This is a genomic window from Arthrobacter sp. 754 (genome assembly GCF_040548695.1).
GTDB lineage: Bacteria > Actinomycetota > Actinomycetes > Actinomycetales > Micrococcaceae > Arthrobacter.
In genome coordinates this window covers 110,110-164,751 of sequence record NZ_JBEPSC010000007.1, presented here as the reverse complement: position 1 = coordinate 164,751, position 54,642 = coordinate 110,110, and the positions used below count along the sequence as shown (strand labels likewise).

Genomic DNA, 54,642 nt, shown 5'->3' with positions numbered 1-54,642 from the left:
AGGAGGGCCTGTGCGGCGTCGTCGGGGAGCACCGATGCCGCGCTGGTGTCCAGCGCCGCGCTCATGCCTGGTCCCCGCTTCCCGGGGTTTGTCCCGGCCGGGCGGGTCGGTGCCATTGGCCGTCGACGCGCTGCGGAACGTTCCAGGGATTGCTGTCCTGCAGTGGTTCGGGCAGCCGTCCTGCCGGGAACGACTGGTAGGCCACGGGCCGGAGGAAGCGCCTGATGGCGGCTGTACCCACGGACGTCGTGGCTGAGGTCGTGGCCGGGTACGGGCCGCCGTGGTGCTGGGCGTAGCTGACAGTTACGCCGGTGGGCCAGCCGTTCCAGAGGACCCGGCCGCTGAGATCCGCCAGCCGTGCGGCGAGGTCGGAGATTTCGTCGTCGGCTTCTGCCTGGAGGGTTGTGGTGAGCTGGCCTTCCAGGAGTCCCGCAAGTTCCAGGAGCTCCGATTCGTCGCCGTACTCCACCACCAGGCTGGCGGGCCCGAACATTTCCTGCCGGAGAATCGAGGGGTCGTTGCGTACCTCAGCGGAGGTCGTCCGGAGCACAGTGGGCGCCGGGGCCTCGTTGAAGTCCCCTTCCACGAGGACATGCACACCCGTGGTGCTGCACAGATTCTGCACAGACTGGCGGTAGCCCTCGTGCAGCCGCGGACTCAACAGCTGAGTCGCGGCAAAATCCGCCAGCGCACCGCTGAGAACCTGCCGGACGCCGTCGGCCTTTCCGCCGGGAACAAAGAGGAGCCCTGGCTTGGTGCAGAACTGGCCCATTCCCAGGGTGAAGGAGGCGGCGTATCCGCTGAGGATTTCGTCGCGCCGCGCCGTCCAGGCGTTCTCGGTGACGAACACGGCGTTGATGCCGCCCAGTTCGCCGAAGAAGGGAATCGGTTCGGGCCGGGCTGCGGCACGGTCGAACAGTGCCCGGCCGCCCGCCGTCGATCCGGTGAACCCGATGGCCTTGACCAGGGGGTGGTCAACCAGGGCCTCCGCGGCGGCCCGGCCGGTGACCAGCGAGAACAGCCCGGAAGGTGCTCCGGAAGTTTCCAGTGCGGCCATGACAGTCTCGGCGGTGCGAACGGCAAGATTCCGGTGTCCGTCGTGTGCCTTGTGCACCACGGCGCAGCCGGCGGCCAGTGCGGAGGCGCTGTCGCCTCCCATCACGCTGAAGGCAAACGGGAAGTTGGACGCTCCGAAGACACCGACGACGCCGATGGACACGTTGAGCCTGCGCAGGTCCGGCCGCGGTCCCATGCCCCAGTCCGGATCCGCCCGGTCGATGGTGGCGTCGAGGTGCTCACCGCTCCGGATTTCCTCGGCGAGGAGCCGAAGCTGGAAGACCGTGCGCTTAAGTTCGCCCCGGAGCCGTGGCTCGCCGAGGTGGGTTTCCTGAACCGCGGTAGCCACCAGCGACTCGGCGTCGTTCTCCAGGCCAGCTGCCATGGCCTCCAGCCATGACGCGCGGGTGCCTGGGTCCGCGGTGCGGCCCTTTTCGAATGCGGCGTGGGCGGCGTCCACAGTCAGGTTGAGGTCATCAACAGTGGTGGTCATCGGAGTGCACCCGCTCCGGTCACGGATGCGCCCGTTACGGCGGCGCGGTTGCCCACTTCCGCCCAGCCTGCCCCGCCCGGGAATTCCCAGCGGGACCGCGAGGCGCTGAGCATCTCGGCGCCGGTGCCGGGCAGTTGCGGGGCGGCATAGCGGCCGTTGATGATGCGGACGGGCTCGGCGAAGTGCTCGTGCAGGTGGTCCACGTACTCGATCATCCGGCCGTCCTGGCTGCCGGTGATGGCCGCGTAGTCGAAGAAGGAGAAGTGCTGGACGAGCTCGCAGAGGCCCACCCCGCCGGCATGCGGGCACACCGGAACGCCGAACTTGGCGGCCAGCAGAAGTATGGCGATGTTCTCGTTGACGCCGCCCACCCGGGTGGAGTCCAGCTGCAGTACGTCGATGGAGCCGGCCTGGAGCAGCTGCTTGAATACGATGCGGCTCGCCACGGCTTCGCCGGTGGCCACCCGGACGGGCGAAACGCCCTTGCGGATGTCCGCGTGGCCCAGGATGTCGTCCGTGCTGGTGGGCTCTTCAATCCAGTACGGGTTGAACTCGGCCAGCTGGTTGACCCATTCGATGGCTTCGGAAACTTCCCACCGCTGGTTGGCGTCGATGGCGATGGGGAGCTCGCCCACGGCCTGCCGGGCCAGGGCCATGCGGCGGCGGTCGTCACTAATGTTCCCGCCCACTTTCAGCTTGATCATGGAGAAGCCGTCCGCGGCCGCCTCCTTGCTCAGCCGGACGAGTTTTTCGTCGCTGTAGCCCAGCCAGCCGGGAGAAGTGGTGTAAGCCGGGTAGCCGTCCACTTTGAGGGCGGCGATCCGGGCTGCCTTTCCGTCTTCGCCGGCCCGGAGGATGTCCAGGGCCTGCTGCGGGTTCAGGGCGTCGCGGATGTGGGTGAAATCGACGACGTCAACGATCTCTTCGGCGGGCATTTCGCTGAGCAGGAGCCACAGCGGCTTGTTCTCGCGCCGGGCGCGGATGTCCCAGAGGGCGCTGACCAGGGCGCCGGCCGCCATCTGGGTGACGCCTTTCTCAGGGCCGAGCCAGCGCAGCTGCGAATCATGGATAAGCCGCTTGGAGGCGCCTCCAAGGTCGTAGATGAGTTCTTCGATGTCCCGGCCCAGGAGCAGGCGGGCGTAGGCGTCAATGGCGTGGGTGATGATTTCGTTGCCGCGTCCGCATGTGAAAACGAACCCGTGGCCCTCGTCGCCTGCATCGGTGCGGATGACGACGTAGGCGGCAGAGTAATCCGGGTCGACGTTGACGGCGTCGGAACCGTCAAGCTCCAGGGAAGTCGGGAACCGCACGTCCTGGGTGTGGATGGAAATGATGGAACTCATGGTTTTCTTCTCTCGATCAATTGAAATGAGTGGACACGATTCCTATATGAAGTTCGATAATCATATAGGGACAGTGACGCAGATCAAGTGTCGGAGAAAATAAGAGGAGCTCCGGCCAGCAGGCCGGAGCTCCAGTTTCAGTTGACGATATGCCTTCCCGGGGGCCCGCCGCTCTCCAGGGGCGGCAGGTCCGCCTCTCCTTCGAAGGCCTGGGCAAAACGCGAGTAGGAGTTCCTGATGTGCTCCGCCATGGCTTCCTCGGCGCGGTCCGGCTGGCATGCTGCGATGGCTTCCCGAACGGTGGCGTGTTCGGCGATGGTGATGGCGCCGTCGATATCCGCCGGGTAGAGGCGGAATGTATGCAGGTGGCAGTGGGTCTGGGCGAAGGCGTGCTGCACTACCGGGTTTCCTGCGGCCAGCAGGATGGTGTCGTGGAAGCGGGTGTCATGCGCCACGAGGTCCTGGCGCAGGTCGCCCCCGCCCCTCATGGCGCCCTTGAATGCGGTCAATTCCTTTTCCAGCGCCCGGGCAGGGTTGGAGAGCCGATCCACGGCTGCCGCCCTGGCCGCCCATGGTTCAACCAGTAGGCGGAACTCGAACAGGGAGCGCAGCTCGTCCAAACCGAGCAGCGGTGTGGTGCTGTAGCCTCGGCCAGGGCTGTAAACCACCAGGTTGTCGCCCTCAAGCCGCTGAAGAACTTCCCGCACCGGCGTCTGCGAGACGCCCAGGCTTCGGGAAACCGCATCAATGTTGATCCGTGCGCCCGGTTCGATTTCGCCCTTGAGGATGGAGGCGCGCATGGAGGCGTAGACGTCGCTGACGGCCGCCTTGCCTTTTGATGCATCGGATGATTGACGTGGGGGCACGCGGCTACCTCTTTGTGCTGGTTGGACGGAGTCACTAGTGGGAATCATAAGCCACCGGCGGCTAAGGTCGGTTGGGGACGTATGTGATCCAAAACTTGCTCTGGATCACATCTACTATATGATCGTTGCGATTCCTACATGATTTTGACGCCGGGGTTCTCGGCGTTGTCCCCGCCCGTGCTTCACGGAAAAAGCAACGTTTACGTCAAAGGAGACGCTATGACTGTCCTGGACAGCCGGCCCGCCCCCCCAACTTCCCCCAAGGCTCCCCGCACCATGACCCGCAAGCGCTGGATGATTATCTGGCTCGCCTTCATCGGATTGAGCATCAACTACCTGGACCGCTCCAGCCTCAGCGTGGCCCTGCCGTTCATGGGCAAGGACTTCGAGCTCTCGGCAACTCAGCAGGGCCTGATCTTCGCCGCGTTCTTCTGGGCCTACGACTTCTGCCAGCTGGCAGCCGGATGGTACGTCGACAAGGTAGGCCCGCGGCGGTCGTTCTCGCTGGCGGCCCTGTGGTGGTCCGTTTTCACCATGGCCACAGCTGCGGCCACCAATTTCTGGTCCCTCTTCGCCGCCCGTTTCCTGCTCGGCGTCGGTGAAAGCCCCGCCCCGAGTACTGCGGCCAAGGTGGTTGCCACCTGGTTCCCGGTCCGTGAACGCGCGTTTGCCACGAGCATCTGGGATTCCGGATCCCGGGTGGGTGCTGTGATCGCCCTGCCCATCGTGACCCTGATCGTTGCATTCACCTCATGGCATGCTGTGTTCATCATCATCGGAATTGCCGGCGTCATCTGGGCCGCCGTCTGGTGGAAGGTCTACCGCAGCCCGGAAGAGCACCCCACCGCCGACGCCGCCGAGGTGGCTTACATCCAGGAAGGCGGCGCCCGGAGCGCGGCGAGTGATGACGCGGAAGCCGCGAAGCTTCCGTGGCGTTCGCTCTTCAAGTACCGGACCGTACTCAGCATGATGTTCGGCTTCTTCTGCCTCAACAGCGCCATCTACTTCTTCATCACCTTCTTCCCGAGCTACCTGGTGAAGGAACGGGGCTTCGACCTGCTCAAGCTCGGGATGTTCGGCGCGATTCCCGGCATCTGCGCCGTCGCCTTCGGCTGGCTCGCCGGCTACGTTGCCGACCGTGCCGTGCAGCGCGGCATCTCCGTGACCCGCGTCCGCAAGACCGCCATCGCCGGCGGCCTGACGGGCGGTTCGGTGATCATGTTCGCTGCACTGGTGCCCGAGGCCTGGATGGCCCTGGCCCTCTTGTCCGTGGCGTACTCCAGCCTGACCGTGGCTGCCACCGGCATCTGGTCGCTTCCGGCGGACGTGGCCCCAAGCTCGAGGCACGTCGGTTCCATCGGTGGACTCCAGAACTTCGCGTCCAACCTCGCCGGCATCTTCACCCCCATCCTGATCGGCGTCCTGGTGGACCAGACCGGATCCTTCGTGGCACCGCTCGCCGTCATCGGAGCCGTGTCCCTCATCGGTGCGGCGAACTACCTGTTCGTTATGGGCAAGATCGAACCGCTCAAGGTTGCGGTGCCCGTGCGCGTGTGACCTGCACTGAACCCATCGGTCCGAGAGCCCCGGCCAGCGCAGGCTGGCCGGGGCTCGCGGCGTAACTCCTGCACCCAGCGTCACAGCCGTGGGACGCACTTGCCCGTTCCCAGCAGAGCCAGTCCGGCGCGGTCGCCGGTCCCGAAGTCGAGTTGCCCGCTGTTCTCCTCGTACATCAGCTGCGTCGGGTCGCCCACATGGTTCAGCCCCACGACATGTCCCAGCTCGTGCATGATGATGGCCCGGACCAGTGCGGGCCCATCGGGAAAGGCCAGAGTTTCGGTCAGGCCCGGTCCGTCAAGCTGCACCTGGCCCGTGACGTAAACGTAGGGTTCGCCCTGGATCTGGATGGATGCGCTGCCGCCGGTGCCCGCAACCCTGCCCGCCAGGTCGGGTGCTTCCTCGGGAGTTGACCACGCAATCAGGATCGGCGCCCATTTCTTGCCGTAGCGCGCAGGCTGATACGCATCGCGGTCTACCGTGGGCGCTTCGGAGGTGGCGCCGTCGTACACGAACTGCAGCCCTGAGGCAGCGGAAACCGCGGCCACTGCCTCCCGGATGAGCTGGTCTGTGCCGGGCGGCGCTTGGTCCGGGCGGACCACGTAATGGACCGGACGGCACGGATCGTAGGCAACGAACGGCTGGGCGGGATCCGGCGATCCCTGCAGGACGTAGGCACCTGAGCCCTTGACGGCCGGCGGGCGGCCAAGAGGAGACGACGCAGATTCAAAACCCGGGGGAGGGACCTCTGAACCGGGCAGGTGGGGCAGCGCGGCCGACAACACGAACCGGTTGAACAGGGTGGGCGTGAAATACAGTCCCACCAGCAGCGCGAGGCCCAGCAGTGTGGCTGACCGCCCCTTCCACTTGCGCCCACGGGGCCGGCGTGGACTGCGAAAGCCTCGCCGCTCTCGGCCCGCGAGTGGCACCGGAGCGCTCCGCCACGGTCCGGGGTCTTCAACCCTGCCGAGCGCCTCATCAATCGCCCACTGCGGGATGCGCCCGCTTGGAGAACGGCGGACGCCCGGAATATCCTGCCCGCCGGCAGGCGTGCCCGACGAGTCCTTCCTGTCAAAACCTGATACCACCAATGCCCCCTGTGCTACCCAGCCATCTCCTCGGATGGTCCGATCAGCATAGTGGTCCAGGGCTTCTGCCGATGACGCAGAACCGGTTCCCGTCCGGTCAGCATCCGCCCAGCGTAACCGCGGCCGCGGCGCCGCCGGCGCAAGGCCGCCGTCGTCGATCAATGCCGTCGTCGATCATTGCCGTCGTCGATCACTAGGGAGGGCGCGCCGTTATATGTCGGAAATTTCCGACGTATACTGGGTGGGTGCTTCTTGATGTCTTCGCCGCTGTGGCCAACCCGGCCCGGCGCGTCATTCTCGACGAGCTGTGCAGCGGGCCCCGGACAGCGGGGGAACTCACGGGGTTGCTGGATCTCAGCCGTTCCGCGGCGTCCGAACACCTGGCCGTCCTGCGCGAAGCCGGGCTGGTCCGGGAAGAGCGGCACGGCCGAAACCGGCTGTACCACCTGCAGCCGGCAGGCCTCGCCGAGGTCAGCGACTGGGTGAAGCACGTGGAGCATTACTGGAACCGGCGCCTCGACGCGCTGGCCGAACTTCTGGACGAGGAGAAACCGTCATGACCGACAACGCAATCCGGCTCGAGCGCCGCTTCCCGCACCCCACCCCCGCTGTGTGGGCCGCACTGACCACGCCGGAACTGCTGGCGCGCTGGTGGGCCCCGGGCGATATCGCGCCGGTGGTGGGCCACCGCTTCAGCCTGGACATGGGCGCGTGGGGCCAGCAGCAATGCGAAGTCCTCGCCGTGGAGCCGGGAGAGTCAATCACGTTCCTCTTCTCCGAGGGGAATCTGGACACCACCATCACGTGGCGGCTCGAACCGGTGGACGACGGAACGGTCCTGCACTTCGAGCACGCCGGCTTCCGTCTCGACACACCAATGGGCCGGCAGGCCATGGAGGGCATGGGCAACGGATGGCCGGGCCTGCTTTCCAGAATCGACGGGGTTCTCGCCGAGGTCGCCTGAACTTTCTGAGCCGACGACGTGAGCTGACCATGTGAGCTGGCGACGGCGGGTGGTCCCGTCAGCCCAGCAGGTCGTCCTGGTAGCACCAGCGCCAGTCCTCGCCCGGCTCGATGCTCCGCATGACCGGGTGCCCGGTCGCCTTGAAATGCTTCGACGCGTGCGTTCCCTCCGAGGAATCACAGCACCCCACCGTGCCGCAGCCCAGGCACATTCGCAGGTGCACCGTCGTCGTGCCTTCCCGCAGGCAGTCCGCACAATAGGCGTCGAGGGGAACCTCCCGGGGCCGGGCTGCCTCAAGGTGGCCGCATACGCCGCCGGGCCGCGCAATCCCCTCGCCGCCGCCTTCGCCGGATGTATCCACCTCGTCGAGCGACAGGTCCAGCATGGATTCCTCAACGTCCAGCCGGTCCAGGACGGCGCTGAGGACCTCGTGGGCGTACTCGCCGCCGCGCCGCAGCTCCAGCACCTTGGCCCGTTCCGCGTCCAGCATGGCAAGCCGCAGCCGGGCATAGCGTTCGCTGGGAGTCGCCGTTTCCGCCGCCGGCCGGCCCAGCCGCTCCCAGGCAGCCAGCCCGCGCTCCTGGGTGCGGCGCTTCAGCATCGCCACAACCTCCGGCGGATCATCCTCCGTGCGCAGTTCCTGCAGGCGCGCAACGCCGGCTGCGGTGGCCAGCTGCATCAGCGACGCCTGGTTCAGCGCGTCCTCGCGCTGGTCCGGGCCCTGGATCCGCAGGCCGCGCACGAGTGCCGGGAGGGTGAAGCCCTGCAGCGTCAGCGTGCCGCCCACCACCACCAGGGCGGCGAGGACCAGCACCGGCCGGTGTTCCAGATCCGGGGGCAGCACCAACACCGCGGCCAGGGTGACCACACCCCGCATTCCGGCCCAGGAAACCACCGCGGCGTACTGCCACGGCGGGGCCGGGTCGTGCCGCCGCACGGCCGGAATCAGCCGGGGCAGGTACGTCGCCGGGAACACCCACACCGGACGGAGCACCAGCACCGCCAGCAGGATCACCGCGCAGCCCGCCCAGATGCGGCCGGCGCCGAGGGAATCGTCCTGGACGCCGTCGACGATGCTCCGCACCTGCAGCCCGATCAGCAGAAATACTGAGTTCTCCAGCAGGAACTGCACCGTGTTCCAGTTGCTGCGCTGGCTCAGCCGGGCGGCGCCGTTGGGCATCGACGGCGCCTTCGTGCCCATCACCAGCCCGGTAACGACGACGGCGAGCACACCGGACGCGTGGATCGCCTCGGCCGGGAGGTACGCGACCAGCGGGGCCACCAGCGACGTCGAGGTGTTGATCGCGACGTTCCGGATCCGCTTGCGGAGTGCCGTCAGGATGTACGCGGCGGCCATGCCCACCACCAGCCCCCCGCCCGCCGCGAGCAGGAAGTCCCCGGCAATCCCCGCCACGGACACCGCCCCCGAGATCGCCGCGATTGCCGAGCGCAGGCAGATCAGTGCCGTCGCGTCGTTGACCAGCGATTCACCCTCAAGGATGGCGACAATGCGGCGGGGCATCCCCACTTTTCGCGCGATGGCGGTCGCAGCCACCGCGTCCGGCGGCGCCAGAACCGCGCCGAGGGCGATCGCGGCAGCCAGCGGGATCTCCGGGAACAGCCACCAGACCACCAGGCCCACGGTGATGGTGCCGAAAATGACGTAACCCACCGAGAGCAGGCCGATGGCGCGGCGGTTGGAGCCGAAATCAAAGAGGGATGTCCGCAGCGCCGCGGCGTAAAGCAGGGGCGGGAGCAGGCCGACCAGGACAACTTCGGGGTTCAGCTCTATGTGCGGAACGAACGGAAGGAAGGAACCCGCGACGCCGGCCAGCACCAGCAGCAACGGAACGGAAACGTTGAGCTTCCGGCCCAGGGCACTGCCGGCACAGACCACCGCGACGAGAACCAGAAGTCCCAGCGCGATTTCCATTGGGCCATTCTCTCAGGCCGGCAGAAACGCGAACCAGAGGACTTTGCGGGCAAGATTCCAGTGGACCGATGTGGGCGGAAAGAAAACCATTGACTCTTCAACTTTCGGCGTCTATATTTAGTTGTAGCTTCAATCAAACAACTACAAGGCAGAACAGAACCTGATGAAGAACCTCCTGGCCCGCATATTCGGAAAGAAGAACCCCATGACGAACATCACCATCATCGGCAACGGCAACATGGCCCGAGGAATCGCCACCCGCGCGCTCGCCGCCAACCAGAGCGTCGAGATCCTCGGCCAGGAGGCCGGCAAGGCCCAGGCCCTGGCCAACGAGCTCGGTGGGGGAGTCACGTTCGGGAGCACTGCCCAGGCCCCCAAGGGGAGCATCGTGGTCCTGGCCGTTCCGTTCGATGCCGCGAAATCGCTGGTGAGCACCTACGGGGAGGCTTTGGCCGGCAAGACCATCGTGGACATCACGAACCCCGTCGACTTCGAGACCTTCGACTCACTGGTCGTGGCGCCGGGGACCTCAGCCGCGGAGGAGATCGCCAAGCTCGCCCCGGCCAGCGCCCACGTGGTCAAGGCCTTCAACACCACGTTCGCAGGCCCCCTTGCGGCCGGCGAGTCCGGCGGCCAGCCCCTGGATGTGTTCATCGCCGGTGACAACGCCGACTCCACCGGTGCTGTCGGCAGCTTCGCCAGTGCCGCAGGCCTGCGCCCCCTGGTGGTCGGACCGCTCAAGCGGGCCCGCGAACTCGAAGGCTTCCAGTTCGTCCTGATGACCATGCAGGCCAATCCCGAGTTCGCGGACTTCAAGTGGGACACCGGACTCCAGGTCACCAAGTAAATGGAAACCACTGACACCGGGCACGTCATCGCAACTGCCGGATCCACGGATCCGGCGAAGCCCCTGGTAGTGCTGCTGCACGGCCGCGGCTCGAACGAACAGGACATCATCGGCCTCGCCGACCACCTGCCGGAAGGCCCCGCCTACGCCGCGGTGCGGGCGCCGATCGCCGAAGGCGGTGGCTACGCCTGGTTCGCCAACCGCGGCATCGGCCGGCCCACTGCGGAATCCCTGGCCGAAACGATGGCTTGGTTCCGCGCCTGGCTGGATGCTGCGGCTCCGGCTGGCAGGCCCGTGGTGCTGGTCGGATTCAGCGGCGGGGCAGCCTTCGCGGGCGGCCTGCTGCTGGCGGATCCGCAACGTTTTGCGGGCGCCGCTGTCCTTTACGGCACCCTGCCCTTCGACGCCGGCGTGCCCGTTACCCCCGCCCGTCTGGAGGGCGTTCCAGTCTTCGTGGCGCACGGTGAGCAGGACCGCGTCATCCCCGCGGAACTGCTGCAGCGCACCTGGGACTATCTGCATGGCGGGTCCGCTGCCGCCGTCACTTCCCGCCGCGATCCCGGCGGGCATGGCATCACCGGCCAGACCCTCGCCGAGCTCGGCGGCTGGCTTGAGGGACTGCTTAACCCCGCCGGCTCCCGGTAGCTACCCGCGCGGGGGCTTCCCCGCTGACAGAAGCGGACGACGGCGGGAGGTCCCGCCGTCGTCCGCTTCTTCCGTTTTACGCGCCGAGCAGGCCGCCGCTGGCCCAGCGGCGTACCGCAAGCTTCTCGCCGGCGTCGAACTCCAGCAGCGCCACCCGGCAAAGTTCCTCAACATTTGCGGTCCATGCTGCCGCCAGGTCCGCCGCACTCGGCTCGTCATTGAGCGGGAAATTGACGTAGGCGAGGCCCTGAAGGACGAAGCTCACGGCGTTGCGGGAGACCGGCTGGCCGGCGCTGACGCAGTCGTCCCGCACCATGCGTGACAGTTCGGTGCGGCTGGCCGGATGCTCACGGAGCCTGGCTTCCAACGCCTGGAACATCTGCCGGAACTGGGCTGCGGAAAGTGCCGGTACGTCCGTCACCCTGCTGACCTGCTCCTCGATGCCTGGCTGCACGTCGGCCGCCGAGGGGAGATCCTCGCCCGAGAACCTTTTCGCGTCCCAGACCCAGCCGCCCTGTGCCGGGGAATATTCGATTTCCTGGCCGATTTGTGACACCCAGGTCCCGAACTTTCCATAGCCGCCCCAGTCTGTCTTCAGGGACGGATCCGCCGTGAGTGCCCGGTGGGCCACCAGCGCGCCCACCACCGGTCCGGGAGCGGTGCGGACGAACTCCAGGACCTCCCGGACCCCGGGCGAGGCCTTCTTGGGCTTGGCCTTCGCGGCCGTCGGGGCACTCTGCTGCTTCTCGGATGCCATCGCGTGGGCGGGCTCCACCGCTGTCCCATTGAGGATGGCGACGAAGTCGTGGGATTCCACCACATGGTCAGCCATCTCCCGGTAGGCGAAGGCCACGGCACCGGCTGCGATGACGGTGGTCATCCGGTCGGCGGCCCGGAAGCGCTGGATCAGGGAGGTGAAGTCGGCATCGGCCGAGGCGATGAAGAACTCTTCGATGCCGACGTTGCCGGAGAGGGCATCCATGGCATCGAGCACCAGGTTGATGTCCGTGCTGCTCTTTCCCCGCTGCGTCAGGGAGGGGCAGTCGATCACGCGGAACCCGGCGCGGGTCCAGTACGTCCGGTACTTCGAGTAGACCACCGGGTTCAGGTAGCAGTTGCGGATAAGGAAGCGGCGGGCATCCTCGCCGGAACCTCCCGCCGACAACGCATCGGCCCAGTGTTTGGGGTCTTCGGCAAAACGTTTGGCCGCCATGGGATCAAGAGCCTGGAGGCCGGTGAAAACATTGTCGAAGTCAACGAACATCGCGGCGCGGATGCCGGGCCTGCGCGAAGGTGGGACGGCCTCATTCATTCGTTCAGCCTAGGTGCTGAGTTCCCAGTGGACTCGGATTGCCTCGGCAATGGGGCCCGCGGCGACGTCCACCCGGAAAGCCACGGGCGCGGTTCCTGTCTCCTCGATGACGGCGTCGCGGTACACGCGGCCGCACGAAGGACAGAGGGTGTAGAGGTCCTCATCCGCAGGCCATTCCGCCAGTCCCGCGGGAACTGCGGTGTTCTCTCCGATGTACACAGGGACACCCTGGGAGTTGGCCTGGATCAGCCCGTCTTTGCTGACGGTGTTGCCGCACACGCAGGTGATGGTGGTGACGTCATGATCCACCACTTCGGCGGTTTCAGTGTCCATGATGAACCTCCCGGCGCTGGAAGAGACGTGCTGGTACCAGCTTATGCCTGCTGGTCCCTGCGAGCGCCTGGCGGGAACCAAATAGCGCTGACGTGCACGGCTTTGTCCATGCTTGAAAATTCTCATTGTGATGGATGCCCAACAGGGCCACCATGTTGGTATGAACGCTGACACACCGAAGGCTGCGGAACTGACCCTTCCCCAGGCCTTCCTCCTTCTGGCAACGAACGACAAAGACGGCAAACCTGAAGTGCCGATGTTCGCACTCAGGACCACCTTGGCAGGGGCGATACTGGCCGAGCTGGACCTGATCGGTGCGATCGAGCTGCAGGGGAAGCACGTCCGGGCCACCGGGGACGCCCCGGAAACGGAGCTTCAGCACGAGCTGGAGCTCATCCGCGGCAAATCCAGGCCCCATACTCCCAAGCGGTGGGTCTCCATGCTGGAGGGCCGCGCCGAGGTGCAGCGCTTCTACGAGGGGATGGCGGAGCAGGGCATCATCGAACATGTCGGCGAAAAACGCCTGGGCCGGTTCCGGGCCGTGCGGTACCCGGAGAAGGACCACGCTCCGGAGGCGGCGCTCCTGGAGAAGATCGAGGCCGCACTCAGCGGTCCGCCGTCCAATCTCGTCGCCCCTGAGTCCGGGGCGGCGGATTCTACGGCGCCTGACGCCGGGGCAGCTGATGCGGTTGTTCCCGATGCCGGTTCGCCGGTTGCGGGGGCCACTGATGCGGGGGCCAGTGAGGCGGCGGCCCCCGAGGCGGCGGAGCCGGCAGCCAAGGTGCCCGATGCCAGGACCAAGGCGCTTATAGCCCTCCTTCAGGCGGCCGGGCTGCTCGGCAAGCTCTTCCCGGCAGCAGACAGGGTCAGGGCAAGCCAGCTGGCCAAGGACTATTGGCCAACCCGTGCCGTGGAAGACGAACTTCGCCTGATCAGGCTGGCGCAGGAAGAAGCCGCAAACCTCTGAAGCCGGCTGAGACGGCCGTTCGCAGACAGCAGGGCGCCGGAGTTGTCGATCCGCCGCCCCGTATCATCGGACGCACCCGTCCCCTTGAGAGTGGAGAAACCAATGCAGCTCGGCGCTTTTTCGATCAGCCTCACGGTCAAGGACATCGCGGCTTCCGCTGCGTTCTACGAGAAGCTCGGCTTCAGCAGTTTCGGCGGCGACATCACGCAGAACTGGCTCATCCTGAAGAACGGCGAGACGGTCATCGGCCTCTTCCAGGGGATGTTCGAGAAGAACATGCTGACGTTCAACCCGGGCTGGAACCAGAACGCGGAGGCCGTGGATTCCTTCACCGACGTGCGCGAACTCCAGCGGGATCTCAAAGCCAAGGGCATTGAGTTCCTCTCCGAGGCTGACGAGGGAACCACCGGGCCGGCAAGCTTCATGCTCGCGGACCCCGACGGCAATCCGGTGCTCTTCGACCAGCACGTCTGATCTAAACCCCAGGCACCCGAAGCACCCCGACGGCTGCCTCCAGGTAAGGCGCCGGATGGGGATCGGTCCCGGCGGCCCACTGCATCCACGCCTCAAAGGTTGCCGCGAGGTACGCCGCGCACAGGTAGCCAGCCGCATCCTCGCGGACCCCGGCGGCAACCAGGTAGGCCCGGGCCACTTCGCGCTGCGTCGCCAGGGATGCGTAGCTCTGGCTGCCCAGTTCGGGGTGTTCTGCGATCAGGCGGAGCCGGCCGCGGGTCACCGCGAGATCGTGCAGAACCGCAACCCCTGCGACAGCTGCCTCGCGCAAACCCGCCAGGATGCCGCCGTCGTCCGCTGATTCCGGGCCTGCCTTCAGTACCCGCGCGGACGCCTCAACCACTGGTTCCATGCCGCCCCAGATCAGCTCCGCCTTGCTGGAGAAGTAGCGGTAGAGGCTCTTGCGGCCGACGCCGGCCTCGCGGGCGATGTCCTCCATGGACGTCTGCTCGTACCCTCGCTCGGCGAAAAGCCGCAGTGCGATGGCGGCCACTGCATCGGGGTCAATGGTCACCGGGCGGCCCGTGGGCCGCGGAGTCGAGGTCGTCAATGCGTCCGAAGGCATCTCGCCAGTATTCACCCTTACATAATGACACAGAGTGTCATAAAGTGGTTGGCATCAGCTTCAACTACGTTCGGGAGGACATCATGGGCAACGAAGCCGCATGGCAAGAAGTCATCACCAACGGCCGCTTTTCGGGCAGGACGGTCATCGTCACAGGCGCCGGATCAGGCATCGGCCAGGCCACCGCCCTGCGGATCGCCAAGGAAGGCGGCCGCGTCATCGCCGCCGATATCAGCAAGGAGCGCCTGGACAGCCTGGTGACAGAGAACCCGGGACTGGACCTGGTCCCCGTGGCCGGCGACATCTCCACCGAAGAGACCGTCGCAGCCGTGGTCGCTGCCGCCGGCGGACGCGTTGATGCCCTGGCGAACGTCGCCGGCATCATGGACAGCTTCGCCCCGATCCACGAAGTGGACGACGACACCTGGGACCGCGTCTTCCGGATCAACGTCACCGCCCTGATGCGTCTCACCCGCGCGGTAGTGCCACTGATGCTCGACGCCGGGACCGGCTCCGTCGTCAACGTCTCCTCCGAGGCGGGGCTGCGCGGTTCCGCCGCCGGCGTCGCCTACACGGCGTCCAAGCACGCCGTCATCGGCCTGACCAAGAACTCGGCCGTGATGTACGGGCCCAAGGGGCTGCGCTTCAACGCTGTGGCACCCGGCGCCACCATCACCAACATCGTGGCAAACTGGGGATCGCAGCTGGCGGCCGAACGTCTGGGGCCGCTCATGCAGGTCAACATTCCCACGCCCGCCACCTCGGCACAGCTCGCTGCCTCCATCACCTTCCTGCTCAGCGACGACGGCACCAACCTCAACGGCGCGGTCCTGGCGTCCGACGGCGGCTGGTCGGCGCTGTAGGGAGCGGCACCGTCAGGGAGCGGCGCCTAACAACAGCGGGCGACGGCGGGAGGTTCCGCCGTCGCCCGCTTCCGTTTGTGCGCACCCCTGATTTCAAGGGATTGGGCCGCGGGTCTTGACAGGTGCAAAACGTTTTGGCTACTGTGATCAACACAACAAGCAAAACGTTTTGCAAAGGAACAGTCAATGGCGACAAAGATCGGCATCCGGGAAGTGGCCAAGGCCGCCGGAGTTTCAGTGACAACGGTTTCCCACGCCCTCAATGACGCCACAAGCGCCCGGGTCAACCAGCAGACCCAGCAGCATGTCCGGGCCGTGGCGAGGGATCTCGGCTACGCCCCCAACAGGCTCGCCAGCGGGCTGCGCAACCAGCGGTCGCAGATCCTCGGCCTGGTCAGCGACGAAATCACCACCACACCCTTTGCCGGCGCGATGATCCGCGGAGCCCAGGATGCCGCCTACGAGCGCGGCTACGTGCTGATGGTGGTGAATTCCGGGCTGGACAGCGAGCTGGAAAAACGCGAAATCCGCATACTCCAGCAGCACCAGGTGGACGGCATCGTCTACGCCAAGATGTACCACCAGGGCGTGATGCTGCCGGAAGAACTGGACGGTCTGCCCACAGTCCTCCTCGACGCAGTCTCCACCGATGCGTCGGTCTCCTCGGTGGTGCCGGACGAGATCGCAGCTGCCGATGCGGCCGTTGAAACCCTGATCAGTGCGGGCCACACCCGGATCGGAATGATCAACAACGTGGACGACATCCCGGCAACCCACGGCCGGTTGGCAGGATTCCACAACGCCCTCCGCCGGCACGGCCTGACGCCTGATCCGCGGCATATCACCGCCGGAGTGGCGGACACGGCGGGTGGACGGGAAACGGCGATGGATCTGCTGGCGCTCCCGGACCGGCCATCGGGCCTGTTCTGTTTCAGCGACAGGGTGGCGATGGGCGTGTACCAGGCGGCCTCGGCGCTTGGCCTGCGCATCCCGGAAGACCTCTCGATTGTCGGAATGGACAACCTTGAGCTCATCGCCGACGCCCTCTGGCCCGGGCTCACCACGGTGGCCCTGCCGCACTACGACATGGGGCGTTGGGCCGTGGTCCGGCTCCTCAACGATATCGAAGGCCCAGGCTCACCGGCGGTCCAGGAAAAACTCGCCTGCCCGGTGGTACACCGCGGTTCGGTTGGCCCGCCACCGCTCTAAGGCGGGTCCAGCCCTCACATCCCACACACGTTACAAACCCCGTTTCCGGTCACGAAAAAGGGGCGCAGCCGTTGCACCGGCTACGCCCCACGGACACGGGCTACTCATCCACGCACGAAATCAGCAGAAAGACTCAACCATGAACAAGCGATTCACCCGTATCCTGGCCACCAGCCTAGCGGCAGCCTCACTCCTCGGCACCCTGGGCGCCTGCAGCAAAGGAAGCGCCTCATCATCCTCCGAGGGCGCCAACGAAATCACCATGTGGACCCACAACGCGGGCAATCCCGAGGAACTGAAGGCCATCGAGGACGTCGTCGCCGCCTACAACAGCAGCAGCGACGCGAAGGCAAAGGTCAAGGTCCAGGCCTTCCCCCAGGATTCCTACAACGACTCAGTGGTGTCCGCCGCATCGGCCGGTAACCTCCCGTGCATCGTGGACATTGATGGTCCCAACGTTCCCAACTGGGCCTGGGCGGAATACCTCACGCCGCTGAAACTGTCCGCAGACCTTGCCGGCAACCTCCCCAGTACGGTAGCCAAGTGGGACGGACAGACGTATGCGGTGGGCTACTACGATGTCGCCCTGGCCATGATGGCCCGTGCCTCGGACCTCAAAGCAGCCGGCGTGCGCGTCGCCACCATCGAGAAGCCGTGGACCGCCGCCGAGTTCCAGGACGCCCTGACCAAGCTCAAGGCACTGGGCAAATGGGAGCACCCGCTGGACATGGGAACAGCCGGCACGGGTGAATGGCTGCCCTACGCCTACTCGCCGCTGCTGCAGTCCTTTGGCGGGGACCTCATCAACCGCGACGGCTTCCAGTCGGCGGACGGCGCCCTCAACGGTGACAAGGCCGTTGAGTGGGCCGGCTGGTTCCGCGGCCTGGTCGACCAGGGCTTCATGGCCCAGAAGAGCGGCAAGGACTCCACCCAGGACTTCCTGAACAACAAGAGTGCCATCCTGTACACCGGGTCCTGGGCCGCGGACAAAGCCAAAACCGCCCTGGGCGATGACCTGGTGGTCATGCCCACCGTGGACCTCGGCAACGGCCCCAAGATCGGCGGAGCTTCCTGGCAGTGGGGCGTGACCAGCGGCTGCGAGAACGCCGAGGCCGCCATGGACTACCTCTCCTATTCCCTGAAGCCGGAGAACCTCGCCGCGGTGGCCAAGGCCACCGGCACCATCCCGGCGACCGATGACGCCGCCGCGCTGATCCCGGCCTTCGCCGAAGGTGGCGCCAACCGCATCTTCATGGAGTTCTCCCGCAACTACGCCGTGATGCGGCCGGAGACCCCCGCTTACCCGTTCATTGCCACCGAGTTCGGCAAAGCAGCCCAGGACGTCCTTGCCGGAGCAGATCCCCAGGGCGCGCTGGACAAGGCCGCCAAGGCGATTGACGCCAACATCAAATCCAACGGCGGCTACAAGAAATAGCCAGCGATCAGGGGTACGGACGGCGGCGGCCACGCGCCGCCGTCGTCCAAACCCCAGGTCCTGTCAAGGAGACTCCCATGACACTCAGCCCACTCCCCACCCGTCCACCACAGGCCGTCACCGAGCCGGTGCAGGCAAGCGGCCCAACCCGCTCCCGCCGCACCCGCCCCGGCTTCCTCCGCGAACAGATCAGCGGCTGGGGCATGATCGCCCCCGCTGCCGCCCTTCTCCTGCTGTTTGTTTTCCTGCCCGCAATCATGGGCTTCGGCCTGGCCTTCACCAACGCCCGCCTGATTTCCCCACGGCCCGTGGAGTTCGTGGGGACGGATAACTTTGCCCGGCTCTTCGCTGATCCCACGTTCTGGCGCGCACTGCTCAACGTCACGTACTTTGCGGTGATCGTTGTGCCGGTGCAGTCCGCCCTTGCCCTGGCCATGGCGCTGCTCATCAACAAGAAGTTCCGCGGCGTGAACTTCTTCCGCACCATCTACTTCCTGCCGGTGGTCACCTCCATGGTGGTGGTGTCGCTGCTCTGGATGTTCATGTACCGCCGTGAGGGCCTGATCAACGAGCTGCTCTCCACGTTCAGCTTCGGCCTGATCCAGGGCGCCGACTGGCTCAACGATCCCGCCACGGCCATGCCGGCCATCATCGCCCTGTCGATCTGGCAGGCAGCCGGGTTCCACATGATCATCTGGCTCGCCGGGCTTCAAAGCGTCCCGGGTGAGCTGTACGAGGCTGCGCAGCTGGACGGCGCCAGCCACTGGCAGCAGTTCCGGTTCGTCACCTGGCCGGGCCTGAAGCACACCCGCAGCCTGGTCCTGGTGACCATCACCATCCAGGCGCTGGGACTCTTTGACCAGGTCAGCGTGATGACCCAGGGCGGTCCCCTGGATTCCACCACCACCATCATCTACGAGGCAGTACGGTCCGGGTTCAAGCAGCAGGAAACCTCCTACGCCTCGGCCATCTCGCTTGTATTCTTCGTCCTCGTGCTGCTGGTTTCCGCAGTGCAGCGCTACCTGACCCGAGAGAAGGACTGACGTGAAACCGACCCTCACTTCCGCCCACCTGACCAGCGCGGGAACCATGGCAGTACGAATCCTGTTCGCCGCTGTCGCCGTTTTCCCCATCGTGTTCATGCTGGTGTCCTCCCTCAAGCCGGACCAGCAGATCTTCGGTGACATGTCCTCCGTGGCGGCTTTCCTGCCGATCGGGAACATCTCGTTCGACAACTACGCCGCGGTGTTCGACCGCGTCCCCGCCGCCCGCTTCCTGATCAACTCCATCGGGGTGTCGGCGGTGACGGTGGTGCTGGGCATCTTCGTCAACAGCCTCTGCGCTTTCGCCCTTTCCCGCATGGAGGTCCGAGGCAAACGGATCGTTTTCAGCGCCATCCTCGCCACCCTGATTGTGCCGTTCCAGACCCTGGCGCTGCCGCTGGTGTGGTGGGTCAACCAGCTGCCCTACTTTGAGCTGAACGGCTTCAGCCTCGAGTTCTCCAAGGGCTGGCTGGACACCTACCAGGTCCAGATCATCCCGTTCATCGCCAACGCCTTCTCCATCTACCTGTACCACCAGTACTTTGAGTCCATTCCCAAGGAACTGGATGAAGCGGCCCGGATCGACGGCGCCGGGTGGTTCAAGATCTACCGGCAGGTGGTCATGCCCCTCGCCGGGCCGGCCACGGCCACAGTGGCCATCCTGACCTTCCTGCCCGCCTGGAACTCCTACCTCTGGCCGCTCATGGTGGTCCAGTCCGAGGAGCTGCGGCCCGTGATGATCGGCATCCAGTACTTCTTCCAGCTCAACGTCTCCTGGGGCGAAGTCATGGCCTACGCCTCGCTCATCACCGTGCCCGTGGTGATCCTCTTCATCGCGTTCCAGAAGTCCTTCATCAACAGCATCGCCTCCAGCGGCGTCAAGGGCTGATGCCCTTATGACCTCAGCCCTTAGTTCGAAAGAAGCACCCGCAGCCATGGCAGCAGCCCTCACCGTAGACTCCCGGTTCCGGCCGGAGTACCACTTCACCGCAGCCCGCAACTGGCTGAACGATCCCAACGGACTGCTCTACTCCAAGGGCGTCTACCACCTCTTCTACCAGCACAACCCCCACGGCGTGGACTGGGGAAACATGTCCTGGGGCCACGCCACCTCGGCGGACCTGGTGCACTGGGACGAGCAGGCGGTAGCCATCGGATTCGACGCGCAGGAAGCCATTTTCTCCGGTTCCGCCGTCGTGGACGTCCACAACACCAGCGGCTTCGGGACCGGGGGAGCCGCACCCTTGGTGGCCATCTATACAAGCGCTTACTCGCCAGAATCCGCACTGGCGGGACGCCAGGCGCAGTCCCTCGCGTACAGCACCGACGAGGGCGCCACGTGGCTGAAGTACGCGGGGAACCCGGTCCTGGACCGGGCGTCCGCCGAGTTCCGTGACCCGAAGGTCTTTTGGTACGACGGCGGCGCGGAGAGCTACTGGGTCATGGTGGCGGTCGAAGCACTGGACCGCGAGGTCCTTCTGTACAAGTCTCAGGATCTGAAGACCTGGGAATACCTGAGCACCTTCGGCCCGGCCAACGCCACCGGCGGAGTGTGGGAATGCCCGGACCTCTTTGAACTGCCGGTTGAAGGGGAACCCGGCACCACCAAATGGGTGCTGGTGGTGAACCTGAACCCCGGCGGCATCGCCGGCGGTTCCGGTGGCCAGTACTTCCTCGGGGAGTTCGACGGCGTCCGGTTCCATTCCGAAAGTACGGTCACCGAAGGGATGCAGGAGGACGCCAGCAGGATGGGGGAGTACGGCTGGCTCGATTGGGGCCGGGATTACTACGCTGCCGTGTGCTTCAGCAATGCTCCGGACGGGCGCAGGCTGATGATCGGCTGGATGAACAACTGGCAATACGGCGCCATGACTCCCACCGGCGGCTGGCGGGGCGCCATGACCCTGGTGCGGGAAGTCACCCTTGTCCGGCAGGCCGGGCAGGTGGTGCTGAAGCAGCAGGCGGTTGATCCGTTTGCGGGAACCGGGGATGTTGTGTGCGCCCTCGCGCCGCAGCAGCTCTCCGGTTCTTACCCGCTGGCCGTGGATGGTCCCGCGGATGTGCTGCGGATTGATGCCGAGTTCGTGCCGGGGACGGCGGACGAGATTGGCCTGGTGCTGCGTGAGGGCACCGGTGAACGGACCGTCCTGGCCTACAACGTCGCCCAAGGGGTGCTTCGCCTGGACCGGACAGCGTCCGGGGAGACCCGCTTCCACGAAGATTTTGCCTCAGTGGAGCGGGTCCCCGTGGCGCTGGAGGATGGCAGGTTGCGGCTTCGGGTCTTCCTGGACCGCTGCTCGGTGGAGGTCTTCGCCCAGGACGGGCTGGCCACCATCACGGACCAGATCTTCCCCAGCGAAACGAGCACGTCGCTGTCTGCGTATGCCAACGGTGAGGGTGCCACCCTGGTGGGCCTCGACGTCGTCCGTTAGCTGTCCGTCATTGTCCCTTTTCGCCCCGGGGGAGGGCCGCCGGGCTCTCCCTACCCCTCAGGCTCCGCAGGGCTCGGCGGTTCGGTCCGGAATTTGATCAGCTTGTGTGTTCCGTCGCAGTAGGGCTTGATCGCCGACGCGCCGCACCGGCAGAGCGCAACAGTCCGGCGCTGCCTCGCCACAGGCTCGCCCGAGGGTGTGAGAATTTCGAAGTCGCCACGGACCAGCAGCGGGCCGTCCGGGCAAACGATGATCTCTCCGTCGGCGGGTTCCCGGTCCGCCGGGCCTCCTTGAAGTGCCGTCATGCGGCAGCGGGGAGGCCGGAGCGGAGGGACGACTGCCCGTTTTCCCAGGCGTCCAGGACGCGGCTGGTAAGCCGGGCGTCCAGGGCGATGGCCGCCGTCGCACCGAACAGCACATCGGCGAGCAGGCCCGGTTCGGCCTCCACGAGGCCGCCGGCGAGGTCCCGTCCGGCGATCTGTTCGTGGACGGCGTCTGCCTCGACGTGCTCGTCGAAGTACGCGGTTGCCGCCGCGTCGAAATTGTGGCGGCGGAACCCGTTGCCGTAAAGCTGGTTGGGCCGGGAAGACGTCATTTCGTACATCGTCAGGTGCCCGGCAATGGCACCGCGGAGGCGGCGGTTCAGCCCGAAAAGGGACATCATGTTGACGGACGCCAGGGCGATCGCGGGCACGGTGTCAACGTAGGCGCCATACCGGTCGTCGAGTCCGAGGGCACGCATGGTGCGGCCGAACATGGCGCTGTGCATCCGGTCCGCGCGGCCGCCGCCGTATTCGTCAGCCTGGATCTCCACCAGTGCTGCCTTTGCGCGGCCGGTCAACCGCGGAATGGCCCACGTGTGCGGGTCGGCTTCCTTGAGCTGGTAGATGGACTTATGAATAAGGAACTCCCTGAGCTGCGAGACGGTGGCCTTCTTCGCAACATACTTCGAGAGGCTGGGTCCGGTGTCCGAAGCCGCGAGGGCAAACAGGACCGCTGCGACGCCGTCGCTCACCGGACCTGCAGCCGGCACCGGAGGGACGTCAGGAACCGCCGCCGATGACGCCGCGCGCAGCGCCTGTTCGAACGGCTGCTCCAGGAGCCGGCGCACCGTAATCAGGCCCGGATGCCACTCCCAGCCGTCATCCACACCATCAAGCCCGCCGTAGTGCAGCTCGTAAAGGCAGAAGAGCGCAAGCTGGATGTCGTCGTCCTCGATCACGTCGTCAGCCTCGGCCAGCCGTGCCGCGACGAGAGCCGGAAGGCCGGTCAGGGCCTCCACATTCTCCGTGGGCAGGCCAGCGAGGATCGCCAGCAGGGCTGCGCTGAGGGGGCCTCGCGGTTCTGGGATGTGCAATTGCTTCTCCTGAGGAATGTTCGGTTCGTGCAGCGCAACCAACTCGTGCAGCGCATCGGTCAGGGTCAGAACCGGTTTCGGTTGCGCGTCGGTGCCGCGGCGGGATTCTGCTTGGCCCGGCGGGCACGCAGGATGCGGCTGATGATGGCCGGGAGGAAAGTGAGAAGCAGTTTCTTCATGACGGTGGTCCCCTTGCAGTGGTTAATTCGTTGGTGGTAAATCAGCTGAGAGGGCCGCCCTTCCCGGAGGAAGGACGGCCCTCTCAGAGCTTACGGATCACGTGTTCTGGACGTGGTCCTTGGCGTCTGTGGCGCGGTCTTTGACGTCTGCTGCTGCGACCTGGCCTTCGGCCTTGACGTGTTCGGCGGCGTCGGTGGCGGTGGCCTTGACGTTTTCCATCGCCTCGCGGGCTGGTTCCTTCAGGCCTTCTGCCATGTCCTTGGCGGCCTCGGTCAATTCCGTGGTCATCGGTTCCGCGGCGGTTTTGAGGGCGTCCGCGGCTTCGCGTTCCTTGGTGCTGGCCGGGATCAGGGAGGAGATCAGCATGCCTGCGCCGAAGGCCACGAGGCCGGCGGCCAGGGGGTTGCCCTGGGTCCTGGCCTTGACCTGGGCCGGGGCCTCGCCGATGGCGTGCCCGGCGTCGTGCAGGGCGGTTCCGGCACCGTCGGTGCCGCTGTGGACTCCGCTGTGGACGCGGGTGCTGGCGTCGTCGGCTGCTCCCATGACTTTCTCCTTCACGCCGAAGACGGCGTCTTTGACGGCTCCTGTGACCTTGTCTGTTTGCCTGTGGACGATGTTGGACGGGGTGACTTTGTCGGCCACGGCGTCCACGTTGGTGCCCAGGCGGGCGCGGGTTGCTTCAATGTCTGAACGGATTGCGTCCGGGTTGTCGCTCATCGTTTTACCTCACCGGGTTTCAGGGTTGGGGGGATTTCTGAGAGTGTTTCTGCGGTCTGGGGCATGCCCTGGACCTGTTTGAGGTTCTTGCGGCCCATCGAGGCCAGGGCCGCGGCGATGATGCCCCAGATCACGGCGACGACGACGGCGGACCAGCCGAGTCCCATCAGTTCGCCCAGGGCCCACCAGAGGGCGAGGGAGAGGAACAGCAGGACGAAGTGCCCTGCGACGCCGGCGCCGGCGAGCATGCCGCCGCCCTTGCCGGCTTTGGACGCGGACTGCTTGACTTCGGCCTTGGCGAGCTCCACTTCCTGGCGCATCAGCGTGGACAGGTCGCGGGTCACCTCACCGAGCAGGTCACCGAGGGACGTGGTGTCCGCCTTCGCGTGCGCCGCGCTTGGCGGCGACTCGGGAATCTGGCTGCTCACAGGTGACGCCCTTCCGTGTCGCGCTCCGCTGGGCTGCGGAACGGGTCATCCTCGTACCGCAGCGGAGTGTCGGCAGCGGTACCGGTCGGCAGGGACTGGGTGGAGTTCGGGCTGCCTGTGGCAATCACCGGCTCCTCAAACAGGCCGCGGTCGTCCCCTGCGGCGAAAACCGTTTCCTGGCGGATGGGGGCGCCGTGCTGTACCGGGGCGGTTGTTGGCACGGGAGGAAGCGTCTGGCCGGCGGGGCGGCCCTGCGTCTCCGGGGCACCGGCGGCGAGGCCGCGGGTGAGGCGCCCGGCAAGGATGCCGGCCCCAGCCGCAATCATGAGGAACGTGCCCGGACGCTGCCGCGCAAACGACTTGACCTCGGTGAGCAGTGAACCCGGGTCCCGGCTGTCAAGCCAGGACGCCACGGACTGCGAACGCTCGGCAGCCTGACGGATCAGGTCCGATGCCACACCGGGCTGGTCGGAGGCGTCCGCCATGGTGCGCAGCTCCGAGGAGATGGTACGGATACCCTCTGCGACCTTCTGCTGCTGGGTGCCTGCCTGGCTGGTGAGGTCCGACTTGGCCTGGTGCAGGAGCTCACGGGCGCTGGTTGATACTTCGGCTGCGACGTTGGAAGCTTCGGCCTTGGCCGTCCCTGCAACGTTCTGGGCTGCGCCGGCTGCCTGGCTGGCTACCTGTGAAGCCTCTTCCTTTGCCGCACCGGTCTTGGATCCGGTGTTGCCGCTCGTGCCCACGGGAGTCGCCGGGACCGGGTTTCCGTACTGGTCGACGTTGCCGTACGGGTCGACGCTGGCCGGGGAGCCCGTCTGGGGCCACTGGTTTTCAGTCATGGTCGCTCTCTCTTTCGTGAAGGGTTCGCTGACAGGAGCTGCCAGTGTTACTGGCTTCGCAATAGTAAGCAAGGTTACTACTTAGATACTAAGCACACTTGCTATTGAATGCGCAAGGCCTGCCCCTAATTGGGCCGACCTGCGTGGACGGATATTGCGCTGGAACTTGAGGACGATACCAAGCCTGCTTGCCAAATGGATACTAAGCATGCTTATTGTAGATTGCATGCCGGAGGCTCTCAACGGAAGGAACAGCTTGCCGTGACTACTGAATCAGAGCGCGAACTCCGGAACTTTTGCCAACTCCTCTCGCAGGCTGCACGCTTGGTCCAGCGCCGCCAGGATGACGTCCTCGGTCCGTTGGGGCTCACCCGTGCGGCGGTCATAGCGCTTGAGGGTCTTGCCCCCGGCGCTCTGAACCAGGAACAGCTGGCCAGTTCCGTCCACGCAAAAAGCCAGACCATGGGCAAAATCCTCGCTAGGTTACAGCTGGCAGGGCTTGTCAGCAGGAGCCGGCATCCCCAGGATCGCCGCCAACTCATCATTGGGCTCACCGGGGCCGGCCGCGAGGCCCTTGCGGCCGCGCAGGAGGCCGAGGCGCACGCCCTCCCGGAATTCGACGTGCGGGGCTGGCAAACACTGCGGGAAGAGCTCGCAACGTTCGTCACGTCAATCCAGAATCAGGGCCCGAACCGGGGCCCGGAGGGAATGTCTGCCTAGGCGGACACCACGGAAGCGGCCGACGACGGGAAGTCCCGTGTCCCTGCTCAGCTTCGCTACAGAGCCGCTGACCTGACGCCCAGGATGCTGTCCAGCAGGGGGTTGCGGAACTTGCCCTCCGGATCGTGGGCGGATGCGAGGGCCCGGAAATCGGCGAACCGCGGATACAGCTGGTCCCACTCATGGCCGGATGGCGTGAACAGCTTGCCCCAGTGCGGTCGGGCACCGAACGGCCGGAGCAGCTCCTCCAACTCGGGCAGGACGGCTTCCACCTGCGCCTGGAGGGGCTTCCAGGTGAAGTGCAGGGCCACGCTCTGCTGCCGGTAGAACGGGCTGAGCCAGAACTCATCAGCGGCGCCCGTGCGGATTTCCGACACAAACAGCAGGGGAGCCAGCCTATCTGCCAGGCTCCGGACGGCCTCCAGGGCGGCCGGGGCGTGCTCCAGCGGCAGGATGAATTCGCTCTGGAGTTCCTCGCCGTTGCTGGGGGTGAATTCGTGGCGGAAGTGCGGGAGGCGGTCCAGCCAGGGGCCGGGCTCGTCGAACTGTGGCGTGCAGTTTTCTGCTGACATGTCGGGCAGCGGGTGCCGGGAGTGCGTCGCGGCAGTGGCCCCGAATGTGTCGCCGAGCGCAGGTTCAGAATCGAGGGCCTTCAGCCACACCTGGCTGATGAAGTCGCCGGCGTAGTCGGTGAACAGGCTGACGCTGTAGGCGCAGGAAACCAGCCTGTTGAAATCGGCCAGTGCCCTGTCCCAGGGAAGGTGCTCCAGGACGCGCTGGCGCATCCGGAAACTTGGCCGGACCTCGAGTTCAAGGCCCGTCACGATCCCCAGTGCCCCCAATCCCACCACGCTGCCGAGGAATTCGTCACCGTCCTCGCGCGATAGAGTGACCGGCTCCCCGGACGGACGGACCAGGTCGATGCTCCGGACAGCCCCGGCGAGGGACTGGTTGTCCACGCCGGAACCATGCGTGCCCGTCTGGACGGCGCCGGCCACGGAGATGTGGGGGAGGGAGGCAAGGTTATGGATGGCGACGCCGGACTGCTCCAGCTTCCGGCACAACTCGCCGTAGCTCACGCCGCCGCTGACCTTGACAGTCCGGCGCGCAGAGTCCAACTCGATGGTCCGGGGCAGGGCATCGAGCAGGACGTGGGTGCCGTCGGTGTCGCCCACGGGGTTGAATGAGTGCCGCGAGCCCAAGGCTTTGACACGGCCGGCACCTTCAACCACCTCGGCAAGCTCAGCCACCGACTCCGGCCTGCGGACGTTCGCTGATGAGTATTCGAGGTTTCCTGCCCAGTTCTTCATGGAACCGACTTTCCGCTGATTGGTTTCGCTCCGTCAACTGTGAGCGCTAACAACTCTGCTGTCAAGGAGCCGTTTCCACAGCTAGGCAGCCACCCAGGGGCTCAGGAGGAAGCCCCTACACTCCGGCATTTGAGAACACGCTGCCGATAAAGGCCGAGAGCCGGTCGGCGGCGGCCTGCGTCCCGGCCTGGGAGGAGGTCCGGGTATGGGCCTCAACCGACAGCGTTCCCTTGCGTGCACCCGCCCGCACATGCCACTCACCCGTTCCGTCGGACAGTTGGTAGTAGATGGCGTAGCTCGAGTCGGCGGCAAGGGTGGTGTTCAGCTGCGTGACTCCTGACCACGGACGGGAGACTCCTCCCATCGGTTCCTCCTGGATTGTGGTGCAGTCGCGGAGCATGGCGGCCCGGATATCAAAAGGAAAGGGGGCTGCCGCCGTCGTCGGCATGCCAATAACGCTGAACTCGGCGAATTCCAGCTTGCTGGCACCATCGGCCATCCCCTGGCCCAGGATCCTCCGACGAGCGAGCCAAGATATGTCGCATCACTGAAGGTGCACGGGGGCGCGGCCGACGGCGATGAAGGGGCCGCCGTGAAGCCGGGCATCGACCCGATCACCGAAGCGCGCGGGAGCGTCACAGGGCTCCCGTCCGGCCCGGTGACGCCCGTGAACAGGGCGACGAGATCGTCGGCGGTGCGGGAGTTGGGCGGCAGCGGGGCCATAGTCGGGGGATTATTTGTGGCCTGGTCGATGAGCTCCTTGGCCAGGCCGGCCATGGAGTCCAAGGCGGGCTTAGCATCGGCCTCCGAATCGAGGACGGCAACTGCAAGACTCAGCGTGATGGACAGCGTTCCCGCAAGCACCCTCGGCCCGGCCGAGCCGTAATCTCCTGGGCCCTTCGGCTTTGTGGTCTGCATCAAGCCGTGCTGCTTCTCACCGATCGGCGGAGCAGCCAGCAACTGCACAGCGTACGTGGAAGTCCTGCCGGATTCCGTCGAGGCCAGGTCAAACTGCCTGCAGGCTGATACCTGCTGCGGTGTGTAGTCGAAATCGGCTTTGGCGATGGCGTCCTTCCCTGCACTCCGGAGCGTAATCATGATGGTGGTGGCCGGTCCGGACTGCCCGCCCTGCCATCGCCAGCAAGGCGGCCACGGCGCACGCCAGCAGCCTTCTGCTGTCTTTGCCTATCCTGGACCCGCAGCCTTTTTCAGCTCCGTCAGCGAACATGTTCGGCCTCCTCTGCCGGGCCAAGGCTATGGTGCCGGGCATATACCGGCCAGGGTATTTTGGCCTACAAGCATCCCCAACCCCCGTCCCAGTCTTTTGCACCGGAAAAACCCAAGCGCGGCTGGCCGGATAGAGGGATACTCAGTACGACGGCGGAATTCGAAGCCCGCATCTAAGGATGGCGAACAATGACCCCCAGCACCGGAAGCCCCAAAGGCATCGCGAATCACGACGCAGCAGTAATTGGTGGACTTGCCAGCAAACTCGGCGATCTGGCCAGGGAGCTTCAGCAGCAGCAGGATCCGGACACTCTCCTGACGGACATCGTCCACGCCGCGCTGGACCTGATCCCCCACGTTGCCGATGCCTCCGTCAGCCTGGTGACGGGCAGGAGAACCGTGGAGTCCAGGGCCGCCTCCGGTGAGCTTCCCCGGAGGATCGATGCCCTGCAAAGCGAGATCGGCCAAGGGCCCTGCGTTGATGCCGCCTACGACGAGCGGATAGTCCGCGTCCCGGACCTGAGCCGTGAATCACGCTGGCCGGAGTTCGCCAAGGCAGCCTACGCTGCCGGTGCGCGGAGCATGCTGTCATTTCAGCTCTTCGTCGAGGGGGACAATCTGGGTGCCCTGAATCTGTACGGCGACGATGTAAACATTTTCGACGAGGAATCAGAACAGGTCGGCTTGCTGGTGGCAGCCCATGCCGCCGTCGCGTTCTCCGGTGCGCAGGAAATCAGCCAGCTCAACCAGGCGCTGGGTACGCGTGACCTCATTGGCCAGGCCAAGGGAATCCTGATGGAAAGGTTCAAGATCAGCCCCCAGCAGGCGTTCCACATCCTGACCAGGGCAAGTTCTGATACCAACATCAAACTCAGGGACGTGGCTGATCACCTGGCGAGCAGCGGAGAAATTCTCACCCGTAAAGGCAGCTAGGCAGGCTGGGTGCTGAATGCGGTCAGCGCCGCTAGCTTCGCTTCGCCGATAGGTTCTTCGGGCAGAAGCGGGATCAGGGCCACCCGGTCCGCAAGATTGCGCACCTTGACGATCTGTTCGATCTCGTTCCCGGCGCGTGCCCGCAGGAATGGCGTCCGCGGGTGTGCAGCGGCGATTGAATTGTTGACCACCCAGGCCCACGGGTGGATCCCGGCTCTTTCCAGATCGTTCTGCAGCTCTTCGGCTTCAAGCACGGGGGTGGTTTCAGCGAGGGTGACGAGGACGACCTTCGTCTGCGCAGGGTCCTGAAGCCGCATGAGCGGCGTCACGAAACCCATGGTGTCGCCGACCTGCCGGGAGATCTCCCGATGGTACGAACCCGTGGCATCGAGCAGCAGCAGCGTGTGGCCGGTGGGAGCGGTATCCATCACCACAAAGTGCCGACGGGATTCCTGGACCACGCGGGAGAACTGACGGAACACAGCCACTTCGTCCGTGCAGGGGGACAGCAGGTCCTCGGCCAGCGCCGCGCGTCCTGCATCGTCAAGGTTCCGCCCCTTGGTTTCCATCACGTGGCTTCGGTATTCCTCGATGGCTGCATCCGGATCGATGCGTGAAACCCGCAGGCCCGGAACGGCCGTCTGGAGTGTTTCGGTCAGGTGCGCCGCCGGATCGGTGGTGGTCAGGTGAACCTCGTGCCCGCGTTTGGCCAGGGCAACCGCGATCGCAGCAGCGACAGTCGTTTTTCCGACACCGCCCTTGCCCATGCACATCACCAGACCGTGGCCGTCCCGTTCCACCTCGTTGACAAGCGCTGCCAAGGGGGAATCCTCAACCTCGGGAGCGTGCGCTACGTTGCCGGTGATGGCGGCGTCGGAAGTGCCCGCGAACAGTGACTCCAGCGCCGGAATGCCCACCATATTGTTTGGTTTCAGGTCCAGGACATCGCGGGGCAGGCCGGCGACACCCGGGGGAATGGCCGCGAGGGCCGCTGCTTCGCGGGCGCGCAGGGCGTGCGCCAGCTCCTCGTCACCGGCCGCTTGCGGCAGAACGCCGTTCACTACGACGTAACCGCTGCCTATGCCGATCTGGTTGAGTTCGAGGTAGGTCCGCTCAATCTCGCTCAATGAGGAAGTCTGGGCGCGGCTGACCAGCACTAGCCGTGTGCGGTCCGGGTCAGTAAGCGCCTGGACTGCCTTCGCGTACACCTGCTTGTGCTTCTCGAGGCCTGAGAGCGGGCCCAGGCAGGACGGGTCGCCTTTGCCGGCCGCCAGGAAATCCGTCCAGGACCCGGGCAGCTGCAGCAGCCGGATGGTGTGGCCTGTCGGGGCGGTGTCAAAGACGATGTGGTCATACTCGCCGAAGGTGCTGTCGTCCGCGAGCAGGTTGGTGAACTCGTCGAAGGAGGCGATCTCGGTGGTGCAGGAACCGGAGAGGCTTTCGGCGATGCCGACCAATTCAGCTTCGGGGAGGAGACCGCGCACGGGGCGATGATCCGTTCCCGGTACGCCTCGGCTGCCTGTTCCGGATCAATTTCCAGCGCAGACAGACCCGGAACGTCCTGAATGGCGGTGACGTTGTTCCCGATGTTCAGGCCAAAGACCTGTCCCACGTTGGACGCGGGGTCCGTGCTGACCAGGAGCACCTTCTTCCCTGCCCGCGCAAGGGACAGCGCTGTTGCGCACGCGACGGAGGTCTTACCCACCCCGCCCTTGCCGGTGAAAAACAGGAACCGTGGGGAGTCCTCGAGAAACTTCACAGGTGGACCTAGCAGCAGCCCGTTGAGCCGCCGCAGCAGCCGTCGGACTTTTCGTGCAGGCCCAGCAGGGCCCGGGACCCGGGCGCGACCGCAGCGTCGCCCAAGCCGGCGAAGGCCAGCAACTGGCTCCTGTTCGGGTAGGTGCCGGCGGCGACCGTCACGCCGTCGACGACGATGAGCGGAAGGCCCTTGGACCCGATCACGTGCATGAACCCGCGGACCGTCTCCTCTTCCGCGAAAGCGGTCGGCTCGCTGGCCAGGTTGTAGCGGGCAATGTCGGCACCCAGACCTTGGAGGTGACGCACGTCCGCGGTCACGTCCACCAGGGACTGGTCAATGTCGGGGCCGCAGACGCCGGTGTCACAGCACAGGGCGGATTCATAGATTCGGATGGCAGGCATGCGGTTCTCCTTGGGCTTTGGTGACGGTCCTCCTTCAGTGTATCGATATTTATCGATGCGTTGGAAGTAGTGGAGTGGGGGCACTCCCAGGCGCCCATCCCGTCGTAGCCCGGTGCCGCCGTCGGCCTCGCTCCGGTACCCTGTTGCAATGGTGCGTGGACTTGCGGACATGGGCGCGGAGGGAATCCTGCTGGCCGGGGCAGGACGGGCTATTCTCATGCAGCTGGCCGACCCCGCTGTGGGCCACGGCGTCTCCGAGCACAGCACGTTCACCGAACGCCCGGTCAACAGGCTCCGCGGCACCCTCACGTACGTTTACGCCATCGTTTACGGCACCGACGAGCAGGTGAAGGAGGTCCGTCGAAGGGTGAACCGCGCGCACGCGCCGGTACGCCGCGCCCCGGATGAAAACTCCGCCGGCTACAGCGCCTTCGACGCGCACGCGCAGCTGTGGGTGGTCGCAACCCTGTACGACACCGCCGTCACCGTCTTCGAGAAAATCTATGGCCCGTTCGACGACGGCACCGCCGATGAGATGTACGGCGACTACGCGAAGCTCGGGACGGCCCTGCAGCTCCCCGAGGAATTGTGGCCGGCGGACCGCGCAGCTTTCCGCCGCTATTGGGACGAACGCGTCCAGGCCCTGCGCGCAGACGACGCCGCCGTACGCGTCGGCCGCGGCCTCCTCTATCCCGGCAGCGCGGCGCTGTGGTACCGCACGGTCATGCCGTTCGCACGCTTCCTGACCGCAGGCCTTCTGCCCGATCAGCTCCGCCGGGACTTCGGGCTGCCATGGAGCCCGGGCCACGACCGCCGGTTCCACCTCACCATGCGCGGCCTGGCAGTGCTCTACCCTCGGCTGCCCAGGCGCATCAGGCACTGGTTCAAGGACTACTGCCTGGCCGAGTTAGCGGCCGACCTCGGCCATTAGGCGCCTGCTGGGCCGAGGGGCGGGCAGCGTCAGGACAAAGAGGCTGCCGGTGATCAGTGCGGCGCCCAGCCACGCCAGTGCCGGAAGCCGTTCACCCACCACCACCACTGCCAGGGCAGCCGCCACCACTGTCTCCGCGAGGGAAACCGTGGTGGCCGTGCTGGCGCGGACGCGGGCCAGGCCCCAGCCGAACAGCACATAGCCGGCGAACATCGGGACAAGCGCCATGTACGCGCCGACGGCCAAGTTCTGCGGTGACGCCAGAAAAGGGGCACCGGTAGCCGCGAGCACGGGCATCAGCATCAGCCCGCCGACGCCGAAGACCGTCCCCATCACCGCCCGTGAAGGTATGCCCGTGCTGATCAGCCGGTGCGCCGCCCACGAGTACAGTGCGTAGGTCAGTCCGGCCAGCAGCCCAAGTGCAATTCCCGCGGAGGATTCCCAGGCCGAACCCGTTGCCCTAGCCGCACCGGAGTTCCCCGCTTCTGCGAGACCTTCGGCGAGACACAGCAGGACGGCCCCGGAGACGCCGAGCACCGCGCCGACGGTCCACCGCCGGGTGAACGGTCTCCCGTCCACCACCCGTTCGACGACGGCGGATGCGAGCGGGGCCGAGCCGATGGAGACGACTGTCCCCACCGCCACCCCGGCCAGATGCATGGAGGAGTAGAACGCAAGCGGGTACAGGGCAACGGCCAGTGCGCCCAACGCCACCGTGGCCCAGTTGCCGCGCAGTGACGGGCTGAAAGCCAGCATGGGCCGCGCGGCGATCGCCGCCTGCAGCAGGCCGCCGAAACCCATTGCTGCCGCGCCGATTGCGAGCGGGCTCACGTCAGGAGCGAAGGTGGCCGCAGTGCCGGTGGTGCCCCAGAGGGCCGACGCCGCGAGGACAAACAGCGCTCCCCACGTGGCTCCCCGGAATCCTGAGGGCTTCACAGGTTACCGATCAACGTGGCAGCGATCCGGCGGGCTTCCAGGATGCAACTGTCGTCGCCTTCGAGCCCGGCGCGGGCCATCGAACCCTCGAGCAGGAATGCCAGGTGCCGTGCCAGGAGTGGTACCCGCCCGGGTGCGTCCGGCAGCAGTTCCGCCAGATGCCCTGAGAGCAGCGACTCCACGTCTTCCTTGTGCCTCCGGACCACCGCCCGTCCGGGGTCCCCGGCCGTCAGCTCGGCCGCTGCGTTCAGCAGGCCGCAGCCTCGGAACCCATTCTCGTACTCCAGATCCGCGTGGTCCGCATAGGCATCGAAGACGGCAAGGATGCGCTCCTCGGGGGTTGTGGCCGTCTCCAGTCTCGAGCGGTACAGCCCCAGCCATTCCTCATGGCGGGCGTACAGGTACGCCGTCACCAGCTCAGCCTTTGAGGAAAAGTTGTTGTAGAGGCTCTTTTTAGCAACGCCGGCCTCGGCTGTAATGGTGTCGATGCCCGTACCGGTCAGGCCGGTGGAATAGAAGCGCCGGGCTGCCGCCTCCAGGAGCGCCTCGCGGGCGGGCCTGCGGGCGCGGGTGGCTGCTGGTGCGGTCTGTTTCTCGGTCACTGACGGTCCTTGGCTGGTGTCGACGCTAGTAGGTAGACCAGTCTACCTACTTTACTCCGCGACCCGCCAGCATTTGCGCCAGGAACGTGGGCGGGCTAAGGAAGACGCGACGGCCGCAGTAGGGTGGGTACCCCTGCGCTCGCCGGGTCGAGCGGAACGGGGCTGACCAGGGTGGCCGGCCCCCGGTGCAGGATGCCGTTCGAGAGGGGAGTGCACCGTACGCCGCCCCGCCCGCGCATCGCCTTGTGGGCGCCGGGTGCGAGCATCTGGTCCATCCAGGCGCAGGGGTGGGCTGGCCGTCCAGCCCGGATCTGCACCAGTTCCCCGCGCGTTTCCAGGCTGAATTCGTGGCCGACCAGAGGTGCCAGATGGGCGCCTCGAAGGACAACATTGCGGCGCGTCAGCAGCGGGTCCAATGGGCCGGACCCCAACTCCGTGGCGATGGCTTCGAGGGCCTCGATCGAGAACAGTGTCACGGCAGCGTCCATGTGAGCGGCCTTGCCGAAGAACCTGTCCCCGACTATGCCTTTCCCGGCAACCAGTTCCACGCGCTCGGCATCCGTGGTGGGGACATCCGCCGCGCCTTCGCGGGCACGGCCGAAATAGGCGTGAGCCGGCGATACGAGAAGGTGGAGGATCTCGACGTCGTACTTAAAGCTTTCCGTCATGACCCAAAACTATCCCGCCGGGTTCCGGCTTCACGCCACATGCCGCCTGTGGATCTGGTACTCGGCCACAGCGAGGTTGATCACCCACGCGGCTCCCATCAGAATGGCCCTCGTGGTGACGTCCGGCGGGCTCGACAGGAGTTCCGGCACGATGAGGATCAGGGCCTGAGTCCCGGCGCCGAGGGCAATGGCGTAGGCCCGGCTCATCCATGCACCGTGCCGGGCGAAGTCACGGCGGATTACTGCCATAACGCCGAGGATGAGGCTAAGCACCATGGCCGAGCCGAAAATGAGCCTGAGGATGAGGAGGAGCTGCCCGTCGCTGGCTGGCAGCGCGTAGAACACGGCCATCCACAAGCCGGAAAGGGCCGTGAGCAGGCCGGCGGGCAGGAGCATTATGCCGGCGATCCGATGCCAGCTGCGCCTTCCCCTGCGGAGGGAGGGAGTGAACTGGAATGCCCCGAGCAGTGAGTAGATGGTGACACTGACGATGTGGATAATCACCGGGGCCGGGGAGTCGAAGAACCTGGCATTGCGTACCGTAACTGAGGCCCCTCCGGTTAGCTCGGCCAGCCGGGCAGCGCCGGCGATGACAGGGATGAGGCTGAGGAGGATCAGGCCAGCGGGCACGAGCCAGGACGGCCGACGTCGGCGGGCGGCTTTGATCTGCGGCTGACGGGGCGCGATCTGTCTGGTCACGTTCACGATGGTCCACTTCCTCCGGGTCCGGTCAAACAGCGGGCTGGATGCCTTCAATGTGTACGCTGTACACCTTTCTGTGACCTACAATAGGTGTACGCCGTACACTGGTCAAGGGGTCAGCGATTAACGGGAAGGGAAATCACATGGGCGAGGCAGTTGCCGTATCCGGGCGGGCGCGCCTGAGCAAGGACCGGGTCCTTGAGGCTGCGGTCTCGTTGGCTGATGAACTCGGCATCGGGGAATTGAGCATGCGCAGGCTGGCCCAGGAGCTGGGCGTGGTGCCGATGGCGCTCTACAAGCACGTGGCCAACAAGGATGAACTTCTTGACGGCATGGTGGATGTGGTTGTCAAGGAAATCGATCCACCCGCGGACGAGCCTGCGTGGCGGGAGGTTGTCCGGCGCCGGATCCTGTCCGCGAGGAGCGTGCTGCTGCGGCATCAGTGGGCCCGGCAGGTCCTCGAAACGCGTACCAACAAGACTCCCGGCGTCCTGGCCTACATGGACTCGTTTATTGGCATCTTCCTCGACCGCGGTTTCTCGGCGGACCTGACCCATCACGTCATGCATGCCGTTGGCAGCCGCATGTGGGGGTTCACGCAGGAACTGTTTGCCGAACCCGCAGACCGGGCCGGTGAGGGCGCAGCAGAGGTGGACACTGCGCTCCAGCTGGCCATGCTGCAGGAGATGTCCAGGCGCTATCCGAATGTCCTGAGGATAGCCATGGCTTCATCCCACGATGAAGGCGGGGTGGTGGGGCAGGGCTGCGACGACCAGTTCGAATTCGAGTTCGCCCTTGATCTCCTGCTGGACGGCATCGAAAGGCTCCACGCTGAAGGCTGGACATCCGCGCGGGGATGACCGGACCTAACCGTCGCCGTCAGGCCTGGAGAACGAGCGCAGAGCCCTGATCCAGGACTCAAAGGCGTCAAGGTGGCTGTCGTGGGAGCCTCCGGCGAGATCCAGGCGCCGGACGTTGCGCCCTCGCCCGGTGAACTCAGACTTGTCGCGCTCGGTGAACATTCCGTGTTCTCCGTAGACCACGAGAGCGGGGACGGTGATGCTCTCCCATTCGTCCCAGCGGGGCGGGATGAGAGCGTTGATGGCGGCAACCATGACATCCGGCTGAAACCGCGGCCAGAACCCATCCGGCCTTTCTTCCAGGTCCGCGGCCCATGCTCGGTGCAGCGCCCCATCCCCCAGATAGGCCCGGGCCGCATCCCTGCTGGGGAAGGGCACCGGCCAGGATCGGAAGTAGTCACCCAGCCGTTCGTTGTCGCGCTCGCTGCCGCCGCCTGCCCCGGATTCGAGCAGGATCAGGCTGGACACCAGGTCGGGACGTGCAGCCGCGACTAGCATGGCGGTGTGGCCGCCCAAAGATTGGCCTGCGAGAGTGACGGGTGCGTTCCCCACCATTTCAATGACATGTACGACGTCGGCAACGAAGGCTTCGCGGGAGAGGTCATCCGGTAACGACGTACTTCTGCCGTGGCCCCGGAGTTCGATCAGGATCGTCCGGAATTCCGGCAAAGCCCGTGCAGTGTCGAAGAATTCCTGTGCGCTGCCGGCCAACCCGTGCAGGACCACGATCGGGTGCCCATCGCGTGGTCCAATGTCGAAGCAGTTGATGCGGATGCCCGGTGCGGTGTCCACGCTGAAGTTGCGGCCCGGGTGGTTGGTGGTGGCCATGAGCTCAGCTGTCTTGTTGTTTCCCGAACCGGCTTACCGTCAGGGCAATCGCTGATCGCACCTCAGGACGGTCCTGCCACGCGCGGAGGTTGTCTGCTGCGGCGTCACCGATGAATGACACGAGTTCCTCAGCCGTAAATAGGCCCACGCCGCGAGGAGACCATCTATCCCCGCTGATAGTCGCAGCACCCGAGGCGATCGCCATGATGGGGAATACACTGACGCCTTGACCAAGAACGGCTCTGTATCGTTCCGCAGCGTCAGCTAATCCGGTGTGGCGATGACCGTCGTCGCCCCTCGTCAGGATCGCCCGGCCCTTGCGGTTCAGCTCCCACGCATAATTTGTGCCTTGACTCAACCACGAGTCAATCAGGTAGACATTGCTTCCATGGGTTACCGCATGCTCCACGTCCAGCCCCCTGCCTCCCGGCGACTTCAGCCCGTGGAATATGTAGGCGCCGGGAATCTTCACCAGTCTGTTCAGAAGGAATCCGATGACCCAGACACTGCTCCGGGTGGAGTCACCGGCACCCCTGCCCCACTCGGTCGGTTGCATCCCGTAGACCCTTTGGCTGGACGTAAGAACTATCTCCCCCGCCTTAAAGATCGGCGCTCCGAACCAGCCAATACCTAACGCCGAAACCAGACCAAGAAGATTCACCGCGGCGGAGTTTTCGTTCCCGTTCGTAAACGACCAGACCGAACCAGCCAGGAACAGGGAAGCCAACACCGAGCCGATGGAAACAAAAGCTTTTCCCCCGATCCAGATAAACAGAGCAGCGACGAGCATCACCGTTGCTCGCAGCAGGTTCAGGAAAAGCGCGTTTTCTCCGCTGTCCGGTGTTGGTCCCAGGAGGCCCATTAACGTGAGGAAACCGGCGACAAGAGCACTGAAGGCCAAGCCCCTGCCGGAATCAGCTTTCCGTTCTGAATTGTGTTCCGGCGACGCTCCGGCGTGTGGAAGTTCGTAACTGCTGTAATCAGTGTTCAGCCATTTCCACTGAGACGTCTTGATACCGAGTCGCTCCAGTTCCGATTTGCTGCTGTCCATTGAGGAATTCCGCCTAAACGTGGATTACTGTCTGTCTGCTTTGCCAGGCGCACACAAGATCCCCGTCAGAGTACACGGCCAGTTCGCGCAGGCACCTTCCGTACGATTGGGGCCACGGGGACCTGACTGACCGCTCCCCACCGGGTGCTGTTCGACCGGCTCGGCACCCGTACCACCAACGGCTACGGGAAAAGCCCGGCCGAGAGGGCTGAGATCGGCCGCTACCTCCTGACGGTGGAGCCATTGTTCAGGCAAAGCTCAACCCATGAAATCAGTACAGACTGTTCAGTCGAGGAAGTCGTGGCGGCTCTAATCAATATCGGGGCCGGCCGGGCTACAGCTTGATTCCGGCAAGATGGCGGTTGCGCGCCTCGATCAGCTGCTTCAGGTAGCGGCCAAGTACCAGCTTCTCCACCAGACGTCCCAACGGACCGAACGGAGCCGCAAATTCGATGCGGTCCACCATGGTGGTGGTCCCCGAGGAATCCTCTTTGAACTCATGGACGTGCCGGAACCGGCGAAACGGGCCTTTGACCTGCTCATCCACAAAATAGTCGGGTGACTGCATCTCGGTGATCCGGCTCGTCATTCGAAGCGGAACGCCGAAGTGCCAGGCCCGCCAGGTCACTTCCTCACCGAGGGAGATCAGGCCGGACGTCACGCCGCTAACGGCGTCTTCACGAGATCCCGCCATGGAGTCCTTGTGGATATCGATACTCCGGGCAAGCTCAAACAGCTCCGATTTCTGCATGCTTGTCCGGGTGGTGCACTCAAAGTAGACGGCCATTCTCAGAGTATTCCAGCTCTGCCACTTCGAGGGAGACAGCGCCGGCGCAAGTGCAGAGTCCCACCGGGGGACAGTCATGGGAATCAGGCTCGGATCCACTCCCGCACAAGATCAATGAATTCATCCTGCCGGGCTGCCGCTGCTTCGGCGCTGGGAAAGATCACCTGGCCGCGGTCCTTACCGATCATTTCCAGCAGCCCGCTCCACTTGGACGGATCGAAATCAAAGGCACTCCGGGTGGCCTTCGCACCACGGTGGAAAATCAGCTGGACGTGATGACGGGGCCGCAGGTTGAATGTGACCCGGTCCACCGAGCCGTAGCAAAAGCTCGGCGCCTTCCACTTGATCTGCTCGGTGATTGCCCCGTCGGCATCCAGGACAGCCAGGCGCAGGGACTCGATCGCAGGCTTCAAGGGATGATCCAGCGACTCAAGAAAAGAATCAACTGCCGGGTTTCGATTCAGCGTCATAACGGACAGTTAAGCACTTCCAGTACCGGCCTCAACGTCCCATCCCGATCACCGCGGGTCTTAAGGCCGTACTGGGCCGCCGCCCGGCCTGCGACACTGGGCGAATGAGCGGCCTCCCGGTGTTGATCCCTCCGATCGAGCGTCACGTTGACGCCAACCATGCTCTGCATCCTGACAATATCTGGATCCGCATGGTCCGGGGCGCGGTCGGAGCTGCCGTGCTCGCCGCGCTGGTGCAGAAAACGTACGATGCCACAGTGCCGGGCAACGACGTCGATGTCGTTCAGCTTTATTCGGAGTTCACGGTCCAGTCGAACCTCGCGCTCGGGATCGGGCTCGCCGTGGCAGCGGCCTTGCCCCGGACAAAGCTGCCGCCGTGGTGGGACCACGTATTCGGCGCCCTCGTTCTATACCTGGTGATGACGGGCCTCATCTACGTCGTCCTGGTTGCACCGCCGGACGAGCCCTGGTGGACCTTGGACATGTACTGGCCGCAACTGATCCACCACCGTCTGGCTCCGCTGGTCGTTGCGCTCGACTGGCTCCTTGTCACGAAGACAGTTCGCGGGCCCGGGTGGCGGCCCCTCGCTTGGCTGGGCTACCCGCTCGCGTTCCTCGTGTTCTCATGGGTGCGCGGAGCCATCGACGGCTGGTATGTATACGACTTCCTCGACCCAACGCTCGACGGCGGCTGGATTGCCATGCTGACGGTGATCGCTGAAGTGCTCGCCGCTTTCCTCGTCGTCGCGCTTCTCGTGCATTTCGCCGGTAATTGGCGCGCTGCGCTCGCAGCCGGACGCGAGCGGCGCTGACTGTTGCCCAGTCGTTGACGGGCCCGACAGCGGGAGGTTCCGCCGTCGTCGTCGGCCGTCCCCCTTGGTACCCCGGTCAGCCCTGCAGGCGCTGGCGGTATTGCCGCGGGGTTTCGCCGGCGTCGTTGAGGAAATGACGGTTGAAGTTGGACAGGTTGGAGAATCCCACTTCGTAGCAGATATCCGAGATGGCCTTGTCGCTGCGCTCCAGCAGGCGGCGCGCATGGGCCAGGCGCAGTTTGCGGACCAGGTCGCTGAAATTCTGGCCGGTGGCCCTTTTGAAGTACTTCGAAAAGGTGGGTTCCGGCATGCCCACCAGGGCGGCGGCCCCGGCCATCGTGACGCTGCCCGCGTGGTTGCTGAAGACATACTCCAAAACGATGTCGACGACGGCGGCACCCTGGCCGTCCAGCTGCGGCCGGAACCATTCGTCCGCAAGGTAGCGCCGTTCCTCCTGCGGCGCACCGGCCAGGATGGCGAACAGGGCAAAGAGGTGCTCAAGCCGCTGCAAACCGGTGGTGGTCCCCATGGCCTCGATGGCCGCGGCGGCCGTTTCGGCTGAACTGCCCAGGAACTCGATTCCCCGGGCAGACTGCTCCAGCAGCGGCCTGACCTCCGCCATCTCCGGGAGCAGGGAAGCCGCCTGTTCCACCCATTTTCCGTCGAACTGGATGACGACGTCCCGCCCTTCCAGTACTTCACCGGGCTCAAGGTCACTGACCCAGTCGTGCGGCAGCCCTGACCCGACGATGGACACATGGCCCGCTTCGAACGTGCCGATGTGGTCTCCGACGATGAACTTTCCGGTGCCCTTGCGGATGAGGTGGATCTCGTACTCGGGATGGTAATTCCACCGGGCCACCGGGCTGGGGTAGCTGTGCTGGTGCCACCGAACCGAGTGGTTGGGGTCCGGCGGGATGACTTCCCGGTTCGCCCGCATGCCCAGCAGCCTTTCGGCCAGCCTGGCCGTTGCTCCGTCGGTGGGGTCGGCGGCAGTCATGGGATCTCCGTTGGTCGGGGCGTTTGTAGAATCTGGACAGCATTTCGGGGGCCTTCCCCCAGATTAGCGGCTGCCAGAGGCTGAAACAGGAAAATTAGTATCAGAAAGTGGCAACCACGGCGCTAGTTGTGCCGTATGCCACAGGCCTATCGTTGAGGAACACCAGCGGGGCACACCGGATTTTCCGGTTATCGGCCCCGACCCCGGTCCCCGGTACATCGACACGGCAGTTGATGTACGGCGACTGCGCACCCCTGAAGAACAAAGGAGTCCTTAATGCGCTCAAAAATGCGTGCAGCGACCCTGGCCGCCGGCGCTTTGTGCGTCGCCCTCAGCGCCTCGGCCTGTGCGGGAGCCGGTGGAGGCAATTCCGCCGGCGATCCCAACAGCATCAACGTCCTGATGGTCAACAACCCCCAGATGGAGGACCTGCAGCGGCTCACCGCGGAGAACTTCACCAAGGAAACCGGCATCAAGGTCAACTACACCATCCTGCCTGAGAACGATGTCCGGGCAAAGATCAGCCAGGAATTCTCCAGCCAGGCCGGCCAGTACGACGTCGCGTCGCTGTCCAACTACGAGATCCCGTTCTACTCCGCAAACGGCTGGCTGGCTCCACTGGACAAGGTGGCTGCGGATCCCGCGTTCGACCAGGACGACATCCTGCCCGCCTACACGGCGTCCCTCACCGGCGCGGACGGCAAACTCTACGGCGAACCCTTCTACGGCGAATCGTCCTTCCTGATGTACCGGAAAGACATCCTGGACGCCAAGGGCCTGACCATGCCGGAGAAGCCCACCTGGGACCAGGTGGCGGACATCGCCGCGAAGGCGGACGGCGCGGCTCCGGGAATGAAAGGCATCTGCCTCCGCGGCCAGCCCGGCTGGGGCCAGGTCTTCGCCCCGCTGACCACCGTGGTCAACACCTTCGGCGGTACCTGGTTCGACAAGGACTGGAACGCCAAGGTCAGCTCCCCGGAATTTACCGAGGCCGTGGAGTTCTACACGAAACTGGTCCGCGAGCACGGTGAACTGGGCGCCGCCCAGGCCGGCTTCACCGAATGCCTGAACAACATGAGCCAAAGCAAAGTGGCCATGTGGTACGACGCCACATCGGCCGCCGGAGCCTTGGAATCCGACGCGTCACCCGTGAAGGGCAAGATCGGCTACGCCCAGGCGCCCATCAAGGAAACCAAGTCCTCCGGCTGGTTGTGGACCTGGTCCTGGGCCATGCAGGCCGCCTCGAAGAAGCAGGACGCTGCAGGCAAGTTCATCGCCTGGGCCAGTTCCAAGGACTACGAAGAACTGGTGGCCGCCAAGCTCGGCTGGGCGAAGGTCCCCTCCGGCAAGCGCATCTCCACCTACGAGAATGCGGAATTCCAGAAGGCGGCCCCGTTCTTCGAGGCCGAGCGTTTCGCCATTGAGAACGCCGACCCGAAGAACCCCGGCGCCCAGGAACGTCCCGCCGTCGGCATCCAGTTTGTTGGCATTCCGGAGTTCGCCGCTCTGGGCACCAATGTGTCCCAGGGAGTCAGCTCCGCCATCGCAGGCCAGGGTTCTGTGGCTGATGCGCTGGCCAAGGGCCAGGAAGCGGCCCAAAAAATCGGCAATAAGTACAAGTAGCAACAACCGAACCGCAGGAGAATCCCATGACTACCGCAACGGCGCGTATCTCCCGATCGGGGCACAGCGCAGCCAAACCATCCAAGAACGCACGCTCGCGCGAACGCGCCCTGGCCTGGGCCCGGCGGGCACCGCTGCTTCCGGCCCTGATCTTCCTCATTGTCGTCACTCAGCTGCCGTTTGTGGTGACGCTGATCATCTCGTTCCTGAACTGGAACAGCCTCAGCCCTGACAAGACAGCCTTCGCCGGGTTGGAGAACTACGCCACGGTCCTCACGGACCCGGACCTGCGCCAGGCAATCTTCACCACCATCCTGCTGACTGTCTCCGTGGTCCTGGTAAGCCTGCTCATCGGCCTGGGCCTGGCCCTGCTGCTGGACAAGAAATTCATCGGGCGCGGCCTGGCCCGGACCCTGCTGATCGCCCCGTTCCTGGTGGTGCCCGTAGCGGCGGCGCTGATTTGGAAGCACGCCCTGCTCAACCCCACCTACGGGCTGATCAACGGCATCCTGACCTGGCTCTGGTCCCTGTTCGGCGGCGCCTCGGCGCCCCAGCTGGACCTCCTGTCCCAGGCACCCATGATGGCCGTCATCGTCTCGCTGGTCTGGCAGTGGACGCCGTTCATGATGCTCATCCTGCTGGCCGGCCTGCAGTCCCGGCCCATGGACACCGTGGAAGCGGCGCAGATGGACGGCGCCACGCCATGGGCCATTTTCCGGCACCTCACGCTGCCCCACCTGCGCCAGTACCTGGAGCTGGGCGGCCTGCTCGGGGCGATCTACATCGTGCAGAACTTCGACGCCGTCTTCACCCTCACCGCCGGCGGCCTCGGCACGGCCAACCTGCCCTACGCCATCTACCAGACGTTCTACTTCGCCAACGAATACGGCCTGGCATCCGCCGCCGGCGTCGTGGTGGTCATCGGCACCATCATCGTGGCCACGTTCGCACTCCGCACCGTCTTTTCACTCTTCAAGAAGGAGGCAGCACGATGAGCACCCTCACCCCCGCCGCACCCCAGAGCGCCCCCTCCGGGCCCACGGCCCTGAACACCGGACGCCCGCCGCGCCGCGGCAAGTCCCGCATGGACCCCACCCGCAACAACACCGCCGCCGGTATCGGGGCCTGGCTGCTCGCACTGCTCTTCGCCGCCCCCGTCGTGTGGATGATCCTCACCTCCTTCCACTCCGAAACCGACGCCGCGACCAACCCGCCGTCCATCGCGGCCAACCTCACCCTGGACGCTTACCGGGAATTCTTCGGCGAAACATCCGGCGTCAGCCCCTGGCCCTCACTGATCAACTCCGCCACCGCCTCGATCCTGTCCACGGTCCTCGTCCTGGTCCTGGCCATCCCCGCCGCCTATGCGCTGTCCATCCGGCCGGTGAAGAAGTGGACCGACGTGATGTTCTTCTTCCTCTCCACGAAGATGATGCCCGTGGTGGCCGCGATCCTGCCGCTCTACCTCTTCGCACGGACCGTGGGGGCCTTGGACAACATCTGGTTCCTCATCCTGATGTACACCTCCATGAACCTCCCCATCGCAGTCTGGATGATGCGGTCGTTCCTCGCCGAAGTACCGGTGGAAATGCTGGAAGCGGCCCAGATCGACGGCGCCAACCTCCTGCTCACCCTCCGCAAGATCATCGCCCCGGTAGCCATGCCCGGCATCGCCGCCACCGCCCTGATCTGCTTCATCTTCAGCTGGAACGAACTGCTCCTGGCCCGGGTCCTCACCGGCGTGGTGGCAGGAACGGCACCTGTCTTCCTGACGGGCTTCGTCTCCGGGCAGGGCCTGTTCCTTGCCAAGGTCTGCGCAGCCGCCGTCGTGATCTCCCTGCCGGTGCTGTTCGCCGGGTTCGCCGCCCAGGACAAGCTCGTCCAGGGCCTCTCCCTCGGCGCCGTCAAGTAAAACCGCCCGGTATCCGGCCCCCGATTCTCGATTCCAAAGGAGTACGTCGATGACAACCCCCACAGCACAGTCCAGCACCCTGGGACACCCCGAACTGCCGGCCACCATGCGCGCCAACATCCTCAAGAGCCAGGGCGACATGGCCATGGAGACCCTGCCCCTGCCGCAGCTCGACGCGGACCAGGTCCTGGTGCAGGTGGCAGCCGTCGGCGTCTGCGGCAGCGATGTCCACTACTACGAGCACGGCCGGATCGGCCCGTACGTGGTGGACCACCCGCTGATCCTTGGCCACGAACTCTCCGGCCGGATCACCGCCGTCGGAAGCGCCGTAGACCCTGCCCGCATCGGCAAACGGGTCGCCGTCGAGCCCCAGCGTCCCTGCCGCAAATGCAAGCAGTGCAAGGCCGGCCGCTACAACCTCTGCCCGGACATCGAGTTCTACGCCACCCCGCCGATCGACGGCGCGTTCGCCGAATACGTCACCATCCAGTCCGACTTTGCCTACGACATCCCGGACAGCGTCAGCGATGAGGCAGCAGCCCTGATCGAACCGCTCTCGGTGGGGCTGTGGGCCTGCGAACGCGCCGGGATCAAACCCGGCAGCCGCGTCCTGATCGCAGGCGCCGGCCCCATCGGCATCATCGCCGCGCAGGCCGCCCGCGCTTTCGGCGCCACCGAAATCTACATCAGCGACATCGCCGAGGACCGGCTCGCGTTCGCCCTCAAACACGGGGCAACGCACGCGCTGAACGCGAAGACGGACAGCACGGAAGGGCTCGACGTCGATGCCTTCATTGACGCTTCCGGCGCGCCGCAGGCGGTCCGTTCCGGGATCAAAGCCGTGGGTCCGGCCGGCCGGGTCATCCTGGTGGGGCTGGGGGCGGACGACGTCGAACTTCCGGTTTCGTTCATCCAGAACCGGGAGATCTGGCTCTCCGGCGTTTTCCGCTACACCAACACCTGGCCGCTGGCGATCCAGCTGATCGCCGACGGCAAGGTGGACCTGGACATCCTGGTCACCGGAAAGTTCACCCTCGCCGAATCCGAGGACGCACTCAAAGCCGGCAAACAGCCCGGCCAGCTCAAAGCCGTGGTCTACCCGGGCCGATGACTGTCATCACCGTGATCGGCGAGTCCCTCGTCGACATCATCAGCGACCCGCGCCAGGCGGACCACGCCCGGACCCGGTCAGTGAAGGCACACCCCGGCGGCAGCCCGCTCAACGTGGCAGTGGGGGCTGCCCGGCTGGGCCTGCAGACGAGCCTGGTGACCCACTACGCCGATGACCGGAACGGTCAGATGATCGAGGAGCACCTGCAGGCCAACGGCGTCACGGCGATCGTTGGCGGCAGCGCACCGACGTCAACGGCAACCGCCACGCTCAGTTCCGACGGTTCCGCCACGTACGCCTTCGAGATCAGCTGGGACTTCAACGGGGCATCCCTGCCCGCCCTTGCCGCCGTCGAAGGGTCCGCCCACGTCCACACCGGTTCAATCGCCTCAATGCTGGGGCCGGGGGATAAGGCCACCCTGGCGCTGGTGCGCGCGGCACGGGGGTTCGCGACGGTCAGCTACGACCCCAACTGCCGGCCCGCCATCAGCCCGGACGTCGCCGCAGCCCGAGAGCAGGTTGAACTGTTCGTGGCGGCCAGCGACATCGTCAAAGCAAGCGATGAGGATCTCGCCTGGCTGTACCCTGACCGGACTCCGGAGCAGACCATGGCGGCGTGGCTGGAGCTCGGCCCGGCCCTGGTGGCGCTGACGCGCGGCGCCGCCGGCCCGGTCATCCTGTCACGGCAGGCGAGAGTGGAAATGCCCGCCGAGCACATCACCCTGGTGGACACGGTGGGAGCCGGCGACTCGTTCATGGCCGCGCTCATCTCCGGCCTGGCCCAGCTCCAAGCCCTTGGACCCGGCGGGAGGCAACGGCTGGCAACCCTGGACAGGGAGGAGCTGCACGCCCTCGCCGGCTACGCCAACCGCGCCGCGGCCATCACCTGCTCCCGGCCGGGAGCCAACCCGCCACGCTCAGCTGAATTGGGTTCCTTGACCGGTTCCCTCACCGCAACGGAAGGTTAGACAATGCCTGCACTCGAATCCAGCGTACTTTCCGGATTGCCCTCTTCCGTGGCGGTACCCACTTACGACCGCTCCGGCCTGACCGCCGGCATTGTCCACTTCGGCGTGGGCGGTTTCCACGGCGCCCACCAGGCCATGTACCTGGACCGGCTGATGAACGCCGGCAAGGCGCATGACTGGGCCATCTGCGGTGTCGGGGTCCTGCCCGGCGATGCCCGCATGAAGCAGGTCATGGCTAGCCAGGACGGCCTCTACACCCTGGTGGTGAAGAACCCGGACGGAACCCGGGAAGGACGGGTCATCGGTTCAATCATCGAGTACCTGTTCGCCCCCGAGGACCCCGAAGCCGTCATCGAGAAGATGGCTTCGGAGGCAGTCAGGATCGTCTCGCTCACCGTCACCGAGGGAGGCTACAACTTCCACCACGTCACCGGGGAGTTCGACGCCGGCAACCCCGACGTCGTCCACGACCTCCAGCCGGGGCACCCGCCGCGGACAACATTCGGCCTGGTCACCGAAGCCCTCGCCAGGCGGCGGGCACGGGGGCTTGCTCCGTTCACTGTCATGTCCTGCGACAACATCCAGGGCAACGGCGATGTGGCGCGGAAGATGTTCACCGCTTTCGCCAACCTCAAGGACCCCGCGCTCGGCGGCTGGATTGAGGAGAATGTACCCTTCCCGAACAGCATGGTGGACCGCATCACGCCCGTGACCACGGACGCCGACCGCGAGGCCATTGCCGAAGAATTCGGGATCGAGGACGCCTGGCCGGTGGTGTGCGAGCCCTTTGAACAGTGGGTCCTGGAAGAGAACTTCAGCCTGGGCCGGCCTCCGTTCGAGGAGGCCGGGGTACAGCTGGTGGCAGACGTTGAACCCTACGAACTGATGAAGCTGCGCCTGCTTAACGCCAGCCACCAGAGCATGTGCTACTTCGGCTATCTCGCCGGCTACCGCTATGCCCATGAGGTGGCGCAGGACGACCTGTTCGCGCAGTTCCTGCTGGGCTACATGGACAAGGAAGCCACCCCCACGCTGCACCCCGTCCCGGGCATCGACCTTGATGCCTATAAGCGGACGCTTATTGAGCGGTTTTCCAACGAACATGTGCGGGACACCCTGGCCAGGCTGTGCGCCGAAAGCTCGGACCGGATCCCCAAATGGCTGGTTCCGGTCATCCGCATCAACCTGGAAAACGGGGGAGAGGTCAGCCGGTCCGCGGCGATCGTGGCCAGCTGGGCCCGCTACGCCGAAGGGACCGACGAACAGGGAAACCCCATCGACGTCGTTGACCGGCTGAAAGAGCCGCTGATGGCAGCCGCGGCACGGCAGCACGAGGAACCGCTCGCCTTCATTTCCAACCGTGAGGTGTTCGGTGACCTGATCGACAGCCCGGTCTTCGTGGCCGCGTACACCAAGGCGTTGAATGATCTGCACAGCGGCGGAGCCAGGACCGCCCTCGAAGCGCTGAGGCCCTGACAGCAAGCCATGACAGCAAGCCCTGACAGCGAGGAAGGGTGCCACCCCGCGTGGGGTGACACCCTTCCTTTGCTGTATCTACAGCCGACTAGTCCTTCTTGAAGGCGTCCTTGACCTTTTCGCCGGCCTGCTTCAGGTCCGCCTTGCTTTGGTCGGTCTGACCCTCGGCCTTCAGGCCCGGATCATTCGTGGCTTCCCCTGCGGCTTCCTTGCCCTTGCCGCCAAGCTTCTCAGCAGTGTTCTCAATCTTGTCATCCAGACCCACGGTGATACTCCCTCCGATTGGTTGCTGCAGGCATCCGCCCGCCGCTTACTCTTTCATCGTAAACCCGAATCGGGCTAAATGCTAAGCATGCTGACTTAATGGACGACGGCGGGGTGTCCCGCCGTCGTGCTGACACCGTGGTGAGTGCCGGACCGGCTTGTTATGATTCCGACGGCAGGCAAGTCTGGAGGGAGACCCGATGGCGCAGGGAAGCAGCAGCCCGTGGACTCCCGCGGACCAGTCGTGGGTCCGGGAAAACCTTCGTGAGGCCATAGACCAGCTGGTGAAGCTGGGATACAGCGTGCGCGGCGGGGAGGGCGAGGACCCTGAGCTCATTGATCCCGGGGGTTCGGCAGTGGAGACCTGGCGGGAGGGCTACCCCTACGACGAGCGGATGTCACGCCAGGAGTATGAGCTTGAGAAATACCGCCTGCAGGTGGAACTGCTGAAGTTCCAGTACTGGGGCCAGGACCAGGGCCTGAAAAACGTGGTGGTCTTCGAGGGGCGCGATGCCGCCGGCAAAGGCGGAACAATCAAGCGCTTCACCGAGCACCTGAATCCGCGCTCGGCAAGGACCGTGGCCCTGAGTAAACCCTCGGACCGTGAACAGGGCCAGTGGTACTTCCAGCGCTACATCCAGCACCTGCCGTCCGCGGGCGAAATCGTGCTCTTCGACCGTTCCTGGTACAACCGGGCGAACGTGGAGCGGGTGATGGGCTTTTGCACGGAGGACGAGTACCAGACCTTCATGGGCCAGGCGCCCCTCTTCGAGAAAATGCTGGTCGACTCCGGCGTCCACCTCCACAAATTCTGGTTCTCCGTGACCCGCCACGAACAGCGCACCCGTTTTGCGATCCGCCAGATTGACCCGGTACGGCGCTGGAAGCTTTCGCCGATGGATCTTGCCTCCCTGGACCGCTGGGAGGCGTACACACAGGCCAAGGAACAGACCTTTCTGCGGACGGACACAGACCACGCTCCGTGGATCACCATCAAGTCCAACGACAAGAAGCGCGGCCGGATCAACGCCATGCGCTGGTTCCTCAACCAGTTCGACTATGAGCAGAAGGACACTTCGGTGGTCTACGAGCCCGACCCCCTCATCGTGCGGCGCGGCCGGGAAGCCGTGGGCGACTGAGCCTTGCGGCTCTGGGAAGCGGCCCGCCGCGGGCGTACGATCGGCCCATGATGGACGCTGACGAGGCTGAACTGCGGCGACGGCTGGCGCCCCTTGCACCGTACCTGCGTGAACTGGGGCTGCGGACGCTGGAAACCTATGCCGCGGCCGGGATCCTCGACGCCATCCCTGGCACCACCTACCCGGTGGCGGACGCGCTTTTCACCCGGGAGGGTGAGAACTTCACCTACCACCCGCATGGTGCGGTCTACCTGAACGTCACCAGCGGGGGAGAGCTGCAGCTCGCCCTCCCGCACGGTGCCGTTCCCCTGCAGGAAGGCATCACGAACTACCTGCAGCTGGCCCATGAACCGGATCTTGAAAATTCCAGGCCGCTGGACGGAGCGACTGAATGGTTCCCGCCGCCGCGCTTCGTCCTCGTCGCCGAGACCTCCCGGCTGTACATAGCCGCGGCCGGCTCCATCATGCGCGCCAAGAACACAACCGGTTTTGTGCCGCTGGAGCAATATGTCAGCGAAAGGGCGAACCTGTTCGTCGAAGGCTTCCTGGCAGCCATCTGAGCCACGTGTTGGGCGGTCTCGAGGGGTGCGCCGCCCACCGGCAGAGCCGGGAATTCATGGAGAGTTCACGTAACGATCCGGCCGTTAAGCGGCGGCTGCTCCGCCAACGACGAGGTGCTCCGCAAAGTCCCGGTGGGTCAGGGCAACAGCGTTGGCGACGACGTACGCCAAACCGCCATGCGGGAAGGCCTGCCGTTGCCGGGTGGAGCCAGTACCTTCGTTGAGGATCCTCTGCAGTGACTCCGCAACATAACCGGTGTCCCCGGCCTCGTCCAGTGCGTCCTGGACATGGTTGCCCAGAGCGGTGAGGACGGTCCGTGCCGCCGCGGGCCGGTGCATCAGCGGATGGAGCAACTGCCCGTGCACACCGAAGCGGCTGGCCAGCCACGCGCCCTGGCGCAGTATGGCCGCGGGGACCATGTCCGGTTGCTTTCCTGCCTGCCATTCCCTCGCCGCCGTCTCGACGAGCGCCCGCACCAGGGCCGCAATCAGGACGGCATCCCGCGCGTCCAGGCAGATGTCAGAAACCCGGACCTCAACTGTCGGGTGACGGGCCGACAGGCGGGCATCAAAATCCGGGTTGGCGACGACGCCGGTGACCGCGAGCCGGCGCACCAGCGAGTGGTAGGCGGCGGCGGAGCCGAAGACCTCAGCCGGCCCGGCGCTTGACCAGCGGTTCCAGGCCTGGGTCCGGAAACTGGCATAGCCGCTGTCGGTACCGTCCCAGAACGGTGAATTGGAGCTTAGGGCAGTGAGCAACGGCAGCCAGGACCTGATCCGGTCAAGGACCGCCACCCCTTCCTCGTCCGAGCTCACGGACACGTGGACGTGGTATCCGCAGGTCAGCTGCTCCCGGGCTGTCAGGGCAAACTTGTCCAGGAGCGCGTCGTACCGGTCGTTCCTCGTGGCGTGGGGAGTGACGGGCAGCGGCGACGTCGCCAGCGCAGCCAGCCTCGAACCTGCCTTGCGGGCCAGCGAGTCGGCATAGCTCCGGCCCGCCCGGATATCGCCGGCCAGTGCGGTCAGGCTGCTGTGGGGACGGGTGATGACTTCAAGCTGCTCCTGATGGAGTTCGGCCGCAAGTGTGGGGAGGGATGAGGCGAGGCCGAAAGAATGATCGCCGGGATCATGGAGCCGCAGGAGCTCCCCGGCCAGTGGGAGGGCCCGGCCGCTGGTTGGGTCAACGATCAGGAATTCTTCTTCAACACCGAATGTACGCACGAGCTAAGTGTGTGGGACCGGGACGGGGGCGAAAGCCGTGTTCATGTGCCGTCCACCTTGGAACGGCGCGCCTGGAACGGCGCGCCTGGGACGGCGCCCCTGGCCGGCCGCGACAGTGTTCACTGCCACGCAACCTGAGCGTCGGCCCGCGTTGGTCTGCGGCGGGAAGTCTGTTCACGCACCCCTCCATGAAGTTAGGAATCCCCATGCGCCTGAACAGATTCAGCACCGCCGCCCTGGTGGCCCTCATCGCAGCCGGCGTCGGCGCTTCGGCCCTGCCCGCCAGCGCCGCCGAGGACAAGGCCCGCGGCGAGCAGGCTTTCACCTTCGGTGTCATCGGCGACATCCCCTACGGCGCAGCCGAGATCGCGAAGTTCCCGGCCCGCATCCAGGACATCAATGCCGACAGCGAGCTGAAGTTTGTGGCCCACGTGGGCGACATCAAAAACGGGTCTTCGGTCTGTTCAGACGAATACTTCGAGCACATCCGCTCCGAGTTCGACACGTTCGAGCACCCGCTGGTCTTCACCCCTGGCGACAATGAATGGGTGGACTGCCACCGGACCAACAACGGCGCGTACAACCCGCTGGAGCGGCTGGACAAGCTGCGCGAAGTCTTCTTCAACGAACCCGGCAAGACCCTCGGCGAGACCATGCCGGTCAAGACCCAGGAAACCCTCGGACTGCCGGAGAACGTCCGCTTCACGCAGAACCGCGTGGCCTTCTCCGTGGTGAACATCCAGGGCAGCAACAACTCGCTCCTGCCGTGGACGGGGCTCCGCCAAACAGCCGCAACGCCGGAGCAGCTTGCTGAAGTGGAACACCGGATCGAGGCTGACCTGGCCCAAATCCGCGAAACCTTCCGTGATGCCACCCGCCGCAACGACCGTGCGGTGGTCCTGATGACCCAGGCCGACATGTTCGACCCGTCATTGCTCGAGGCCGCCCTCGCCAACCCCGAGACCATGTCCGGCTTCCGGGAGATCGTCCAGACCATCATCGCGGAGACCAACCGCTTTGACGGCCCCGTCTACCTCATCAACGGGGACAGCCACGTGTTCGCCCAGAACCAGCCACTGGCCGAAGGTTCGCCCTGGCTTCAGGTCTACGGCGGCGTCTCCGGAGCGGACAACCTGCAGCACATCACGGTGGACGGCTCCAACAACGCCACCAACTACGTCAGGTTCACGGTGGCAGGGAACAGCGCCACCGGCACCGAGGTCCTCTCCTGGGACAAGGTCCCCTTCAGCGGTTAACAACAGATGGTGAGTGGACGACGGCGGCATCCGCCCGCCGTCGTCCGCCCGCCTCAGGAATGAATTCAGAAGATTGAATGTTCAACTAACCATGGACTTTGGCATCTTCACCTTCGGCGAACTTTCCCGCAACGTCACCACAGGCACCGGCCTGTCACCGCAGCAGCGGCTCAAGGAAATCATTGAACTGGCCAGGCTGGCGGATCAGGCAGGCCTCAGCTTCCTGGGGCTGGGGGAGCACCACCGGCACGACTTCGCCGTCTCCGCCCCGGAAATACTGCTGGCGGCGATCGCCCGGGAAACAACCAACCTCAGGCTCAGCACCGCCGTCACCGTGCTGTCCACGCAGGACCCCGTGCGGCTCTTTGAACAGTTCGCCACCCTCGACCTGATCAGCGACGGACGGGCCGAGATCATCGCCGGCCGCGGGGCCTTCATCGAGTCCTACCCGCTGTTCGGCCACCGGACCGAAGACTACGACGGACTGTTCGAGGAAAAACTCCGAATGCTCCTCGAACTGCGGGACAACGCCACCCTGACCTGGCGGGGTGACCTGACCCAGAGCATTCCGGGCATGGACATCGCGCCCAGGCCCCTGCAGGAAAAGCTCCCGGTCTGGGTGGGCGTCGGCGGAACGCCGGCAAGCTTCGCCCGCGCCGGACGGCTGGGCCTTCCCCTGTTCATCGCGCTGTTGTCGGGGCCGGAACGGTTCCGCCGCCTCGCGGATCTCTACCGGCACAGCGCGGACGAGGCGGGTCACGATTCCGCCGCGCTGCAGGTTGGAGTGGGCGGCCATTTCTACGCTGCGGCCACCTCGCAGCAGGCCCGGGACACCTTCTACCCGCACTACCGGGCCTACTTCGAACAGAACATGCCCCGCCCCGTGGACCACTTCCCACGCTCCACCTTTGACGAATGGAGCGAGCCGGGCGGCGGGCTGCTGGTGGGAAGCCCGCAGCAGGTTACCGAGAAGCTCCTGGAAATCCACCAGACCCTCGGCAACAGCCGCTACATGGCCCAGATCGGTCTCGGCGGGCTGCCGTTCGCAGAAACCGCCCGCTCCATCGAGCTGCTCGCCACCGAAATCATGCCCGCGGTAAACCGCGAGATCGGCACCGCTGATTAACACTGTGGGTAACATGATGATGTTGCGGTCCAACAACGTTGTGGCATGTTCCCGGCCAGCTGCTCGCCGGCCGCGCGGGACTCAGAGGAGCTTCAGTGCAGTGGAAACCCAGGGCCCTGATCCTGGACCTTTTTGGGGGGTATCTCCGCTATGCCGGAGGCGAGGTCAGGCTAGCTGACATCACCGAGCTCCTCGCGGTCTTCGACGTTGAGCCAGCCACCGTCCGGGTTAATCTGTCCCGTCTGCGCAAGGAGGGATGGTTTACTACGAGACGTGTCGGGCGTGAAACGGTTTACGCCCTGACCCCGCACTTGCTGGAGCTTCTGGACGAGGGGCGTGCGAGAATCTTCCGACGGCGGGACGAGGACTGGGCGGGGCGCTGGACCATGGCCATTTACCAGGTCCCGGAGTCCGATCGTGCCGTCCGGGAACAGCTCCGGAAGAAGCTCGCGTGGCACGGTTTCGGGCAGCTGTCGCCGTCGACCTGGCTGAGTCCGCACGACCTGATGTCCGAGGTCCGCGAAATCGCCGCCGCGCACCCGTCGGCGAAAGTTGATGCGCTCTCCTGCGGGACGGGGGATCTCCGGGTGGATAGGGAGCTTGCCGCGCGCTGCTGGGACCTGGAGGAGCTGGGCGCGGACTACCGGCTGTTCATACGCACATATTCAGCCCTCAATGACGAGGTCCGGAATGCCCGCAGCGATGGCCGGGAGGCGCTCGTTGACCGGATGCGTATCATCGGCGACTTCCGGCGCTTCCCGTTCCGTGACCCGTACCTGCCACGCGAGCTGCAGCCGGAGGAATGGCCGAGCGGCGAGGCCTACCGGCTCTTCGGCGCAGTGCACCGGCAGCTCGGGCCGGCCGCTTCGGCGTTCGTGTCCGGGATCATCGGCCAGACGGTCGGGCAGGGCGAGGAAGTAGTCGCTGAGCAGACTCTGGCGGTGTCTGAGCGGCCGTAGGCTGGAACCGAACACCGATAACCGGGAGGATGACATGACCGAGAC

At 65.4% G+C, this 54,642-nt stretch carries 60 protein-coding genes and 1 pseudogene (2 of these 61 cut by a window edge); 31 read left to right on the top strand and 30 right to left on the bottom strand.

From position 1 onward, the window contains the following. The 4 genes from ABIA70_RS19335 to ABIA70_RS19320 all read right to left on the bottom strand — a co-directional run. Positions 1-65: the 5' portion of a fumarylacetoacetate hydrolase family protein gene (locus ABIA70_RS19335; RefSeq protein WP_354149197.1), read on the bottom strand. The gene continues 1,171 nt to the left of window position 1, outside the view; the window shows 65 of its 1,236 coding nt (coding positions 1-65); its start codon is at positions 63-65; its stop codon lies off the left edge, out of view. Next, a complete protein-coding gene (locus ABIA70_RS19330; RefSeq protein ID WP_502917237.1) occupies positions 62-1,549 on the bottom strand; it encodes an aldehyde dehydrogenase (NADP(+)) in 1,488 nt (495 codons plus the stop codon). Before ABIA70_RS19330 ends, ABIA70_RS19335 begins: the two co-directional genes overlap by 4 nt. Continuing rightward, positions 1,546-2,892 carry an L-fuconate dehydratase gene (locus ABIA70_RS19325; RefSeq protein ID WP_354149196.1) on the bottom strand — a complete coding sequence of 449 codons (1,347 nt, stop codon included), beginning with the start codon at positions 2,890-2,892 and terminating at the stop codon, positions 1,546-1,548. The genes ABIA70_RS19330 and ABIA70_RS19325 overlap by 4 nt, the downstream gene beginning before the upstream one ends. A 137-nt stretch (positions 2,893-3,029) precedes the next feature. Beyond that, positions 3,030-3,758, bottom strand: coding sequence for a GntR family transcriptional regulator (locus tag ABIA70_RS19320; RefSeq protein ID WP_354149195.1), 729 nt, complete (start codon positions 3,756-3,758; stop codon positions 3,030-3,032). A 219-nt stretch (positions 3,759-3,977) separates the two neighbouring features. On the opposite strand from ABIA70_RS19320, the gene ABIA70_RS19315 reads away from it, so the two are divergent. Then, on the top strand, positions 3,978-5,315 hold the full coding sequence (locus ABIA70_RS19315) for an MFS transporter (RefSeq protein ID WP_354149194.1): 1,338 nt from the start codon (positions 3,978-3,980) through the stop codon (positions 5,313-5,315). Between the two features lie 80 nt (positions 5,316-5,395). Here the strand turns inward: ABIA70_RS19315 and ABIA70_RS19310 are convergent, their stop codons facing one another. Continuing rightward, positions 5,396-6,139, bottom strand: coding sequence for a zinc metalloprotease (locus tag ABIA70_RS19310; protein ID WP_354149193.1), 744 nt, complete (start codon positions 6,137-6,139; stop codon positions 5,396-5,398). Between the two features lie 509 nt (positions 6,140-6,648). Between ABIA70_RS19310 and ABIA70_RS19305 the strand changes: the two genes are divergently transcribed. Then, complete coding sequence (locus tag ABIA70_RS19305; protein ID WP_354149192.1) at positions 6,649-6,963, top strand: ArsR/SmtB family transcription factor; 315 nt, start codon at positions 6,649-6,651, stop codon at positions 6,961-6,963. Further along, on the top strand, positions 6,960-7,367 hold the full coding sequence (locus tag ABIA70_RS19300) for an SRPBCC family protein (RefSeq protein ID WP_354149191.1): 408 nt from the start codon (positions 6,960-6,962) through the stop codon (positions 7,365-7,367). The genes ABIA70_RS19305 and ABIA70_RS19300 overlap by 4 nt, the downstream gene beginning before the upstream one ends. Positions 7,368-7,425: 58 nt before the next feature. On the opposite strand, the gene ABIA70_RS19295 is transcribed toward ABIA70_RS19300, so the two are convergent. Then, positions 7,426-9,300, bottom strand: coding sequence for a Na+/H+ antiporter (locus tag ABIA70_RS19295; protein WP_354149190.1), 1,875 nt, complete (start codon positions 9,298-9,300; stop codon positions 7,426-7,428). A 205-nt stretch (positions 9,301-9,505) separates the two neighbouring features. Here ABIA70_RS19295 and ABIA70_RS19290 point away from each other — a divergent pair, with 205 nt between their 5' ends. Then, on the top strand, positions 9,506-10,147 hold the full coding sequence (locus ABIA70_RS19290; protein ID WP_354149189.1) for an NADPH-dependent F420 reductase: 642 nt from the start codon (positions 9,506-9,508) through the stop codon (positions 10,145-10,147). Then, positions 10,148-10,792, top strand: a complete 645-nt coding sequence (locus ABIA70_RS19285) for an alpha/beta hydrolase (RefSeq protein WP_354149188.1) — start codon at positions 10,148-10,150, stop codon at positions 10,790-10,792. Between the two features lie 76 nt (positions 10,793-10,868). On the opposite strand, the gene ABIA70_RS19280 is transcribed toward ABIA70_RS19285, so the two are convergent. Next, a complete protein-coding gene (locus tag ABIA70_RS19280; protein ID WP_354149187.1) occupies positions 10,869-12,104 on the bottom strand; it encodes an NYN domain-containing protein in 1,236 nt (411 codons plus the stop codon). Between the two features lie 9 nt (positions 12,105-12,113). Next, on the bottom strand, positions 12,114-12,437 hold the full coding sequence (locus ABIA70_RS19275) for a hypothetical protein (protein WP_354149186.1): 324 nt from the start codon (positions 12,435-12,437) through the stop codon (positions 12,114-12,116). 160 nt (positions 12,438-12,597) lie between these two features. On the opposite strand from ABIA70_RS19275, the gene ABIA70_RS19270 reads away from it, so the two are divergent. After that, positions 12,598-13,404 (top strand): GOLPH3/VPS74 family protein, encoded by an 807-nt coding sequence (locus ABIA70_RS19270; protein WP_354149185.1) that lies wholly within the window; start codon positions 12,598-12,600, stop codon positions 13,402-13,404. A gap of 102 nt (positions 13,405-13,506) precedes the next feature. Continuing rightward, a complete protein-coding gene (locus ABIA70_RS19265; RefSeq protein ID WP_354149184.1) occupies positions 13,507-13,878 on the top strand; it encodes a VOC family protein in 372 nt (123 codons plus the stop codon). Position 13,879: 1 nt separating this feature from the next. Here the strand turns inward: ABIA70_RS19265 and ABIA70_RS19260 are convergent, their stop codons facing one another. After that, positions 13,880-14,482: a TetR/AcrR family transcriptional regulator gene (locus tag ABIA70_RS19260; RefSeq protein WP_354149183.1), complete on the bottom strand. Its 603-nt coding sequence runs from the start codon at positions 14,480-14,482 to the stop codon at positions 13,880-13,882. Between the two features lie 83 nt (positions 14,483-14,565). On the opposite strand from ABIA70_RS19260, the gene ABIA70_RS19255 reads away from it, so the two are divergent. The 6 genes from ABIA70_RS19255 to ABIA70_RS19230 all read left to right on the top strand — a co-directional run bounded on the left by ABIA70_RS19255 (position 14,566) and on the right by ABIA70_RS19230 (position 21,464). Continuing rightward, positions 14,566-15,345 (top strand): SDR family NAD(P)-dependent oxidoreductase, encoded by a 780-nt coding sequence (locus tag ABIA70_RS19255; RefSeq protein ID WP_354149278.1) that lies wholly within the window; start codon positions 14,566-14,568, stop codon positions 15,343-15,345. 186 nt (positions 15,346-15,531) lie between these two features. Next, complete coding sequence (locus ABIA70_RS19250; protein WP_354149182.1) at positions 15,532-16,554, top strand: LacI family DNA-binding transcriptional regulator; 1,023 nt, start codon at positions 15,532-15,534, stop codon at positions 16,552-16,554. Between the two features lie 139 nt (positions 16,555-16,693). Continuing rightward, a complete protein-coding gene (locus tag ABIA70_RS19245; protein ID WP_354149181.1) occupies positions 16,694-17,989 on the top strand; it encodes a sugar ABC transporter substrate-binding protein in 1,296 nt (431 codons plus the stop codon). A 77-nt stretch (positions 17,990-18,066) separates the two neighbouring features. After that, complete coding sequence (locus ABIA70_RS19240) at positions 18,067-19,032, top strand: carbohydrate ABC transporter permease (RefSeq protein ID WP_354149180.1); 966 nt, start codon at positions 18,067-18,069, stop codon at positions 19,030-19,032. Positions 19,033-19,078: 46 nt separating this feature from the next. Then, positions 19,079-19,921 carry a carbohydrate ABC transporter permease gene (locus ABIA70_RS19235; protein ID WP_354149277.1) on the top strand — a complete coding sequence of 281 codons (843 nt, stop codon included), beginning with the start codon at positions 19,079-19,081 and terminating at the stop codon, positions 19,919-19,921. Positions 19,922-19,967: 46 nt separating this feature from the next. After that, positions 19,968-21,464 (top strand): glycoside hydrolase family 32 protein, encoded by a 1,497-nt coding sequence (locus tag ABIA70_RS19230; RefSeq protein ID WP_502917239.1) that lies wholly within the window; start codon positions 19,968-19,970, stop codon positions 21,462-21,464. Positions 21,465-21,514: 50 nt separating this feature from the next. Here the strand turns inward: ABIA70_RS19230 and ABIA70_RS19225 are convergent, their stop codons facing one another. The 5 genes from ABIA70_RS19225 to ABIA70_RS19205 form a co-directional block, all read right to left on the bottom strand. Then, entirely contained in the window at positions 21,515-21,769 is a 255-nt protein-coding gene (locus tag ABIA70_RS19225) for a CDGSH iron-sulfur domain-containing protein (protein ID WP_354149178.1), read from the bottom strand. After that, the gene (locus tag ABIA70_RS19220) at positions 21,766-22,821 is read right to left on the bottom strand and encodes an iron-containing redox enzyme family protein (protein ID WP_354149177.1); all 1,056 of its coding nucleotides are present in this window, start codon (positions 22,819-22,821) and stop codon (positions 21,766-21,768) included. Before ABIA70_RS19220 ends, ABIA70_RS19225 begins: the two co-directional genes overlap by 4 nt. 276 nt (positions 22,822-23,097) lie before the next feature. Then, a complete protein-coding gene (locus ABIA70_RS19215) occupies positions 23,098-23,718 on the bottom strand; it encodes a DUF3618 domain-containing protein (RefSeq protein WP_354149176.1) in 621 nt (206 codons plus the stop codon). Then, positions 23,715-24,146, bottom strand: a complete 432-nt coding sequence (locus ABIA70_RS19210) for a phage holin family protein (RefSeq protein WP_354149175.1) — start codon at positions 24,144-24,146, stop codon at positions 23,715-23,717. Before ABIA70_RS19210 ends, ABIA70_RS19215 begins: the two co-directional genes overlap by 4 nt. Further along, the gene (locus tag ABIA70_RS19205; RefSeq protein WP_354149174.1) at positions 24,143-24,985 is read right to left on the bottom strand and encodes a hypothetical protein; all 843 of its coding nucleotides are present in this window, start codon (positions 24,983-24,985) and stop codon (positions 24,143-24,145) included. The genes ABIA70_RS19210 and ABIA70_RS19205 overlap by 4 nt, the downstream gene beginning before the upstream one ends. A 261-nt stretch (positions 24,986-25,246) precedes the next feature. Here ABIA70_RS19205 and ABIA70_RS19200 point away from each other — a divergent pair, with 261 nt between their 5' ends. After that, entirely contained in the window at positions 25,247-25,705 is a 459-nt protein-coding gene (locus ABIA70_RS19200; protein WP_354149173.1) for a MarR family winged helix-turn-helix transcriptional regulator, read from the top strand. Positions 25,706-25,761: 56 nt separating this feature from the next. On the opposite strand, the gene ABIA70_RS19195 is transcribed toward ABIA70_RS19200, so the two are convergent. Further along, complete coding sequence (locus ABIA70_RS19195) at positions 25,762-27,015, bottom strand: D-arabinono-1,4-lactone oxidase (protein ID WP_354149172.1); 1,254 nt, start codon at positions 27,013-27,015, stop codon at positions 25,762-25,764. 115 nt (positions 27,016-27,130) lie between these two features. Then, the gene (locus ABIA70_RS19190; protein WP_354149171.1) at positions 27,131-27,514 is read right to left on the bottom strand and encodes a hypothetical protein; all 384 of its coding nucleotides are present in this window, start codon (positions 27,512-27,514) and stop codon (positions 27,131-27,133) included. 93 nt (positions 27,515-27,607) lie between these two features. Between ABIA70_RS19190 and ABIA70_RS19185 the strand changes: the two genes are divergently transcribed. Then, a complete protein-coding gene (locus ABIA70_RS19185) occupies positions 27,608-27,901 on the top strand; it encodes a hypothetical protein (RefSeq protein ID WP_354149170.1) in 294 nt (97 codons plus the stop codon). A 530-nt stretch (positions 27,902-28,431) separates the two neighbouring features. Then, positions 28,432-29,175, top strand: coding sequence for a GAF and ANTAR domain-containing protein (locus ABIA70_RS19180; protein ID WP_354149169.1), 744 nt, complete (start codon positions 28,432-28,434; stop codon positions 29,173-29,175). On the opposite strand, the gene ABIA70_RS19175 is transcribed toward ABIA70_RS19180, so the two are convergent. From ABIA70_RS19175 to arsD, 3 genes and pseudogenes are all read right to left on the bottom strand, one after another. After that, positions 29,172-30,659, bottom strand: a complete 1,488-nt coding sequence (locus ABIA70_RS19175) for an ArsA-related P-loop ATPase (RefSeq protein WP_502917236.1) — start codon at positions 30,657-30,659, stop codon at positions 29,172-29,174. The genes ABIA70_RS19180 and ABIA70_RS19175 overlap by 4 nt on opposite strands. 65 nt (positions 30,660-30,724) lie before the next feature. After that, positions 30,725-30,880: pseudogene (locus ABIA70_RS21665) on the bottom strand (ArsA-related P-loop ATPase); the annotation flags it as partial. A gap of 62 nt (positions 30,881-30,942) precedes the next feature. Continuing rightward, entirely contained in the window at positions 30,943-31,335 is a 393-nt protein-coding gene (gene arsD, locus ABIA70_RS19170; RefSeq protein ID WP_354149168.1) for an arsenite efflux transporter metallochaperone ArsD, read from the bottom strand. 148 nt (positions 31,336-31,483) lie between these two features. Here arsD and ABIA70_RS19165 point away from each other — a divergent pair, with 148 nt between their 5' ends. After that, on the top strand, positions 31,484-32,266 hold the full coding sequence (locus tag ABIA70_RS19165; protein WP_354149167.1) for an oxygenase MpaB family protein: 783 nt from the start codon (positions 31,484-31,486) through the stop codon (positions 32,264-32,266). Here the strand turns inward: ABIA70_RS19165 and ABIA70_RS19160 are convergent. The 4 genes from ABIA70_RS19160 to ABIA70_RS19145 all read right to left on the bottom strand — a co-directional run bounded on the left by ABIA70_RS19160 (position 32,243) and on the right by ABIA70_RS19145 (position 35,177). Beyond that, positions 32,243-33,202 (bottom strand): DMT family transporter, encoded by a 960-nt coding sequence (locus ABIA70_RS19160; RefSeq protein ID WP_354149166.1) that lies wholly within the window; start codon positions 33,200-33,202, stop codon positions 32,243-32,245. The genes ABIA70_RS19165 and ABIA70_RS19160 overlap by 24 nt on opposite strands. Next, complete coding sequence (locus ABIA70_RS19155) at positions 33,199-33,804, bottom strand: TetR/AcrR family transcriptional regulator (RefSeq protein ID WP_354149165.1); 606 nt, start codon at positions 33,802-33,804, stop codon at positions 33,199-33,201. Before ABIA70_RS19155 ends, ABIA70_RS19160 begins: the two co-directional genes overlap by 4 nt. A 95-nt stretch (positions 33,805-33,899) precedes the next feature. Beyond that, positions 33,900-34,472 carry an MOSC domain-containing protein gene (locus ABIA70_RS19150; protein ID WP_354149164.1) on the bottom strand — a complete coding sequence of 191 codons (573 nt, stop codon included), beginning with the start codon at positions 34,470-34,472 and terminating at the stop codon, positions 33,900-33,902. A gap of 30 nt (positions 34,473-34,502) precedes the next feature. After that, positions 34,503-35,177: a DUF2306 domain-containing protein gene (locus ABIA70_RS19145; RefSeq protein ID WP_354149163.1), complete on the bottom strand. Its 675-nt coding sequence runs from the start codon at positions 35,175-35,177 to the stop codon at positions 34,503-34,505. Between the two features lie 140 nt (positions 35,178-35,317). On the opposite strand from ABIA70_RS19145, the gene ABIA70_RS19140 reads away from it, so the two are divergent. Beyond that, positions 35,318-36,034 carry a TetR/AcrR family transcriptional regulator C-terminal domain-containing protein gene (locus tag ABIA70_RS19140; RefSeq protein ID WP_354149162.1) on the top strand — a complete coding sequence of 239 codons (717 nt, stop codon included), beginning with the start codon at positions 35,318-35,320 and terminating at the stop codon, positions 36,032-36,034. Between the two features lie 6 nt (positions 36,035-36,040). Here the strand turns inward: ABIA70_RS19140 and ABIA70_RS19135 are convergent, their stop codons facing one another. The 4 genes from ABIA70_RS19135 to ABIA70_RS19120 form a co-directional block, all read right to left on the bottom strand. Continuing rightward, on the bottom strand, positions 36,041-36,862 hold the full coding sequence (locus tag ABIA70_RS19135) for an alpha/beta fold hydrolase (protein WP_354149161.1): 822 nt from the start codon (positions 36,860-36,862) through the stop codon (positions 36,041-36,043). Positions 36,863-36,866: 4 nt separating this feature from the next. Continuing rightward, positions 36,867-37,913: a hypothetical protein gene (locus ABIA70_RS19130; protein WP_354149160.1), complete on the bottom strand. Its 1,047-nt coding sequence runs from the start codon at positions 37,911-37,913 to the stop codon at positions 36,867-36,869. A gap of 334 nt (positions 37,914-38,247) precedes the next feature. Continuing rightward, positions 38,248-38,700, bottom strand: coding sequence for an SRPBCC family protein (locus ABIA70_RS19125; protein WP_354149159.1), 453 nt, complete (start codon positions 38,698-38,700; stop codon positions 38,248-38,250). Between the two features lie 83 nt (positions 38,701-38,783). Next, on the bottom strand, positions 38,784-39,170 hold the full coding sequence (locus ABIA70_RS19120; protein WP_354149158.1) for a DUF1801 domain-containing protein: 387 nt from the start codon (positions 39,168-39,170) through the stop codon (positions 38,784-38,786). A 119-nt stretch (positions 39,171-39,289) separates the two neighbouring features. Here ABIA70_RS19120 and ABIA70_RS19115 point away from each other — a divergent pair, with 119 nt between their 5' ends. Further along, complete coding sequence (locus ABIA70_RS19115; protein WP_354149157.1) at positions 39,290-39,982, top strand: Pr6Pr family membrane protein; 693 nt, start codon at positions 39,290-39,292, stop codon at positions 39,980-39,982. 76 nt (positions 39,983-40,058) lie between these two features. Here ABIA70_RS19115 and ABIA70_RS19110 read toward each other — a convergent pair whose 3' ends face one another. Beyond that, positions 40,059-40,982: an AraC family transcriptional regulator gene (locus tag ABIA70_RS19110; RefSeq protein WP_354149156.1), complete on the bottom strand. Its 924-nt coding sequence runs from the start codon at positions 40,980-40,982 to the stop codon at positions 40,059-40,061. Between the two features lie 276 nt (positions 40,983-41,258). On the opposite strand from ABIA70_RS19110, the gene ABIA70_RS19105 reads away from it, so the two are divergent. The 6 genes from ABIA70_RS19105 to ABIA70_RS19080 are packed head-to-tail and all read left to right on the top strand — an operon-like array spanning position 41,259 to position 48,072. Further along, on the top strand, positions 41,259-42,605 hold the full coding sequence (locus ABIA70_RS19105; protein ID WP_354149155.1) for an ABC transporter substrate-binding protein: 1,347 nt from the start codon (positions 41,259-41,261) through the stop codon (positions 42,603-42,605). Between the two features lie 26 nt (positions 42,606-42,631). Then, the gene (locus ABIA70_RS19100) at positions 42,632-43,600 is read left to right on the top strand and encodes a carbohydrate ABC transporter permease (protein ID WP_354149154.1); all 969 of its coding nucleotides are present in this window, start codon (positions 42,632-42,634) and stop codon (positions 43,598-43,600) included. Beyond that, positions 43,597-44,517 (top strand): carbohydrate ABC transporter permease, encoded by a 921-nt coding sequence (locus tag ABIA70_RS19095; RefSeq protein WP_354149153.1) that lies wholly within the window; start codon positions 43,597-43,599, stop codon positions 44,515-44,517. Before ABIA70_RS19100 ends, ABIA70_RS19095 begins: the two co-directional genes overlap by 4 nt. A gap of 49 nt (positions 44,518-44,566) precedes the next feature. Next, positions 44,567-45,628 carry an NAD(P)-dependent alcohol dehydrogenase gene (locus ABIA70_RS19090; RefSeq protein WP_354149152.1) on the top strand — a complete coding sequence of 354 codons (1,062 nt, stop codon included), beginning with the start codon at positions 44,567-44,569 and terminating at the stop codon, positions 45,626-45,628. Continuing rightward, positions 45,625-46,596, top strand: coding sequence for a carbohydrate kinase family protein (locus tag ABIA70_RS19085; protein ID WP_354149151.1), 972 nt, complete (start codon positions 45,625-45,627; stop codon positions 46,594-46,596). Before ABIA70_RS19090 ends, ABIA70_RS19085 begins: the two co-directional genes overlap by 4 nt. 3 nt (positions 46,597-46,599) lie before the next feature. Further along, positions 46,600-48,072, top strand: a complete 1,473-nt coding sequence (locus ABIA70_RS19080) for a mannitol dehydrogenase family protein (protein ID WP_354149150.1) — start codon at positions 46,600-46,602, stop codon at positions 48,070-48,072. 88 nt (positions 48,073-48,160) lie between these two features. On the opposite strand, the gene ABIA70_RS19075 is transcribed toward ABIA70_RS19080, so the two are convergent. Next, positions 48,161-48,337, bottom strand: a complete 177-nt coding sequence (locus ABIA70_RS19075) for a CsbD family protein (protein ID WP_354149149.1) — start codon at positions 48,335-48,337, stop codon at positions 48,161-48,163. 199 nt (positions 48,338-48,536) lie between these two features. Between ABIA70_RS19075 and ppk2 the strand changes: the two genes are divergently transcribed. Then, positions 48,537-49,475, top strand: a complete 939-nt coding sequence (gene ppk2 / locus ABIA70_RS19070) for a polyphosphate kinase 2 (RefSeq protein ID WP_354149148.1) — start codon at positions 48,537-48,539, stop codon at positions 49,473-49,475. A gap of 47 nt (positions 49,476-49,522) precedes the next feature. Then, positions 49,523-50,035 (top strand): hypothetical protein, encoded by a 513-nt coding sequence (locus ABIA70_RS19065; protein WP_354149147.1) that lies wholly within the window; start codon positions 49,523-49,525, stop codon positions 50,033-50,035. Between the two features lie 84 nt (positions 50,036-50,119). On the opposite strand, the gene ABIA70_RS19060 is transcribed toward ABIA70_RS19065, so the two are convergent. After that, positions 50,120-51,256 carry a glutamate--cysteine ligase gene (locus ABIA70_RS19060; protein WP_354149146.1) on the bottom strand — a complete coding sequence of 379 codons (1,137 nt, stop codon included), beginning with the start codon at positions 51,254-51,256 and terminating at the stop codon, positions 50,120-50,122. Positions 51,257-51,462: 206 nt separating this feature from the next. Here ABIA70_RS19060 and ABIA70_RS19055 point away from each other — a divergent pair, with 206 nt between their 5' ends. The 4 genes from ABIA70_RS19055 to ABIA70_RS19040 all read left to right on the top strand — a co-directional run. Further along, positions 51,463-52,512, top strand: coding sequence for a hypothetical protein (locus ABIA70_RS19055; RefSeq protein WP_354149145.1), 1,050 nt, complete (start codon positions 51,463-51,465; stop codon positions 52,510-52,512). Positions 52,513-52,603: 91 nt separating this feature from the next. Next, on the top strand, positions 52,604-53,638 hold the full coding sequence (locus ABIA70_RS19050) for an LLM class flavin-dependent oxidoreductase (protein ID WP_354149144.1): 1,035 nt from the start codon (positions 52,604-52,606) through the stop codon (positions 53,636-53,638). A 95-nt stretch (positions 53,639-53,733) separates the two neighbouring features. Further along, positions 53,734-54,597, top strand: coding sequence for a PaaX family transcriptional regulator (locus tag ABIA70_RS19045; RefSeq protein ID WP_354149143.1), 864 nt, complete (start codon positions 53,734-53,736; stop codon positions 54,595-54,597). A gap of 34 nt (positions 54,598-54,631) precedes the next feature. Next, positions 54,632-54,642 carry the 5' end (the start) of a DNA alkylation repair protein gene (locus ABIA70_RS19040; RefSeq protein ID WP_354149142.1) on the top strand. It continues 673 nt past the right edge of the window, so 11 of the gene's 684 nt are visible here — the first part of the coding sequence; it begins with the start codon at positions 54,632-54,634; its stop codon lies off the right edge, out of view.

Bases quoted from the DNA above. Each gene is read 5' to 3' on its own strand.
- ABIA70_RS19190 (WP_354149171.1), bottom strand. From the start codon at position 27,514: ATGGCCGATGGTGCCAGCAAGCTGGAATTCGCCGAGTTCAGCGTTATT.
- ABIA70_RS19265 (WP_354149184.1), top strand. From the start codon at position 13,507: ATGCAGCTCGGCGCTTTTTCGATCAGCCTCACGGTCAAGGACATCGCG.
- ABIA70_RS19250 (WP_354149182.1), top strand. From the start codon at position 15,532: ATGGCGACAAAGATCGGCATCCGGGAAGTGGCCAAGGCCGCCGGAGTT.
- ABIA70_RS19315 (WP_354149194.1), top strand. From the start codon at position 3,978: ATGACTGTCCTGGACAGCCGGCCCGCCCCCCCAACTTCCCCCAAGGCT.
- ABIA70_RS19100 (WP_354149154.1), top strand. From the start codon at position 42,632: ATGACTACCGCAACGGCGCGTATCTCCCGATCGGGGCACAGCGCAGCC.
- ABIA70_RS19130 (WP_354149160.1), bottom strand. From the start codon at position 37,913: ATGGACAGCAGCAAATCGGAACTGGAGCGACTCGGTATCAAGACGTCT.
- ABIA70_RS19330 (WP_502917237.1), bottom strand. From the start codon at position 1,549: ATGACCACCACTGTTGATGACCTCAACCTGACTGTGGACGCCGCCCAC.
- ABIA70_RS19125 (WP_354149159.1), bottom strand. From the start codon at position 38,700: ATGGCCGTCTACTTTGAGTGCACCACCCGGACAAGCATGCAGAAATCG.
- ABIA70_RS19240 (WP_354149180.1), top strand. From the start codon at position 18,067: ATGACACTCAGCCCACTCCCCACCCGTCCACCACAGGCCGTCACCGAG.
- ABIA70_RS19085 (WP_354149151.1), top strand. From the start codon at position 45,625: ATGACTGTCATCACCGTGATCGGCGAGTCCCTCGTCGACATCATCAGC.
- ABIA70_RS19245 (WP_354149181.1), top strand. From the start codon at position 16,694: ATGAACAAGCGATTCACCCGTATCCTGGCCACCAGCCTAGCGGCAGCC.
- ABIA70_RS19140 (WP_354149162.1), top strand. From the start codon at position 35,318: ATGGGCGAGGCAGTTGCCGTATCCGGGCGGGCGCGCCTGAGCAAGGAC.
- ABIA70_RS19290 (WP_354149189.1), top strand. From the start codon at position 9,506: ATGACGAACATCACCATCATCGGCAACGGCAACATGGCCCGAGGAATC.
- ABIA70_RS19195 (WP_354149172.1), bottom strand. From the start codon at position 27,015: ATGAAGAACTGGGCAGGAAACCTCGAATACTCATCAGCGAACGTCCGC.
- ppk2 (WP_354149148.1), top strand. From the start codon at position 48,537: ATGGCGCAGGGAAGCAGCAGCCCGTGGACTCCCGCGGACCAGTCGTGG.
- ABIA70_RS19215 (WP_354149176.1), bottom strand. From the start codon at position 23,718: ATGAGCGACAACCCGGACGCAATCCGTTCAGACATTGAAGCAACCCGC.
- ABIA70_RS19235 (WP_354149277.1), top strand. From the start codon at position 19,079: ATGGCAGTACGAATCCTGTTCGCCGCTGTCGCCGTTTTCCCCATCGTG.
- ABIA70_RS19150 (WP_354149164.1), bottom strand. From the start codon at position 34,472: ATGACGGAAAGCTTTAAGTACGACGTCGAGATCCTCCACCTTCTCGTA.
- ABIA70_RS19205 (WP_354149174.1), bottom strand. From the start codon at position 24,985: ATGACTGAAAACCAGTGGCCCCAGACGGGCTCCCCGGCCAGCGTCGAC.
- ABIA70_RS19225 (WP_354149178.1), bottom strand. From the start codon at position 21,769: ATGACGGCACTTCAAGGAGGCCCGGCGGACCGGGAACCCGCCGACGGA.
- ABIA70_RS19105 (WP_354149155.1), top strand. From the start codon at position 41,259: ATGCGCTCAAAAATGCGTGCAGCGACCCTGGCCGCCGGCGCTTTGTGC.
- ABIA70_RS19275 (WP_354149186.1), bottom strand. From the start codon at position 12,437: ATGGACACTGAAACCGCCGAAGTGGTGGATCATGACGTCACCACCATC.
- ABIA70_RS19090 (WP_354149152.1), top strand. From the start codon at position 44,567: ATGACAACCCCCACAGCACAGTCCAGCACCCTGGGACACCCCGAACTG.
- ABIA70_RS19050 (WP_354149144.1), top strand. From the start codon at position 52,604: ATGGACTTTGGCATCTTCACCTTCGGCGAACTTTCCCGCAACGTCACC.
- ABIA70_RS19300 (WP_354149191.1), top strand. From the start codon at position 6,960: ATGACCGACAACGCAATCCGGCTCGAGCGCCGCTTCCCGCACCCCACC.
- ABIA70_RS19065 (WP_354149147.1), top strand. From the start codon at position 49,523: ATGATGGACGCTGACGAGGCTGAACTGCGGCGACGGCTGGCGCCCCTT.
- ABIA70_RS19325 (WP_354149196.1), bottom strand. From the start codon at position 2,892: ATGAGTTCCATCATTTCCATCCACACCCAGGACGTGCGGTTCCCGACT.
- ABIA70_RS19270 (WP_354149185.1), top strand. From the start codon at position 12,598: ATGAACGCTGACACACCGAAGGCTGCGGAACTGACCCTTCCCCAGGCC.
- ABIA70_RS19180 (WP_354149169.1), top strand. From the start codon at position 28,432: ATGACCCCCAGCACCGGAAGCCCCAAAGGCATCGCGAATCACGACGCA.
- ABIA70_RS19285 (WP_354149188.1), top strand. From the start codon at position 10,148: ATGGAAACCACTGACACCGGGCACGTCATCGCAACTGCCGGATCCACG.
- ABIA70_RS19095 (WP_354149153.1), top strand. From the start codon at position 43,597: ATGAGCACCCTCACCCCCGCCGCACCCCAGAGCGCCCCCTCCGGGCCC.
- arsD (WP_354149168.1), bottom strand. From the start codon at position 31,335: ATGCCTGCCATCCGAATCTATGAATCCGCCCTGTGCTGTGACACCGGC.
- ABIA70_RS19230 (WP_502917239.1), top strand. From the start codon at position 19,968: ATGGCAGCAGCCCTCACCGTAGACTCCCGGTTCCGGCCGGAGTACCAC.
- ABIA70_RS19255 (WP_354149278.1), top strand. From the start codon at position 14,566: ATGGGCAACGAAGCCGCATGGCAAGAAGTCATCACCAACGGCCGCTTT.
- ABIA70_RS19110 (WP_354149156.1), bottom strand. From the start codon at position 40,982: ATGACTGCCGCCGACCCCACCGACGGAGCAACGGCCAGGCTGGCCGAA.
- ABIA70_RS19295 (WP_354149190.1), bottom strand. From the start codon at position 9,300: ATGGAAATCGCGCTGGGACTTCTGGTTCTCGTCGCGGTGGTCTGTGCC.
- ABIA70_RS19260 (WP_354149183.1), bottom strand. From the start codon at position 14,482: ATGCCTTCGGACGCATTGACGACCTCGACTCCGCGGCCCACGGGCCGC.
- ABIA70_RS19080 (WP_354149150.1), top strand. From the start codon at position 46,600: ATGCCTGCACTCGAATCCAGCGTACTTTCCGGATTGCCCTCTTCCGTG.
- ABIA70_RS19280 (WP_354149187.1), bottom strand. From the start codon at position 12,104: ATGAATGAGGCCGTCCCACCTTCGCGCAGGCCCGGCATCCGCGCCGCG.
- ABIA70_RS19165 (WP_354149167.1), top strand. From the start codon at position 31,484: ATGGTGCGTGGACTTGCGGACATGGGCGCGGAGGGAATCCTGCTGGCC.
- ABIA70_RS19135 (WP_354149161.1), bottom strand. From the start codon at position 36,862: ATGGCCACCACCAACCACCCGGGCCGCAACTTCAGCGTGGACACCGCA.
- ABIA70_RS19055 (WP_354149145.1), top strand. From the start codon at position 51,463: ATGCGCCTGAACAGATTCAGCACCGCCGCCCTGGTGGCCCTCATCGCA.
- ABIA70_RS19120 (WP_354149158.1), bottom strand. From the start codon at position 39,170: ATGACGCTGAATCGAAACCCGGCAGTTGATTCTTTTCTTGAGTCGCTG.